Origin of the sequence: Tunturiibacter gelidiferens (genome assembly GCF_014201335.1) — a bacterium.
Lineage (GTDB): Bacteria > Acidobacteriota > Terriglobia > Terriglobales > Acidobacteriaceae > Edaphobacter > Edaphobacter lichenicola_E.
On record NZ_JACHEB010000002.1, the window covers coordinates 518,711 to 575,868 of the forward strand.

49 protein-coding genes (1 of these 49 cut by a window edge) are annotated in these 57,158 nt (G+C 57.7%); 26 read left to right on the plus strand and 23 right to left on the minus strand.

Annotated features, from left to right (window positions below):
* The 3 genes in view from purL to dut are tightly spaced (at most 57 nt apart) and all read right to left on the minus strand, a layout consistent with a single transcriptional unit that may run on beyond the window.
* On the minus strand, nucleotides 1–540 hold the 5' end (the start) of the coding sequence (gene purL / locus HDF14_RS05910; RefSeq protein ID WP_183974473.1) for a phosphoribosylformylglycinamidine synthase subunit PurL. Its footprint begins 1,980 nt before the window's first position; the window shows 540 of its 2,520 coding nt (coding positions 1–540); the start codon lies at nucleotides 538–540; the stop codon falls past the left edge of the window.
* Between the two features lie 44 nt (nucleotides 541–584).
* Nucleotides 585–1,481, minus strand: a complete 897-nt coding sequence (locus tag HDF14_RS05915) for a DUF5996 family protein (protein WP_183974475.1) — start codon at nucleotides 1,479–1,481, stop codon at nucleotides 585–587.
* Nucleotides 1,482–1,538: 57 nt separating this feature from the next.
* Nucleotides 1,539–1,991, minus strand: a complete 453-nt coding sequence (gene dut, locus HDF14_RS05920) for a dUTP diphosphatase (RefSeq protein WP_183974478.1) — start codon at nucleotides 1,989–1,991, stop codon at nucleotides 1,539–1,541.
* A gap of 216 nt (nucleotides 1,992–2,207) precedes the next feature.
* On the opposite strand from dut, the gene HDF14_RS05925 reads away from it, so the two are divergent.
* On the plus strand, nucleotides 2,208–2,669 hold the full coding sequence (locus HDF14_RS05925; protein WP_183974479.1) for a hypothetical protein: 462 nt from the start codon (nucleotides 2,208–2,210) through the stop codon (nucleotides 2,667–2,669).
* 59 nt (nucleotides 2,670–2,728) lie between these two features.
* On the opposite strand, the gene HDF14_RS05930 is transcribed toward HDF14_RS05925, so the two are convergent.
* Entirely contained in the window at nucleotides 2,729–3,229 is a 501-nt protein-coding gene (locus HDF14_RS05930) for a DinB family protein (RefSeq protein WP_183974481.1), read from the minus strand.
* Nucleotides 3,230–3,349: 120 nt separating this feature from the next.
* Between HDF14_RS05930 and HDF14_RS05935 the strand changes: the two genes are divergently transcribed.
* Nucleotides 3,350–4,318: a helix-turn-helix transcriptional regulator gene (locus HDF14_RS05935; protein WP_183974483.1), complete on the plus strand. Its 969-nt coding sequence runs from the start codon at nucleotides 3,350–3,352 to the stop codon at nucleotides 4,316–4,318.
* A 66-nt stretch (nucleotides 4,319–4,384) separates the two neighbouring features.
* Here HDF14_RS05935 and HDF14_RS05940 read toward each other — a convergent pair whose 3' ends face one another.
* Nucleotides 4,385–5,155: an SDR family NAD(P)-dependent oxidoreductase gene (locus HDF14_RS05940; RefSeq protein WP_183974485.1), complete on the minus strand. Its 771-nt coding sequence runs from the start codon at nucleotides 5,153–5,155 to the stop codon at nucleotides 4,385–4,387.
* Between the two features lie 166 nt (nucleotides 5,156–5,321).
* Here HDF14_RS05940 and HDF14_RS05945 point away from each other — a divergent pair, with 166 nt between their 5' ends.
* Nucleotides 5,322–6,395: a DUF4331 family protein gene (locus tag HDF14_RS05945; protein ID WP_183974487.1), complete on the plus strand. Its 1,074-nt coding sequence runs from the start codon at nucleotides 5,322–5,324 to the stop codon at nucleotides 6,393–6,395.
* A 22-nt stretch (nucleotides 6,396–6,417) separates the two neighbouring features.
* On the opposite strand, the gene HDF14_RS05950 is transcribed toward HDF14_RS05945, so the two are convergent.
* On the minus strand, nucleotides 6,418–6,816 hold the full coding sequence (locus tag HDF14_RS05950) for a RidA family protein (RefSeq protein ID WP_183974489.1): 399 nt from the start codon (nucleotides 6,814–6,816) through the stop codon (nucleotides 6,418–6,420).
* A 668-nt stretch (nucleotides 6,817–7,484) separates the two neighbouring features.
* Between HDF14_RS05950 and rplU the strand changes: the two genes are divergently transcribed.
* Together rplU and rpmA are read left to right on the plus strand one after the other, a co-directional pair.
* Complete coding sequence (rplU, locus tag HDF14_RS05955) at nucleotides 7,485–7,811, plus strand: 50S ribosomal protein L21 (protein WP_183974659.1); 327 nt, start codon at nucleotides 7,485–7,487, stop codon at nucleotides 7,809–7,811.
* A gap of 85 nt (nucleotides 7,812–7,896) precedes the next feature.
* Nucleotides 7,897–8,172 carry a 50S ribosomal protein L27 gene (gene rpmA / locus HDF14_RS05960; protein ID WP_158942398.1) on the plus strand — a complete coding sequence of 92 codons (276 nt, stop codon included), beginning with the start codon at nucleotides 7,897–7,899 and terminating at the stop codon, nucleotides 8,170–8,172.
* A 191-nt stretch (nucleotides 8,173–8,363) separates the two neighbouring features.
* Here the strand turns inward: rpmA and HDF14_RS05965 are convergent, their stop codons facing one another.
* Together HDF14_RS05965 and rpsU are read right to left on the minus strand one after the other, a co-directional pair.
* A complete protein-coding gene (locus HDF14_RS05965) occupies nucleotides 8,364–8,777 on the minus strand; it encodes a zinc-ribbon domain containing protein (protein WP_183974491.1) in 414 nt (137 codons plus the stop codon).
* A 281-nt stretch (nucleotides 8,778–9,058) separates the two neighbouring features.
* On the minus strand, nucleotides 9,059–9,256 hold the full coding sequence (rpsU, locus tag HDF14_RS05970; protein WP_014267628.1) for a 30S ribosomal protein S21: 198 nt from the start codon (nucleotides 9,254–9,256) through the stop codon (nucleotides 9,059–9,061).
* A gap of 152 nt (nucleotides 9,257–9,408) precedes the next feature.
* Here rpsU and HDF14_RS05975 point away from each other — a divergent pair, with 152 nt between their 5' ends.
* From HDF14_RS05975 to aspS, 3 genes are read left to right on the plus strand one after another with little or no spacing between them, the layout of a single operon-like run.
* A complete protein-coding gene (locus tag HDF14_RS05975; RefSeq protein ID WP_183974493.1) occupies nucleotides 9,409–9,930 on the plus strand; it encodes a gamma carbonic anhydrase family protein in 522 nt (173 codons plus the stop codon).
* 30 nt (nucleotides 9,931–9,960) lie between these two features.
* A complete protein-coding gene (gene hisS / locus HDF14_RS05980) occupies nucleotides 9,961–11,253 on the plus strand; it encodes a histidine--tRNA ligase (RefSeq protein ID WP_183974495.1) in 1,293 nt (430 codons plus the stop codon).
* 60 nt (nucleotides 11,254–11,313) lie between these two features.
* A complete protein-coding gene (aspS, locus tag HDF14_RS05985) occupies nucleotides 11,314–13,152 on the plus strand; it encodes an aspartate--tRNA ligase (protein WP_183974497.1) in 1,839 nt (612 codons plus the stop codon).
* Between the two features lie 160 nt (nucleotides 13,153–13,312).
* On the opposite strand, the gene HDF14_RS05990 is transcribed toward aspS, so the two are convergent.
* Complete coding sequence (locus tag HDF14_RS05990) at nucleotides 13,313–13,792, minus strand: hypothetical protein (protein WP_183974499.1); 480 nt, start codon at nucleotides 13,790–13,792, stop codon at nucleotides 13,313–13,315.
* Between the two features lie 430 nt (nucleotides 13,793–14,222).
* Between HDF14_RS05990 and HDF14_RS05995 the strand changes: the two genes are divergently transcribed.
* Nucleotides 14,223–17,000, plus strand: a complete 2,778-nt coding sequence (locus HDF14_RS05995; RefSeq protein WP_183974501.1) for an MGH1-like glycoside hydrolase domain-containing protein — start codon at nucleotides 14,223–14,225, stop codon at nucleotides 16,998–17,000.
* 167 nt (nucleotides 17,001–17,167) lie between these two features.
* Entirely contained in the window at nucleotides 17,168–17,737 is a 570-nt protein-coding gene (locus HDF14_RS06000; RefSeq protein ID WP_183974503.1) for a hypothetical protein, read from the plus strand.
* A gap of 353 nt (nucleotides 17,738–18,090) precedes the next feature.
* On the opposite strand, the gene HDF14_RS06005 is transcribed toward HDF14_RS06000, so the two are convergent.
* From HDF14_RS06005 to HDF14_RS06015, 3 genes are all read right to left on the minus strand, one after another.
* Complete coding sequence (locus tag HDF14_RS06005) at nucleotides 18,091–18,918, minus strand: rhomboid family intramembrane serine protease (RefSeq protein ID WP_183974511.1); 828 nt, start codon at nucleotides 18,916–18,918, stop codon at nucleotides 18,091–18,093.
* A 160-nt stretch (nucleotides 18,919–19,078) separates the two neighbouring features.
* Nucleotides 19,079–19,345, minus strand: coding sequence for a DUF1905 domain-containing protein (locus HDF14_RS06010; RefSeq protein ID WP_183974513.1), 267 nt, complete (start codon nucleotides 19,343–19,345; stop codon nucleotides 19,079–19,081).
* Between the two features lie 85 nt (nucleotides 19,346–19,430).
* The gene (locus HDF14_RS06015) at nucleotides 19,431–20,990 is read right to left on the minus strand and encodes a M20/M25/M40 family metallo-hydrolase (protein ID WP_313899496.1); all 1,560 of its coding nucleotides are present in this window, start codon (nucleotides 20,988–20,990) and stop codon (nucleotides 19,431–19,433) included.
* 155 nt (nucleotides 20,991–21,145) lie between these two features.
* Here HDF14_RS06015 and HDF14_RS06020 point away from each other — a divergent pair, with 155 nt between their 5' ends.
* Together HDF14_RS06020 and HDF14_RS06025 are read left to right on the plus strand one after the other, a co-directional pair.
* Nucleotides 21,146–21,346, plus strand: a complete 201-nt coding sequence (locus HDF14_RS06020; RefSeq protein WP_183974516.1) for a hypothetical protein — start codon at nucleotides 21,146–21,148, stop codon at nucleotides 21,344–21,346.
* A gap of 39 nt (nucleotides 21,347–21,385) precedes the next feature.
* Nucleotides 21,386–21,775: a carboxypeptidase-like regulatory domain-containing protein gene (locus HDF14_RS06025; RefSeq protein WP_183974517.1), complete on the plus strand. Its 390-nt coding sequence runs from the start codon at nucleotides 21,386–21,388 to the stop codon at nucleotides 21,773–21,775.
* A gap of 47 nt (nucleotides 21,776–21,822) precedes the next feature.
* Here HDF14_RS06025 and HDF14_RS06030 read toward each other — a convergent pair whose 3' ends face one another.
* From HDF14_RS06030 to HDF14_RS06045, 4 genes are all read right to left on the minus strand, one after another.
* Nucleotides 21,823–22,065 (minus strand): hypothetical protein, encoded by a 243-nt coding sequence (locus tag HDF14_RS06030; protein WP_183974519.1) that lies wholly within the window; start codon nucleotides 22,063–22,065, stop codon nucleotides 21,823–21,825.
* 287 nt (nucleotides 22,066–22,352) lie between these two features.
* Nucleotides 22,353–22,832: a ferritin-like domain-containing protein gene (locus HDF14_RS06035; protein WP_183974521.1), complete on the minus strand. Its 480-nt coding sequence runs from the start codon at nucleotides 22,830–22,832 to the stop codon at nucleotides 22,353–22,355.
* 265 nt (nucleotides 22,833–23,097) lie between these two features.
* A complete protein-coding gene (galU, locus tag HDF14_RS06040) occupies nucleotides 23,098–23,976 on the minus strand; it encodes a UTP--glucose-1-phosphate uridylyltransferase GalU (protein ID WP_183974523.1) in 879 nt (292 codons plus the stop codon).
* Between the two features lie 831 nt (nucleotides 23,977–24,807).
* The gene (locus HDF14_RS06045; RefSeq protein ID WP_183974525.1) at nucleotides 24,808–26,529 is read right to left on the minus strand and encodes a DUF885 domain-containing protein; all 1,722 of its coding nucleotides are present in this window, start codon (nucleotides 26,527–26,529) and stop codon (nucleotides 24,808–24,810) included.
* A gap of 356 nt (nucleotides 26,530–26,885) precedes the next feature.
* Here HDF14_RS06045 and HDF14_RS06050 point away from each other — a divergent pair, with 356 nt between their 5' ends.
* Nucleotides 26,886–27,551 (plus strand): FkbM family methyltransferase, encoded by a 666-nt coding sequence (locus tag HDF14_RS06050; protein WP_183974527.1) that lies wholly within the window; start codon nucleotides 26,886–26,888, stop codon nucleotides 27,549–27,551.
* Nucleotide 27,552: 1 nt separating this feature from the next.
* Here the strand turns inward: HDF14_RS06050 and HDF14_RS06055 are convergent, their stop codons facing one another.
* Entirely contained in the window at nucleotides 27,553–28,032 is a 480-nt protein-coding gene (locus tag HDF14_RS06055; protein WP_183974529.1) for a cupin domain-containing protein, read from the minus strand.
* A gap of 222 nt (nucleotides 28,033–28,254) precedes the next feature.
* On the opposite strand from HDF14_RS06055, the gene HDF14_RS06060 reads away from it, so the two are divergent.
* Nucleotides 28,255–29,223: a hypothetical protein gene (locus tag HDF14_RS06060; protein ID WP_183974531.1), complete on the plus strand. Its 969-nt coding sequence runs from the start codon at nucleotides 28,255–28,257 to the stop codon at nucleotides 29,221–29,223.
* Here the strand turns inward: HDF14_RS06060 and mfd are convergent.
* Nucleotides 29,220–32,933, minus strand: coding sequence for a transcription-repair coupling factor (gene mfd / locus HDF14_RS06065; RefSeq protein WP_183974533.1), 3,714 nt, complete (start codon nucleotides 32,931–32,933; stop codon nucleotides 29,220–29,222). The two genes, HDF14_RS06060 and mfd, sit on opposite strands and share 4 nt — an antisense overlap.
* Nucleotides 32,934–32,945: 12 nt before the next feature.
* Nucleotides 32,946–34,262 (minus strand): glycoside hydrolase family 18 protein, encoded by a 1,317-nt coding sequence (locus HDF14_RS06070; RefSeq protein WP_183974535.1) that lies wholly within the window; start codon nucleotides 34,260–34,262, stop codon nucleotides 32,946–32,948.
* 243 nt (nucleotides 34,263–34,505) lie between these two features.
* Between HDF14_RS06070 and HDF14_RS06075 the strand changes: the two genes are divergently transcribed.
* A complete protein-coding gene (locus HDF14_RS06075; RefSeq protein ID WP_183974537.1) occupies nucleotides 34,506–35,498 on the plus strand; it encodes a substrate-binding domain-containing protein in 993 nt (330 codons plus the stop codon).
* A 182-nt stretch (nucleotides 35,499–35,680) separates the two neighbouring features.
* A complete protein-coding gene (locus HDF14_RS06080) occupies nucleotides 35,681–36,661 on the plus strand; it encodes a substrate-binding domain-containing protein (RefSeq protein WP_183974539.1) in 981 nt (326 codons plus the stop codon).
* Between the two features lie 24 nt (nucleotides 36,662–36,685).
* Here the strand turns inward: HDF14_RS06080 and HDF14_RS06085 are convergent, their stop codons facing one another.
* The gene (locus tag HDF14_RS06085; RefSeq protein ID WP_183974541.1) at nucleotides 36,686–37,687 is read right to left on the minus strand and encodes a zinc-dependent alcohol dehydrogenase family protein; all 1,002 of its coding nucleotides are present in this window, start codon (nucleotides 37,685–37,687) and stop codon (nucleotides 36,686–36,688) included.
* Between the two features lie 82 nt (nucleotides 37,688–37,769).
* Nucleotides 37,770–38,783, minus strand: coding sequence for a formate/nitrite transporter family protein (locus HDF14_RS06090; protein WP_313899497.1), 1,014 nt, complete (start codon nucleotides 38,781–38,783; stop codon nucleotides 37,770–37,772).
* A gap of 74 nt (nucleotides 38,784–38,857) precedes the next feature.
* Here HDF14_RS06090 and ligA point away from each other — a divergent pair, with 74 nt between their 5' ends.
* Entirely contained in the window at nucleotides 38,858–40,999 is a 2,142-nt protein-coding gene (ligA, locus tag HDF14_RS06095) for an NAD-dependent DNA ligase LigA (protein WP_183974543.1), read from the plus strand.
* Here ligA and HDF14_RS06100 read toward each other — a convergent pair.
* Entirely contained in the window at nucleotides 40,989–42,413 is a 1,425-nt protein-coding gene (locus tag HDF14_RS06100; RefSeq protein WP_183974545.1) for a glucoamylase family protein, read from the minus strand. The genes ligA and HDF14_RS06100 overlap by 11 nt on opposite strands.
* Nucleotides 42,414–42,904: 491 nt before the next feature.
* On the opposite strand from HDF14_RS06100, the gene HDF14_RS06105 reads away from it, so the two are divergent.
* The 3 genes from HDF14_RS06105 (at nucleotide 42,905) to HDF14_RS06115 (ending at nucleotide 47,243) form a co-directional block, all read left to right on the plus strand.
* Complete coding sequence (locus HDF14_RS06105) at nucleotides 42,905–43,903, plus strand: LacI family DNA-binding transcriptional regulator (protein ID WP_260698047.1); 999 nt, start codon at nucleotides 42,905–42,907, stop codon at nucleotides 43,901–43,903.
* A 348-nt stretch (nucleotides 43,904–44,251) separates the two neighbouring features.
* Nucleotides 44,252–46,405: an elongation factor G gene (gene fusA, locus HDF14_RS06110; RefSeq protein ID WP_183974549.1), complete on the plus strand. Its 2,154-nt coding sequence runs from the start codon at nucleotides 44,252–44,254 to the stop codon at nucleotides 46,403–46,405.
* A gap of 67 nt (nucleotides 46,406–46,472) precedes the next feature.
* Entirely contained in the window at nucleotides 46,473–47,243 is a 771-nt protein-coding gene (locus HDF14_RS06115) for a CPBP family intramembrane glutamic endopeptidase (protein WP_183974551.1), read from the plus strand.
* Here HDF14_RS06115 and HDF14_RS06120 read toward each other — a convergent pair.
* Nucleotides 47,168–48,043, minus strand: coding sequence for a CPBP family intramembrane glutamic endopeptidase (locus HDF14_RS06120; RefSeq protein ID WP_183974553.1), 876 nt, complete (start codon nucleotides 48,041–48,043; stop codon nucleotides 47,168–47,170). The genes HDF14_RS06115 and HDF14_RS06120 overlap by 76 nt on opposite strands.
* Before the next feature lie 160 nt (nucleotides 48,044–48,203).
* Here HDF14_RS06120 and HDF14_RS06125 point away from each other — a divergent pair, with 160 nt between their 5' ends.
* The 6 genes from HDF14_RS06125 to HDF14_RS06150 all read left to right on the plus strand — a co-directional run bounded on the left by HDF14_RS06125 (nucleotide 48,204) and on the right by HDF14_RS06150 (nucleotide 57,121).
* Nucleotides 48,204–49,109, plus strand: coding sequence for a Ku protein (locus tag HDF14_RS06125; RefSeq protein ID WP_183974562.1), 906 nt, complete (start codon nucleotides 48,204–48,206; stop codon nucleotides 49,107–49,109).
* 8 nt (nucleotides 49,110–49,117) lie between these two features.
* Complete coding sequence (gene ligD / locus HDF14_RS06130) at nucleotides 49,118–51,940, plus strand: DNA ligase D (protein ID WP_183974565.1); 2,823 nt, start codon at nucleotides 49,118–49,120, stop codon at nucleotides 51,938–51,940.
* 127 nt (nucleotides 51,941–52,067) lie between these two features.
* Entirely contained in the window at nucleotides 52,068–53,327 is a 1,260-nt protein-coding gene (locus HDF14_RS06135) for an efflux RND transporter periplasmic adaptor subunit (protein ID WP_183974567.1), read from the plus strand.
* A gap of 39 nt (nucleotides 53,328–53,366) precedes the next feature.
* Nucleotides 53,367–54,086, plus strand: a complete 720-nt coding sequence (locus tag HDF14_RS06140) for an ABC transporter ATP-binding protein (protein ID WP_183974569.1) — start codon at nucleotides 53,367–53,369, stop codon at nucleotides 54,084–54,086.
* On the plus strand, nucleotides 54,083–54,523 hold the full coding sequence (locus HDF14_RS06145; protein WP_183974571.1) for a hypothetical protein: 441 nt from the start codon (nucleotides 54,083–54,085) through the stop codon (nucleotides 54,521–54,523). Before HDF14_RS06140 ends, HDF14_RS06145 begins: the two co-directional genes overlap by 4 nt.
* A 54-nt stretch (nucleotides 54,524–54,577) precedes the next feature.
* Entirely contained in the window at nucleotides 54,578–57,121 is a 2,544-nt protein-coding gene (locus HDF14_RS06150) for an ABC transporter permease (RefSeq protein WP_260698048.1), read from the plus strand.
* The last annotated feature ends 37 nt before the right edge of the window (nucleotides 57,122–57,158 follow it).

Below are 57,158 nucleotides of genomic sequence, written 5' to 3' on the forward strand. Positions count from 1 at the left end.
CCCATACCCAGCCACACCATGCACCACACCCGTCGCGATCTGGTGATTCCGTCTCCGCAGCGACTCATCCGCCTCAGCCTCATCCAGAGGTCCAAACCGCAGCGAATCCATCACCGCCAGCGGCCGCGCATTCATCGTAAAGATGTCCCGCAGTATCCCACCCACACCTGTAGCCGCGCCCTGATAAGGCTCGATGTAGCTCGGATGATTATGCGACTCAATCTTGAACGCACAAGCCCACCCATCACCCACGTCGATGATCCCCGCGTTCTCCCCCGGCCCCTGCACCACGCTCCCCGGCCCGGTCTTGCGCTCGCCCGTCGTAGGCAGCCGCTTCAAATGCACCCGCGAAGATTTATAAGAGCAGTGCTCCGACCACATCACAGAAAAAATCCCTAACTCAGTCAGGGAAGGGGTGCGTTCGAGTGCTTGTTCGATGCGCGCGTACTCCTCCGGAGTGATACTGTGCTGCTTGAGCAGCTCCGGAGTAATGGTGGCTGGGGAGGGGACTTTGGCTTGCTGGGCTTGCAGATTTGGCATGGCTCGCTATTAAGATTGTCGCACGCTAAGCCCCCTGCTGCACCTTACCTCCGCTCCAGCGCCGCCCGATCCCACTTCGCCACATCCGCTGCCGCCCCATAAGCGCTCTCCAGAAACTCCATTAGCGCCTTTTCCGGAGTCGCCAGCGCCCGCACCGCGTCATACTTGAACACAAACTCCCCCAAAGCCTTATCCCAAGCCGCCTCAGCAGGCCGAATCGTCGCCTCCGACAGCCCCGCCGGCACTGGAGCCGAATAGCAATAAAACGCTGCGGCTCCATACCCACCGTTCCCCGGCCAGAACCCAGCCGAGATCACCTCATGCGAATAAGCCTCTCGCTGAATTGAATCTGCCCCCGGCCGCGGCGGCGCAGACCGGCCAGAAAACCGCGTCACCGCCAGGTCAAAGCTCCCCCAGAAAAAATGCACCGGGCTCACTTTCCCCAGAAACCCCGTCCCCCACGCACGAAACACCTTATCCGCATGCACCAGCACCTGCCAGAAGCGGTGCACATACTCCGGGTCGTACGACTTATGCTCCGTATCGATATCGAACCGCACCGGATCCGCTACCTCCACCGGCATCGGGTTTATCTTCACCGATACCCCAAGCTCCTTCAGGCATCCCAGATACTCCTCGTAAAAGTCCGCAACAGTCCGCGCCTTGAGCTTCATCACCTGCGACTTCCCCGATCCCATCCTCAAATGCAGTTCATGCGCCACAAAATCAAACTCGATATCCAGTACTTCGTCTCCATACGGTATCGCCGAGGTCCCCAGCCCCCGCGCTGTCACATACAGCGGAACATTCCACCAGTGGTTCTGCAGCGGAGTCAGCACCATCCTTGTTTTTCCCACGATCTGCGTCCACATATGCAGCGTATCGGCCGTCGCCGCCCAGTCCCCCCACGCCAACTCCGGCCACTGCGAAGCTCCACTCATAACACCTCCCGCGGTCTCACAATCCAGTAGCCGAAAGCATACGCCGCCGCCGCAGAACTAGCTCCCCGTGCTTCCAAACCCCCTCACCCCCCGCGGAGCCTCCACCAACTCACTCACCTCTTCAAAAACCGCCTCAATCCTCCTCACAATTCGCAGCTGCGCAATTCGATCCCCCGCCTTGACCTCCACCGCCGCCGCGCTCAAATTCGTCATCACCACTTTGATCTCGCCCCTGTAACCCGGATCGATCACCCCCGCCAGCGTCGTCACCCCACGCACCGCAAGCCCCGACCGGTCCTCCACCAGCGCCCCATGCGTCGAAGGGAACTCCATCGCTACCCCCGTAGCCACCGCCATCGTCGTTCCCGCCTCCAGCGTCGCCCCAGTCACCGCATAAAGATCCGCCGCCAAATCCCCAAACTCCCCCGTATGCGCATACCGCGGCAGCTGAGCCTCCGGCTGCAACTTCACCACCCGAATCCGCACCAGATCTTCCGCTCCGAACCCCATCAACCCTCCCAAAAAATCTTCCGAACCCTATTCTCACCCGAGCCAGAATTATGGCCCCATTTATCCACATCCCACATAGCATCCAACAGTTTTGTATCCCACCTTTGGGGGAGAACCCCGCGCTCATTTTTCGGCTTTTCCTCCCCTTCTCAGAGTCAAATCACTAACGAGGGACGTCTACATATGCAGTGCCCGAACCAACAGGAGAGTCGTATCGTGGCCATCAATACCGAACAGATGACTGTAGCTCCTTTGCGCCGTACAACGGCCCCTTCGCCAACCATCTGGCTGAAGCGCCTCATCGACAGCGGCACCCTTTACATCCCCCAGAACCTCAACCCCGCCCAGTTCGCCACCCTTCAGGCGATCACCCTGCTCCTCTCCCATTCCGGTTCGTACTACGCCGCCTCCCGCCTCGACGCAACCCTCGTCACCAGCGCCGCTACAGCCCCACCCGACGCCCCCGCGCCCCCCATCGCCTTTGACTACCGTCTCGGCCTGGACGAAATCGAAACCATCACCCGCACTCGCACCTGCTACTCCTTCACTGAGCTCCACACCGATCTACAGGACGCCATCCTCAGCCTAATCGCCTCCCGCGACCTCACCAGCCGCAAACTCGACCTCGCCCACTGGCTCGAAGACCTGCACTACCAAACCCTCGAACTAGCAGCCTGAAGAAGCAGATAGCAGGTTCATCCTGCTATCCGCTCCTCCAACTAGCGAACCTTCTCCTACTAAAACTCATCCGCGCTAGGCCCATAGATCGCCGGCACCTTCGCATCCTTCAGCCGCAGATAAACCGTAAGCTGTCCACGATGATGTGCCATGTGGCTCAGCGCGCCATTTGAAATCGTGACGTACCGCGGCCCCTCCGATAGCACCTGATCCCCCATCTTCAGCTTCCAAGTCTTCATCAGATGCTCCTCGGTAGTGTTCTCCAGCGACTTTCGCGAAGCCTTCAGCCCTTCCTCGAGCAGCGAAGCCAACTCAGCCCGCGTCTCCACCGCCTTCGTCTGAAATTTCTTCCCATTCCCATTCAAATCCAGCTCATCGTGATCGATCATCAGCGCCACCCATCCCGGCATCGTCGCCACCAGAGCCGCCAGCTTTCCCAGCTCCATCGACTTCTCATGCGGCTTCCACGAGTTCTGCCCTTCAGGCACCCGCTCAATCGCCTTCCGTGACGCATCTGCTTCGCTCTCCAGCTGCTCCAGAAAATATCGTTTGAACTCCATCCCACTTCCTCCTCAGAAAGCCTCTGGCTCTCAATCCATAAGTTATTCGCCAAAATATGACATGCGCTGTCATATTAAAGAAATAACTCTGAAAAAAAGAAAGGAGCACAGACAAATCGAATGAAGTCGGATCGTCTCCTCTCCACTCTTATGCTTCTTCAAGCCCACGGCCGTCTCTCCACCAGAGAAGTAGCAGAGCGCCTCGAAATCTCCCAGCGCACCGCCCATCGCGACATGGAAGCCCTCTGCACCGCGGGCATTCCGCTCATCGCCCACCGTGGTCCAACCGGTGGCTGGGAGCTACAAAAAGGCTGGCGCACCAAAGTCCCCGGCCTCGACGACGCTGAACTTCAAGCCCTGCTCATGGCCCAGCCCAGCGCCCTTGGCGACCGCAGACTCACCGCAGCAGCCCAGCGCGCCTTCGACAAGCTCATGGCCTCCATGCCCACCTCCATGCGTCTTCAGGCCCACTCCATCCAGGCTCGCCTGCACATCGACCCCACCGGCTGGAGACCCTCCCCCGAAGACCTCTCCATGCTCCCCATCGTGCAGGACGCTCTCGCCCGCGACTGCAAACTCACCTTCCTCTACACCCGCGCCGACGGCGAACTAAGTTCCCGCACCGTCGACCCTCTCGGCCTCGTCTGCAAGCAAACCGTCTGGTACCTCATCGCACAATCCTATGCCGGCACCCGTACCTACCGCATCTCTCGCATGCGCGAAGCAGTCGTGCTCGCACTCCCATCCATCAGGCCACCCGACTTCGATCTCGCCGCCCACTGGAAACAAAGCACGGCAGCTCTCAAGGACCGCCACCAAACCATCGCCACCATCCTCGCACTCTCAGACAAAGGCGTCGCCTCCATCGAGCGTTGGTGTCCCATGGTTCCTGAGCTCCACCATCGCGCAGCACGCACTCTGCAGAAGGGCTGGCGTCTCTTTCACATCGAGTTTGAAAGCTACCAGCAAGCCCACTTCGTGGTCCTTGGCCTCGGCTCCCACGCAGTAGCGGTCGCACCACCAGAACTCTGCAAAGACATCAAATCCGAAATCCGCCGCATGCACCGTGCCTCGCAACAACGTCGATAACTAAAAAGTCGAACCATCTCCATCAAACACCATCTCGCGGCTCACTCGTTCTAACAAAGCTCCCCGCTATCGCTTCCGCATCCGCAGACTCTGCCAGCTCCCATCCACAGTCCATCCACCGTCCACCGCCAGCGCCTGCCCATTCACAAACCCACTCCGCTCAGGCTCCGCCAGAAACAAAATCGCCTGCGCAATATCCTCCGGCGACGCAAACCGTCCCATAGGATTCGCCCCTTCAATATCCGCGTCGTTATAACCTCCACCCGCCTGATCCGCCACATCCATCTCCGTCTTCACCCACCCCGGACACACCGCGTTACACCGCACTCCACGCCCACCCCACTCCGCCGCAAGCGTCCGCGTCAACCCAATCAGTCCATGCTTCGAGGCGTTATACGCCGACCGATCCCCAATCCCCACCAGCCCCGCAATCGAGGCCACATTCACAATGCTTCCGCTCTTCTGCTCCAGCATCATCGCGCCAAACGCCTTCGCCAGCAGAAACGGAGCGAGCAGATTCACCTCTAGCACCCGCAGAAACGCCTTCCCCTCCACGGTCTCTGCCGGCGCAATGAAGCTAATCCCCGCATTGTTCACCAACACATCCGCGCGACCCCACCGCGAGCGCACCGCCTCCACCGCACGCTTCACCACAGCCTCATCCGAGATGTCCCCCACCACCTCTTCAACCTCAACCCCGGCCTTCTTCACCACCTCCGCCGTAGCAGCGCAAGCCTGCAGATCCATCAGCAGCAACCCGTACCCCGCCGCCGCCAAAACCTCTGCAGCCCGACGTCCAATCCCCTGCGCCGCACCAGTAACAACCGCAATCTTCATGCAAAAAGATTACTGCATGGATCGTTCGTGAGACGTCGGCGGGTTGCTACCCACAAGCCGACTTACAGTTACCAATTCAGATAGCATCTGCTTGCTGAGTCACGTTAATATCTCTGGACCCGCTTCCCCGTTACAATCGCGAGACTGTCGATTCTCAGGAGTTGCTATGTCTCACCACTTTGATACCAAGCTTGCCAAGGAAGACCCAAGTCTGAACCTCTGCGACTTTTACCTCTTCGAAGGCGTTCCTGGAACAACGGTGATGGCCATGATCGTCAACCCGGATGTGGGCTTATCGGCTTCGGACGCCCTTCACCCCGAAGGCCTCTATGCATTCCGGTTTGACCTTGATGGCGACGCGCATGAGGATGTCACGTTTAAATTTCGCTTCGCCGAACCGCGACATGCAGACGGCGAGGAGCATCTTCATGTCCAGAGTTTTGAGGTACGCAGAGCGACAGGCGACGATGCTGTTCGTGGAGCTGCCGGCGATCTCCTCGTAGAAGGCGAGACCGGGAAGGTCGCGACCAAGTCAGGTGTGCGCGCGTACGTCGGCATTGCACCAGAGCTCTTCGCAGGCGATGCTTCTGCGCTTCACGCGCTCCTCACTGCTTTCTATCAGAACCACCGATATGATGGCGACGCCTTCCAACATCCACAAAACTTTTTCGCACGGCGAAACGTAACGGCGATCGTTCTCGAGGTTCCAACTGATCTCATCGGCCAGGGGAAAGTCCATTCCTGGGCGACGATCTCACTTTATGGGCACGCACCCGAGATGCAGGTCTCGCGTTGGGGCCTGCCTCTGATTACGCATATCTTCCTCAACGATCCGACCTCACAGGATTTGAAGGAGCAGTTCAATACGTCCGCGCCGTCTGAAGATGTAGATCGTTTTTCGAAGGCCGTCGCGGACTTCACAGAGAAGATGACGACTTACGCAGGTTCTGCCGAAAACCCCTCGGAGTACGGCAGGCAAACCGCTGCTCTGTTGTGTCCCGTTACCTTGCCTTATGAGCTTGGAACGCCAGCGACCTTTGAGCGCGGTCGATTCAATGGACGTTCCCTGGGCGACGACGTAATGGATGTGATGCTGTCGCTGGCGTGCAACAAGCCGCTTGCCGACGGAGTATCGCCCGATCATGACCGCATCAGCGTTGAGTTTCCCTACTATGGAGCTCCATATACGAAAGACGAGCAGATTGGAGTAACCCCGGTGCCGCATCCCTCAAAAAAATGAAACAACAGGATCCAGCACCATATCAGTCGGTGGGAGCTACCGCGTAGGCTTCGATTTCGATGAGAATGTCTGGCCGCACAAGCGCCGGGACTATGACAAGCATGGATGCCGGACGATGGTCCTTTAGCCATTTATTGCGAATTGGCGGGTAAAGCGGGAGATCTTCACTCCGCACCAGGTACTGAGAGATCTTCACTAGATGTTCAGGGCCCATTACCGCCAGGTCGAGTAGCGCGAATACGTTCTTCCAAGCTTGTTCGGCTTGTTCCTCGAACGTTTTGGGCAGTTTTCCGTCGGGGGCAAGACCCGGAGTGCCAGAAAGAAACAGCATTCGACCTGGACTCGCTGATTCAACCGCGTCGCTGTAGTTCCCAATGTGTTTTGCTACGCCGATATCGTGAATCGTATTCTTTCGGGTCATGAGGTTTTCAAGTCTCCAATATCTCGACTAGCTGCTGAAATGGGCTTCTGCCTAGATTTGGGAATGATAAATCGCCTTTGCACCCGTCACCTGACACGCCAATCCGACGCGGCACACCGATAAATCTTGTCAAGCCCCAACATTCACGAAACCCGCTCCAGTCGCAGCTTTTCACGTTGCGTATTTCCCCATCCAACTGGGTACAATTAAAGAAGGAACCTTGTTCTGACGGAAGAGATCCGGCCGATAAGGATCACGGAGCCGCAACTCCAACAAAACAAGTATTTTGTACGTAAATTACCTGGAATCAATATTTTGCAGACACCATACCCTTGTAAACTCATCAAAACAATAGGCTTGCTTGCAAAATTCCCCCCCGAGGGAGGGGGAGGGTAGCCGAAATGAAAGGAAAGAACGCAAATTAGAACACCTATCGTTGACCCCCCTCCAGGAACGCGATACACTCATTAAGTTTGGCGCTGCAACCCATGTGTCTTCATCTCAAGGGTTGCAGGGACGACAGGCTTAGGCCCGGCGGTCATTGGAAAACAGACTGCGATGGCTTGACCGGTTGGCTTACTGTAGTGCTCCTGTATGCGCCCATGCAGCACAATCTATTTTCTGAAGAAAGCGGTCAGCATTATGCGACCCCGCTTGAGGTTCTAGTCATGTACGCAGTCATCCGCACCGGCGGCAAACAGTATCTGGTCTCCCCTGGCGAGAAGTTGAAGATTGAAACCACCGCCCACGAGAACGGCAACATCGAGTTCTCCGACATCCTCGCCGTCAGCGGCGAAGAGGGTAAGTTCGAGTCCGACCTCACCGGCGCGAAGGTTCTCGCCTCCGTCGTCGCCCACGGTCGCGGCGAAAAGATCCTCGTCTTCAAGCTCAAGCGCAAGAAGCAGTACAAGAAGATGCAGGGTCACCGTCAGAACTTCGTCGAGGTCAAGATCAACGAGATCCTCGTCAACGGCAAGAGCTTCAAGGAAGCGTAAGACTAGGCTTCCCCTAAGTTTAAGTTTGGAATTCAAGATTCAGTGAGCGCAAAGGCCCAGAGGGCAGCGCGAAAGAGGCAATCGAATGGCACATAAAAAAGGTTTAGGTTCTTCTAAAAACGGCCGCGACTCAAACGCTCAGCGGCTCGGAGTCAAGGTATTCGGTGGTCAGACGATCCTCGGCGGCGGCATCATCGTCCGTCAGCGTGGCACCCCGCTCAAGCCCGGCGCCAACGTCGGTCGCGGCAAGGACGACACCCTCTTCGCCAAGGTCAATGGCATTGTCCGCTTCCAGGACAAGGGCCAGCAGGGTCGCTTCGTAAACGTCGACCCCGCAGAGCTGACTTCAGTTCCTGTCTAAGCGCCACAGTTCACCAGCAACTGACCATCAGTCACCACGAAGTCACCACAAATTTGCATCAAGAAAACCCTGCTCAGGCAGGGTTTTCGCATTTCAAAGATCCACAATTGCCCCGCCACCACGTGAAGTACAAATCTGCGCGCACCCCGACTCACCTCTTATCATGAGAGTGATGGACAACCGCAACAGACCTAGACTCGGGAAGCTGCCAGCAGCTCGATGCTCGCCGGAATGCGTTCTCCAGGAGAGCCGGCAACCATCTCTGCCGTCGCAGCCGCAGTAACAAGCGCCCCAGTCGTGGGAGCCCGCTTGCTCTGGAAGCATTGCCGGCAAAGCACCGGCCGCCCCTGTGTCGGCTTGAATGGCACAGTGGTCTCAATCCCACACTCCGAGCACTCAGTGCGAGTCTCAGTTCGCGACAGGCCTGCCGCCGCCGGCCCCGTACCTGTCTTCAATCCGACCCCAGAACGTTTGGACTTGCATGGCTTACAACGCTTTGGGTCGTTCTTGAATTGTTTGTCGAAGAAAAAAAGTTGTTCCCCAGCGGTGAAGATGAACTCGCCGCCGCAGTCTGCACAGGTTAATAGCCGATCCAGAAATTCCATGCCGCTTCTCCCGTCCTACGGAGGAAGAACACTCAGGAGGTCGATCGTGGCTGACACCGAGGGGTCTACCTTTAGTGAAGATCGTTACTTTTGGATTTGAAGGGGCCCAGAACTGCAAGTTCTTGGAAACATCTCGTTTGCCGGTCAATGTGAGCTTATGAATAAGCTCTCTCTGCCGGGGCTAGGAGATGGCGGGAGTCCATCTCTAGCGATTGGGTGGGCCGTCTCTTCAAACTTCTCATCAGAGAAGGGGACGGCCCACTATGGTTACGGAGCTGAAACTAATCCTGCTCCTTGCGGACCTTCTTGCGATTACGCTTGCGTGCAAGCGCTTCTTTCACACGTTTCTTCTCACCTGGTTTTAGATAAAAAGAGTGACGCTTGACTTCCTTGATGATGTCTTCTGTCTGCACTTTGCGCTTGAAGCGCCGCAGGGCATTCTCAAGGGGTTCGCCTTCTTGTACTCGAACCTCTGCCAAGAAAAATACACCTCCAACCAGTCCCAATGGGGATATCTTCTAGAATACTCGTCTTTTCAGAGAAAATCACACAAATCGTTGCTAATTCAGAGCCGAGTACTGTCTTATGCCTGAACTGAATAGTTTTGCAGGCACAGCGTAAAATCTCTTCCATGATCCGTACGTTTCAAGGAATTAAACCGGTAATTTCTACCAGCTGCTATATCGATCCTTCAGCTCAGATAATCGGCGACGTTACACTCGCAGAGCAAGCCAGCGTTTGGATGAACGCCGTCTTACGTGGAGATGTCAACTCTATCCGTATTGGCGCCCGAAGCAATGTACAGGATTGCGCTGTTTTACACGGCATGCGCAATCTGTACCCGGTCATCGTTGGCGAGATGGTCACGATCGGCCACAACGCCACGGTGCACGGCTGCGTGCTTGAGGACGCAGTCCTCATCGGTATCGGTGCGACGATCCTCAACGATGCGAGGATTGGTGAAGGATCCATCGTTGCGGCAGGAGCGGTAATTCCGGAGCATACGGTGATCCCGCCGAACTCGCTGGTGGCTGGTGTTCCGGGGAAGGTGCGACGAACGCTTGGCGATGCGGATCGGGAGTTGATCCTGAAGTACGCGCAGAACTATCTGGACTACACAGCGATCTACCTCGCGGAAGCGGCTGGAGCCTAAATCGGCATAGCTTTCGCTACACTGGAGGTGATGGCTACTTTGAAGGCAGTACGCGGGACTCGGGATCTGTTACCTCCTGAGACGGGGCTCTGGAACTATGTGGAAGCAACGGCGAGAGCCGTCTTCGCACGTTATGGGTTTGGGGAGATTCGGACACCGATCTTCGAGGATACGGCTCTCTTCGCGCGTGGTGTGGGCGAGGAGACGGATATTGTCTCCAAGGAGATGTACACATGGCAGGATCGCACGCGGGCTGATAGCGATAGTGCGCAGAGCCTGACGCTAAGGCCCGAGAACACGGCTGGCGTTGTGCGCGCGTACATCGAACACAAGCTGGCCGATACTGGAATGCTACAGAAGCTGTTCTACATCGGGCCTCAGTTCCGGCGGGAACGGCCTCAGCGTGGAAGATATCGGCAGTTCTGGCAGATTGGGGCTGAGGTGCTTGGACCAGCCTGGTCCGGCGCTGATAGTGCGCTGCGCGATGCTGAAGTGCTGGAGATGCTTTCTACCTTCCTGAATGAGTTGGGTGTGAAGGGATGGAAGCTTGAGGTGAACTCGGTTGGGTCGTCGACGGATCGGCCGAAGTACATCGCTGCGTTGCGTGAGGCTTTGGCTCCTGTGAGGGACAAGATGAGTGCGGACAATCAACGCAGGGCAGAGACGAATCCGCTGCGCGTGCTGGACTCGAAGGATGCTGGCGATCAGGAGATCATCGACGGTCTGCCGAAGATCGCCGACTTTCTGGATGATGCGAGCAAGGAGCACTTTGGGCAGGTGCTTGCTGCGCTTGATGCTTGTGGAGTTGCTTATACCGTGAATCCGCGGTTGGTGCGCGGTTTAGACTACTACACGCGGACGACGTTCGAGTTCACTGTGCCTGATGGAAGTGGTTTGGGAACTCAGAACGCGCTGCTTGGTGGTGGAAGATACGACGGATTGTCGGAGTTGCTTGGCGGTCCGAAGGCTCCTGGAATCGGGTTTGCGATTGGAGAAGATCGTTTGATCCTTACGCTTCAGGCTCAGGAAGCGATGGCGAAGGAGCAGAAGCTTGATGCCTTCGTTGCTCCGATGGGAGTTGAACGGAATGCTGCTGCGCTGGCGCTTGCGCAGGAGCTTCGTCGCGCGGGACTTTCGGTTGAGGTTGGAGATGGAAGTTTCCGCCTGAAGAAGTCCTTCGAAGCTGCCGATAAGCTCGCTCGGAGAATGGTGATTGTCGGCGAAGATGAGGTTTCGTCGGGTATTCTGACGGTTAAAGACTTTAGTGCTGGAGATCAGACGAAGGTTCCTCGAGCTGAGCTTGCGAGTTTTCTGCGCGCTTAGTGAATCTGCTTCCTGATTAGCTCCTCGCGAGCGACTTCGATTTTGAAAGTGAATGAGATCATGTTGGATTTTTTAGGTAGTTTGCAGCGGACCCACATGTGTGGCGAGCTTCGCGTGGAGCAGGATGGGCAGCCGGTGGTGTTGATGGGTTGGGTGAATCGCCGGCGGGATCATGGGAACCTGATCTTTCTCGATGTGAGGGACCGGAGCGGGATTACTCAGGTCGTGCTCGACAAAGAGGTGTCCGGTGAGGCGCATGCGAAGGCTGAGGCTGCGCGGTCGGAGTACGTGGTTGCGGTGAAGGGCAAGGTTCAGCGGCGTGGTGCGGGACTTGAGAACCCGAATATGCCTACTGGCGCGATCGAGGTGGTTGCGAGTGAGTTGTTGCTGCTGAACGAGGCGAAGACTCCTCCGTTTTCGCCGGCCGATGATGCGATTGCGAACGAAGAGGTTCGGTTGAAGTATCGCTATCTCGATCTGCGACGGACGGAGATGCAATATAACTTCGCGTTGCGCAGCAGAGTTGCGATGGCGATTCGTAACTACCTTGTTGAGCAGGGCTTTCTTGAGATTGAAACTCCTTTTATGACGCGTTCTACGCCTGAGGGAGCGCGTGATTATCTTGTGCCTAGCCGGGTTCATGCAGGCCACTTCTATGCGCTGCCGCAGTCGCCGCAGATCTTCAAGCAGATCCTGATGATCTCGGGATTCGATAAATACTTTCAGATCGCTCGCTGCTTCCGTGATGAGGATCTTCGTGCGGATCGACAGCCGGAGTTTACGCAGATCGACCTTGAGATGAGCTTTCCCCAGCAGGAGAAAGTCTTTCGCGTGGTCGAGGGTTTTCTGACTGCTGCGTTCAAGACGGCTTCGATCTCGTTGACGACTCCTTTCGTGCAGATGACTTATGACGATGCGATCAAGAACTACGGGATCGACAAGCCGGATATGCGGCTGCCGGCGATGGTGTCGCTGACTGCTGAGTTGACTCCGGAGTTGCGTGAGACGTTGAAGATTGAGAAGGAGCTGCCGGTGCTTGGGTTCGTTATTCCCAAGGCAGGTACGCTGAGTGGGACGCAGAAGCGTGCTCTGGTGGAGGAGATTCGGGCTACGTTTGGTGATTGCGGCCTCGACTTTCTGGATGTGGCTCGGTTGAAGACCAACGACGCGTTTGCTCCGCTGGCTTCGACGATTGAGGCGAAGTTGAGTTCCGCGGAACCGAGTACCGGGACCGATGCTGATCTGATCATTGTTGTAACTCCCAAGATTGGTACTCCGGCGAAGTGGAACTTCGATCCGCAGTGGATCTATAAGCGGGTTGGTGCGTTGCGGTTGCAGCTTGCGGCGAAGTTCGCGGACAAGCATGGACGGTTTGTGAAGACTGGAACGGAGGCTGACTTCAAGTTTCTTTGGGTCACCGACTTCCCGATGTACGAGTGGGATGAGGAGACCAAGGTTTGGAATGCGGCGCATCATCCGTTTACCTCTCCGCATGAAGAGGACATCAAGGCGGGGCGTCTGACGAACGATAAGGGGGCTGTGCGTGCGCTTGCTTACGACATTGTGCTGAATGGAACGGAGCTTGGGTCGGGCTCGATTCGTATTCACCGGCAGGATGTGCAGGCGGAGATTTTCCGGTCGCTGGGCATGTCGGATGCAGAGGCGAAGGAGCGGTTTGGCTTCTTCCTGGATGCGCTGGAGTATGGCACGCCTCCGCATGGCGGAATTGCGTTGGGGCTGGATCGGATTGTGATGATTCTTGCGGGTGCGACTAGCCTCCGTGAGGTGATTGCGTTTCCGAAGACGGCGAAGGCGATCGACCTGATGGTCGATGCGCCTACGCCGGTGAGTGATCAGCAGATGCGGGAACTGCATTTGAAGACTGTGGTTAGAAGCTAACTGCCCACTTCGCGTGGGGCGGTCACTTCGTGACGGGTATACTCCTTTGGGTGGCGCTCCCGTTGGTCGCGATGAGAATATTTACTGCCGACCAACGGGAGGCCCGTGGCGAAGCCGGTATACGCGTCACGAAGTGACCGCTGCCCGCGCAGGGCGTTCTTTAATCCTCTTCGTTCTCGTCTCCTTCGTCGTCATCAAGATCGAGGTCGGCTTTGTGATCGTAGTTGTCAGCGATCTCGAGCGTGGCTCCGGGTTGTGCGAGGTCCAAGCCGTCGGGGGTCGATTCGACGTCACGGACGACTTTGGGCGCGTAGGGTTTGGTATTGAGGCTGGTGGCGTTGTTAGAGGCCAGTTGAAGGCCGTAGAGCAGCGCCGTGGCGCGGCGGGTGTCGAGCTTTCCAGTAGCCAAGGCGTTGACCACGACCGAGAGGGCAACTTGTACGGACTCGCGATCCTCAAGGGCGGTTAGCTCGATGTGCTGGCCGGGGACCAGGTAGCCGCGTGAGGCTTCGGTGGTGCGATAAGCTGTGTGGCGCTGGTGGAGGCGCGAGTGGAAGTAGCACCAGATGCCGTCGGTGAGCGATGGTGCCTGGCATCGAGTTCCGTTTGTTTTGATGTGGCGGCAGAGTGTGTATTGCATGCGTTCTCCCACGGGGGTACCCCCCCATATTGCCTGCGTGTAAGTCCTATGGTTGCAGTGAGATAGCGACAGTAATGGCCGCTAAATTCGTGCAACCAAAGGAGTTGCGTCCAAATTCTTGCCAGCAAAGGACTTAGGTGACATTTGCCGTTTAAAACGAAAAACCCCAGCCTGTGCTGGGGGTTCTTTTGATCTCTACATCTAGTTTAGCTGATAGTGCGGAACTAATACGCCACGCGAATCTCCTTGATTGGCGCGGGTTTGAGGCACTTGGGGGCTTGACAAGATTTTTTGATGAAGAAAGCGGCTTTGGAGCGGATCGAACGTTGGATCGTGGGTCTGCTTTTGTTTGTAACGGCGCGGGTTTAGGATGTGTGCTCAATTCATCGCAGGGCGGGCCCGCTGTAGGCAGAGATCAAGGGAGGGGATCATGACCGAAGAGCAGAGCAGACTCGTCGAGGCCAAAACGAAAGCCGTCCCATGGAAGAAGTGGGGTCCTTACCTGAGTGAACGGCAGTGGGGGACGGTGCGCGAGGACTATAGCGCGGATGGAAATGCGTGGGATTACTTTACGCATGATCAGGCGAGGTCTCGGGCGTATCGGTGGGGCGAGGATGGACTTGCGGGGGTGAGCGATGACCACCAGGTACTGTGTTTTGCGGTGGCGTTGTGGAACGGCAAAGATCCGATTTTGAAGGAGCGGCTGTTTGGGCTGACGAATAGCGAAGGCAATCATGGGGAGGATGTAAAGGAGTACTACTTCTATCTCGACAGCACGCCGACGCACTCGTACATGAAGTATCTGTACAAGTATCCGCAGGCTGCTTACCCGTATGACGATCTGCTGAAGACGAACAGGGAGCGCGGCCGCGCGGGTGCCGAGTATGAGCTGTTGGATACGGGTGTGTTCAACGAGGATCGGTACTTCGATGTGTTTGTGGAGTATGCGAAGGCGGGTGCGGAGGATCTGGGGATCAAGATCAGTGTTACGAATCGCGGGCCGGAGGAGGCGATGTTGCATGTGCTGCCGACGGTCTGGTTTCGGAATACGTGGATGTGGTCGGATCATGGCGGGAAGCCGGAGTTGAGGGGGACGCAGGGGAAGGGATACGGTGCGATCTCGGCGCACCATACGGACCCGATCTTCAGGGAGTCGCTGCCGGATTACACGTTGTATTGCGAGGGGGACGCTCCGCTGCTGTTTACGGAGAATGAGAGCAACAACAAAAAACTGTTTGGGTCAGAGAACGGTTCACCTTATGTGAAGGATGCTTTTCATAATTACGTGATTCATGGAGAGAAGGGAGCGGTGAATTCGGCGATGGTAGGGACGAAGGCGGCTCCTTACTATGTGCTGAAGGTTGGCGCGGGCGAGACGAAGGTGGTGCGGCTGCGGTTGACGCGGACGAGCGCGGAGTTGGATGCGAAGCCGTTCAAGGACTTCGATGAGGTGTTTGCGACGCGGCTGAAAGAGGCGGATGCGTTCTACGAGTCGATTACGCCGGATAAAGTGAACGCGGATCCGGATCGCGCGCTGGTGATGCGGCAGGCGATAGCGGGGATGCTGTGGAGCAAACAGTATTTTTATTACGACTTGAATTTGTGGTTGAGAGAACACAAGGTGGGGCCGTGGTGTACGCCGGAGACGCGGGAGAAGGTGCGTAACGGCGAATGGTTTCACATGTACAACGACGACATTATTTCGATGCCGGATAAGTGGGAGTATCCGTGGTATGCGGCGTGGGACCTGGCGTTTCATATGCTGGCGTTTCAGGCGGTGGACTCTGACTTTGCGAAGGCACAGTTGGAGCTGATTCTGCGGAATGATTATCAGCACCCGAATGGACAAATACCAGCGTATGAGTGGAACTTCAGCGATACGAATCCGCCGGTGCATGCGTATGCCACGATTCAGATTTACATGAGCGATAAAGAACGGAATGGGGGGAAGGGAGATCTGGAGTTTCTGTCGTATGCGTTCTCGAAGCTGCTGGTGAACTTTACGTGGTGGCTGAATCGGAAGGACCGGTCGGGGAATAATTTGTTTGAGGGTGGATTTCTTGGGCTGGACAACATTGGGGTGTTCGACCGGAGTGCGCCGCTGCCGAATGGCGGTTATCTGGAGCAGGCGGATGGAACGGCTTGGATGGTGTTCTTTAGCCAGCAGATGCTGCGGATCGCGGTGGAGCTGGCGTTGCACTACCCGGTCTACGAGGAGTTCGTGGTGAAGTTCTTCGAGCACACGATGTGGATTGCGGGTGCGATGGATCGGATGGGGAAACAGCAGGACACGATGTGGGATGACGAAGATGGATTCTTCTACGACGTGCTGCGGCTGCCGAATGGCGAGGCATTTCGGATGAAGGTGAGATCGATGGTGGGGCTGCTGCCGTTGACGGCGGTGGCGATCTTCGAAGAAGACCTGATGGAGAAGCTGCCGACGTTCCGGAAGCATGCGCAGCAGTTTCTGGCGAGGCACCCTGAGCTGGCGGAGAATCTGCATATGCCGGGGACGCCTGGATTGGCGGGGCGGCGACTGCTGGCGACGGTGAATGAAAACAAGCTACGACGAATTCTGACGAAGATGCTGGACGAGAACGAGTTCTTTGGGCCGTATGGGATTCGGGCGCTGTCGCGGTATCACGTGGATCATCCGTTCAAGTTCACCCTGAACGGGCATGAGTCTCAGGTTTCGTATGTGCCGGGGGATTCGGATAGCGGGATGTTTGGAGGGAACTCGAACTGGCGAGGACCGGTGTGGATGCCGGTGAACTTCTTGTTGTATGTGTCGCTGATGCGGCTGGGAGCGTACTACGGCGATACGTTCAAGATCGAGTGCCCGACGGGATCGGGGAAGGAGATGAATCTGTTCGAGGTTGCGCAGGTGCTGGGAGAGCGGCTGATCAGCACGTTTACTAAGGACAGTGCGGGGCAACGGCCGGTGTTTGGGAACGAGGAGAAGTTTCAGACGGATCCGCTTTGGCGTGACAATGTTCTTTTCTATGAGTACTTCCACGGCGATACCGGCGCGGGGGTTGGAGCTAGCCACCAGACGGGTTGGACGGGATGCATTGCGCGGATTATTCAGGCGAACGGGGCATTTGAGGGGAAGGATCTTGCAGACAAAAACATCGAGGAGAGGGCGATCAAGCTGGGGCTGGGCGAGAAGGATGTAGCAGCGGTGGTGGTTGCGACGGCCACGAAGTAGGGCGGTTTCCGGGAACTTTTGAGTTCCGGTTTGTTTCTTCAGCGGGGGTTGGGGCTGTTGGGATGCTTGCTGCGTTGAAAAAATCCGTGGGAATTCGTTCGTGCGGCGTAGGCAGAGCTGAGGGCGCTTCGATATAAGGACTTTATGGTCGAGGTGGAGAGATGACGATGCGGCATCGGAGTTTCGTTGCGGTTTCGTTTGTCTTTGGGGTTCTGCTGATTGGGTGCAGACGGGTTGCGCCGATGAGGATGGATTCGTCGGTTCCGGTGGCGGTTGCGATTTCGCCGGATGATGGGCGTGGGCAGAGGTTTACGGCGACGTTTCAGGACCCGAAGGGCGGGTCGCACATAGGCGAGGTTACCTTGTCGGTGATGTCTGGTGGGCTGCGGCCGGGTGAGCGGAAGAAGTGGTCCGCGAACGAGTGTTTGATTCGGTACGACGTGCTGGCACAGGAGATTTCGTTGGTGCCGAATGTGGGCGGTATGTATGGGACGCATGCGGCGAAGGCGGGCAGTTCTGCGACCTTGGAGAACTCGCAGTGCACGGTAGTGGCGGCGCAGGCTTCGTCTCAGGTTTCGGGGAAGACTTTGACGGTGAAGCTCACGGTGGAGTTTGCGCCGGAGTTTGCCGGGGAGAAGCGAGTGTATCTATCGAGCGGGGATGTGGATGGGGTTTGGAGTGCCAACTATCAGCAGGCGTTCGGTAGTTTGACGGTGGCTGATTTGAAGATGCCCTAGAGCCTGTCTAAAGGCTGATCTAAAACAGCAACGACAACTGCCAATACGGGGGTCTCTCCACTGCGCGACGGACGGTGGGACTGTCCGCCGCTCCGGTCGAGATGACGATTTTTTGAGGTTTGGATTAGATCGAGAAAACTGCAAGAGCAATTGCAAGAGGCGGCAGCTGAGAAGAGTTCTGCCTTCCCATTGATCGGATGGGTTGGAGAGTACAACGCAGATCCCCTTCGGGGATGACAACAAAAGAACAGACAACAACAAAAGAACGGACAACGGCAAAAGAACGGACAACGGCAAAAGAGCAGACAACGGCAAAAGAGCAGACAACTGAAAAAGCTCAATACTGCGGTGTCTTAGTTCATCCAGCGCTTGTCGTTTGGGTTCTTGCGGAGTTCGTCGGGGTCGACGTAGCGGCCGTCTTTATCGAAGTGGACTTCGCGATTCTGCTTGCGCATGTAGACCTCGAACTTGCGGGCGGCGCGGCGGCGCTTCCATCGGTAGTAGCGATTGCGGACGCCGAAGTATTGCTCGGACAGGCCGAAGGCGAGGCCGCGGCGTGGAGCGAATTTGACGAAGAGCGCGCCGCAGAGAGCGCCGGAGAGCTGGATGAGGGCGTTGAAGGTGTCGGCTTGCTTGAGCAGGAGGGCGACCGCGATGAGGATGTAGATCGCGACCATGTACTTGGCCTTGATGCGGAGGACGAACCAGAGGAGGAATTCCTGGTCGCCGAAGATCATGGCGATGGCGACCATGAGGCCGAAGATGCCGGACCAGGCTCCGGCAGCGCCTACGTCGGGACGCAGGCCGAGGATGTGGGTAAAGGAGATGGCGGAGGCCAGGATCGCGCCGCCGATTACTGAGGTGAGGTAGAGCTCGGCTAACCAGCGGCCGCCGAACGAGGGTTCGAGGAGGGAGCCGGTGAACCAGAGGGTGAGCATGCCGAAGAGGATGCCGAGGATGCCCTGTTCGACGAAAGAGTAGGTGAGGAGCTGCCAGATTTCACCGTGGGCGACAGCCAGGGGTTCGAGGATGAGGTGGCTGTGAAGGACCGCTTCGAGTTGCGGGGCGAGCCAGCGGAGGATCAGCAGGCCGAAGAAGGCTCCGACGTTTAGAAGGATGAGTTTGCGGGTGGTGCCTTCGAAGGCTGGGAGCGCAAGCGAGATGGGACCGGATCGGGGCATGCTTTTCTTATTTGATCATAGGCGTTGGAGATGAAAAGACATACCGAGAGGCTTGTTTAAATACCGTGTCCTGCCGGACGGGCCCGCTGCGCGCGGGGCGGCCACTTCGTGGCGTGTGTACCCCTTCGGATGGCGCTCCCGTTGGTCGCGATGAGAATTTTTAGAGGCGGTCTTCCAGCAATACCTTTACTTTGTCGCCTGTCTGCTTGCCAATTGTCTTGCGGATGTCGGCTTTTACGGGCAGTTTGTGGGTGCCGTCACCGAGCGCCATGAAAGAGCTGCGGAAGGGGTGGCCGTCGATCTTTCCGGTGACTTTGACCAGATCGCGCGTGCCGAAGAATTTGACTGAGTCGGGCCAGACCACGTAGGTCCAGCCATCTTTTGCAGGGCTCTTTTGCAGAGTGGCGGTGAAAGTTTTGTTCAACATCGGGTGTGACCTCCTGTCGGCCAGCCAGGAACTCAGTTTTGCCTTGAAGAAATACTAGTCCTGAAATGGGTGGTAGAAGAACCCGTTATTGGTTCGCTGGGCGTGTCGTTGGCGGACGCTGGCCGCGTTCGGGGGTCGGGAGGACCGCGATGCTGCGGTGGCCAGCGGGATCGACGGAGCGGACGGCGAAGACTACGTTGTCTTTGGAGACGGCAAGCTTGAGGGTGAGGGCGGCGCCTGCGCTGGCGGAGTCGGTCCAGGTGGGCTGGTCGGTTTCGCGCCAGACGACCTCGTACGTCGTGCTGGTGGGGGCGCCGACTGGGGCTTGCCAGGTGAGTTCGGTGTTATTGTCGAGGGCCGTGGTGAGGATGTGGACATTCTGCGGCTGGCCGGGAGCGGAGGCTAGAGTGGCGAGGGTGGCGGCATTCAGGCGAGCTACGTTGGCGACGTAGTTGAAGTCGACGTATTGGAGGAGATCGCCGAACTGGGTGCCGTTTTCGACGCGGACATTCTGGTGCTGGTGGTCGAAGTTCTCGGCCCACTCGGTGAAGCGGACGGCTGCGAAGCCCTCCTGATTGAAGGAGCTGTGGTCGCCGCCACGGAGGAAGCGGTCGCGACGGAAGATGAGGACGGGATGGAAGGCAGGGATCATTCGCATGAGGTTGTTGTGCACGCGGCTGCCCGGGGGGATGGGCGAGTGTTGCGAGGTGGGGTGGAAGTAGGTGGCGCCGACGTCGACGATGGCGCGGGCGAGCTCGCGGGAGGGGGAGTCGCCTTCGGCGCCGAGGGTTTGGATGGCGCGGAGCTGGTTGGGAGTGGTGTTGGCGGGGATGCCTTCGGAGAAGACGCGGACGGTGGTCTTGTCCTGAATGTTGGGGGGTGTGGTGTTGCCGGGGGTGGTGTCGCCGCCGACGATATCGTTGTTGAGGACGGCTTCGAGCTGCCAGTTTTCTTCGTGGGCGAGTTTGGCGAGGTGGGCGCTGCCGTTGAGGCCTTGTTCTTCTCCGGCGACCGCTACGAAGACAATCGCGCTGGGGAATTTGAGTTTGCTGAGGACGCGGGCGGATTCGAGGGAGACGGCGACTCCGCTGGCGTCGTCGTTGGCGCCGGGGGCGGGGTCGTGGGTGTTGGCGTTGGTGGAGTTGCGGGAGTCGTAGTGGCCGGTGACGAGGACCATGCGGGGGGCCTGGGCGGGGTCGGTGCCGCGGAGGACGGCGTAAACGTTGCTGATTTTGGTGGGCTTGGTGATGCGGGCGTTGGGTGCGGTGCTGGCTGGCTCGGTGAAGGTGTCGCGCTTTACTTCGAGGCAGTTGTTGCAGGCGGAGGAGATGGATTCGAATTCGGACTCGATCCAATCGGCGGCGGCGTTGACGCCAGTGTTGGGGGCGAGGTCGGTGTCCATGCTGGAGAGGGTGCTGCGGTTGTTGAAGGAGACGAGTTTGGTGATGGTGGCTTTGATGTGGTCGGGGGAGACCTGCGCGAGGGCGGCTGCGATGGCGGGGTCGACTGGGGCGGCGGTGATGGGGCGGCCAGTGGGGAGGGGTTGTTGGGCCTGTTGGGCGTAGAGAATGGTGCAGGAGAGGATGGCGGTAGTTGCGAGGATGGTGAGGGCCGGGCGTGCGGGGCGGTTGGGTGCAGCGATCACGAAATTTCTCCTGTGCAAAACCGAAGTGGCAAGTGAATCGTATGCTTGACGAATGGGCGGGAGGGCCGCTAAATAAATAACGAGGGCGTCCGCCGGGATGTTCCTATAATCCTATTAGACGGGCGAGTGGGCCCAAAGACCCTGGAGGCAAGATCATGGCTGTTGTTTGTCCGGAGTGCGATAACCCGATTGTGGTGGACGCCGATGAAGTGGAGGAGGGTGAGACGGTTCAGTGCGAAGAGTGCGGAATCGACCTCGAGGTGATTTCGGTAGATCCTCTGGAGCTGGCGGCTATTGACGATGCGGGCTATGACGATGAAGATGTGACACGTGCCGCCGAAGAGGACGAAGAGTAACGGCTGGTCTGGATGGAGATAGCCGTATACTGAAAGAATATGAAGAGTACTGATCGCTTGGTCCGTTCGTTTGTCGGTAAGGTGATTCTCGCGTCCTGTTCGGTGGTGATTTTGGCTGTGGGTGTGCGGGCTGTGTCTGCGGTTGCGGAGCAGCAGCGTGGGCCTGTGCAGCGGGTGGTTCAGGGTAAGGTCATCGATGGCGGCGGGGCGATTGTGAAGGGCGCGGTGGTGTATTTGAAGGACGACCACAGCCTTGCGGTGAAGAGCTACTTTTCCGATGACGAGGGTGCGTATCGGTTTGGGCAGCTGGCTCAGAATACAGATTATGAGATCTGGGCTGAGAGCAACGGGAAGAAGAGCCCGGTGAAGACGATCAGCTCGTTCGATAATAAGAATCAGTTTTATATCGATTTGAAGATTGGGAAGTAGGAGCCGCCCGCGGAAGCTGAATGAGCCGCTTCCGCGATATCGAGCTGCTACTCCTTCGTCTTCAGCTTCGCCTCGTTCTCCTGGATGAATGCTTCGATTTGAGGAGCGCTGGCGAGGATGCGGAGCCACTGTTCTTTGTATAGAGTGACCGGAAAGCGCCCCATACCATAGAGCGACACTGCTCCCTTTTCGCTTACCTTGAGGGTGATGCCGGCTTTTTCTTTAGTCTTGAGTTGGGCGTTTTCGGCCCTGAGGCGCTCGAGTTCCGCCTTCATCGCTTCTTCGTTCATTTGCTTTCCTCCTGTTTTCGGTGTTCCAGGCCGTTGGTGATGGATCGGGGGATTGACTCTCATCGACTTTCGTTTATCTGGGAAACAGCCCACCCGTGGTTTAAGTGTAAAGTCATTTATTTTGTGGTGCCAGAAGAGTGACTTGAACCCACGACCGATTAGGGTCTACGTATGGATCCGCCGCGGTTGTTTATTTTGCGGGCGATTGACGGCGAAAGCAAATGCAAGGGATACTGCGCCTTCGGCTATGCGCGGGATCAGGATGACGATATTTTTGTGAAGGGCACTTAGTCGGCGATGCCGGGGTTGGGTGGGTCGATGCCGAGCGCGGTGGCGAGGGCGATGAGGTGGTCCTGCTCCTGCATGAGGATCTCGCGGATGGATTCGCCGATGGCGTATTCGTTGAGCTCGTCGCACTGCTTGATGCGGCGGCGATAGTTGGCGATGGTTTCTTTCTCGTTTTCGAGGTCGAAGCGGAGCATTTCTTCGTTCTTTTCGGAGGTCTTGACGAGCTTGGGGGTTGCGGTGGGCATGCCGCCGAGATAGTCGATGTGATTGGCGAGGGCGATGGCGTGGGCGAGCTCTTCGGTAGCGTGGATGGCGAGTTCGTCAGCGATGTTCATGTACTGCGCGCCCTTGAGGACCTGCGAGTAATTGACGTAGGAGATGATGGCTTGATATTCGCGGGAGAGATCTTCGTTCAGATAGTCGATGAGTTTTTCGCGGGTGAGGGTGGCGGTGGGTGCGCTTTCTTTTTTGTCAGACATTTGTTCTCCAAGATTTCTGTGGTGCGCGGTCTTCGGTTTGAGATGCAGAAACGATCTCTGGAGTTTGTGACGGAATATGTGGAGATAGAGGCAGCTCGGGGCGAACAGCAGGTTCCTACACTACGCTTCGCTTCGGTCGGAATGACGAGCTAAGTGGCAGGTGCGAGGGCTTTGCTGCCCTTGCGGCTCACGATGGGACTGTGAGCCGCTTCGGTCGAGACGAACCTAATTTCTGTCAAAAGGGCTGTGGTTTGTGGACGGATGGTTACAGCGGGAGGGATTTTAGCCAGGTGCGGAAACTTGGGCCTAGGTCTTTGTTTTTGAGGGCGAATTCAACGGTGGCGCGGAGGTAGCCTTGCTTGTCACCAGCGTCGTGGCGGGTGCCTTCGTAGACGAAGCCGTAGACTTTTTCGTGCTGCAGGAGGGCCTTGATGCCGTCGGTGAGCTGGAGTTCGCCGCCGGCGCCAGGGGTGATGTGCTCGAGCATGTCGAAGATGCGCGGGGTGAGAATGTAGCGGCCGATGATGGCGTTCTGCGAGGGCGCGTCGTGGGGTTTTGGCTTTTCGACGAGGTCTTTGACGGCGAGGAGACGCGGGTTTTTGGGGTCGGGAGTGCAGTCGAGGCAGCCGTAGTTTTGAATGGCCGCGCCTTCGACGACTTCGGAGCCGAGGATGCTGGATTGGATCTCATTGAACGCTTCGACCATCTGCTTCATGCAGGGAGTGGTGGCGTCGACGATGTCGTCGGGGAGGAGGACAGCGAAGGGTTCGTCGCCGACGAGCTCTTTGGCCATGAGAACCGCGTGGCCGAGGCCGAGGGGTTTGGGCTGGCGGGTGTAGGTGATCTTGGCGAGCTTGGAGACGGAGCGGGCGACCTCGAGAAGGGCGGTTTTATTTTTTGCGGCTAGTGAGGCTTCGAGCTCGGGGCTGATGTCGAAGTGGTCTTCCATGGTGGATTTGCCGCGGCTAGTGACGAAGATGATCTCGGTGCAGCCGGCGGCTACGGCCTCTTCGACGCCGTACTGGATGAGAGGCTTGTCGACGAGGCAGAGCATCTCTTTGGGTATGGCCTTGGTGGCGGGGAGGAAGCGTGTGCCCATTCCTGCGGCGGGAAAGACTGCTTTGCGGATTTTTTGGTGGGTCATGGATTGAGTCATCAATTCCTTGGATGCAAACAGTGTTACAGAAATGCTAGCAGCATCAGATTGATATTGGGATAGCGAGATCTTATTGGGTAAAACTGCTCACCGCAGTCGCCGTGAGAGTTAGCTCAGGTATGAATGCCGTATCCAATCCTAGCGAATCGCCATACTTCGAAATGCAGCGAGTTCATTTGTCAAAAGGGAAGGGGTCCGCTGTCGGCAGCAGGTTTCTCGCGTCTGCGCATCCTTTGTACTTCCAGAAACAACTGTAGTTGAAGGCAGTGTAGCGTCGCCGGTCCTCAGCAGAGGCTTTTGGGGTCATGTGCACGGTGAACGACCAATAACGAAACACCTCAGTGGTCCCCCATCCAGCCTGGACCGGCTGTTGGGTATTTTCTCGTCCCCAGTGCTCCTGCTCTTGAAACGATACCCGAGACGGATGGACCGATCCATCCTCTATGCCAGTGCCGAACGCAGCTTCTTTCCTGACAATTACTGAGTCCTTCACATCGAATACCACGCCGAAAGTTTCGCCTGAACCTCTCCACCATCGCGGAAGTCGTGCATTGTCTATTCTTTTGTGCCATTCGCATTTGGAGGGATCGCAGGGACCATACGGCTCTGCGTTAATCTTTCCAGCTAATCGTTGTGCGTCTTCGAAAGTGGAATGCCCGAGTTGAAGCGTTTTGAGTTCGCTGAAGAGATAGCGGGCATGAATCGATGGAAAGAACAAATAGGCACTACACAGGAGTATCAACAGGCCGAAAAAAAAGACTAGCCAGCCTCTCGATACGTTACCGAAACGAGAGGCCCCAAGGTTGGTAGAACGCATCTCTAGAGGACCGGCGAGTCGTCGTGGAGCATGGCTTTGCGGACGATTTTGATGGGGGCGAAGCCCTGGCGCATGAAGTCGTCGTGGAAGGCCTGGAGGTTGAACGCTGCGCCTTGTTTCTTCATCATGTCGGCGCGGAGCTTCATGATCTCGAGCTTGCCTAAGGTGTAGTAGAGGTAGGTGGCGTCGGCGGTGCCGCGCTTGGTTTCGACGAGGCCGACGGAATGGGACTGGTAGCCGTCGGTGACGAAGAAGTTGACGGCCTGGTCGAAGGTGAATTGGCCGGTGTGGAGCTTGATGGAGTTGACGAAGCGGGCGTCGCGGAGGAGCGCGTCCTGGATCTGGCCGAGGCGGATGAGTTTGGCTTCGCGCTCATTTTGAGCTCCGGTGCCGGGTTGGCCGTAGCCCTGGTCAAGCATCATCTGCTCGGTGTAGTGGGCCCAGCCTTCGATGTTGGTGTTGGCTCCGAGGACCTTGCGGATGGTGGAGGGGAACTGCGGGGTCCAGAGGTATTGGATGTAGTGGCCGGGGTAGGCCTCGTGAACGCTGGTGGAGATGATGGTGCCGACGTTGAACTCGGACATGTGTTCGGCGATGTGCTCGGGTGTCCAGGTTTTTTCAGGCAAAGTTACGTTGAAGTAGGCCTTGGTGGAGTGGGTTTCGAAGGGGCCCGGAGGGTCCATGGAGGCCGAGGTGGTGGCGCGCATGAAGGGTGGGGTTTCTTCGAGGGTGGGCTCGACCTTGGAGGGGATGGTGATGATGTGGTGGGTGTTGATGAAGTCGATGAGGCTGGCGAAGGTGTTGTTGAAGGTTTCGAGGAGTTTGTCTGGGGCGGGGTGGATGGTGGCTAGTTCGGCGAGGACCTGCTGGGGAGTTTTGGTGGGGTCGACTTCTTTGGCTACGCGGGCGAACTCGGCCTGGTTTTTGTGCAGGTCGGCGTAGGCGATTTCGAGGAGGTGATCGAGGGGGATGTCGACCATCTCGTCGTAGGCGAGTTTTTTGGCGAAGGTGTCGGCCCCGAATTTGTAGTCGCCGTTGGAGTGGGGGAGGAGATCGGATTTTAGCCACGCTTCGTAGGCTTTGAGAGCTTCGATGACGGCTGCGTTCGACTTTGCGAAGGCGGTTTTGGTGTCGGCGTCGGTGGCATCGGTGAAGGCAGAGGGGACGTCGGTCTGGAAGAAGCTGATATCACCGTCGATTTGTTCGAGGGCTATTTCGGTGTAGATGTGGGGTGGGTTCTTTAGATTTTTGCGGGCTTCGAGAAGGGCCTGTGGCATCTGCTTTTCGCGCTCGACCAAGGATTTGAGACGCGTGTCGGCGGGGGCGTAGGGACGCTCCATGATGGCGAAGGCGGAGGCGGTGATTCCGGTGGAGTAGCTATCGGGATTCTTCTCCCAGGGACGAATGACTTCGAGGGAGAGGAGGGTGCTGCGTATGCTATTCAGGAGGATGGCGCGATCGCCGGCTACGGAGGCGTCGAGGGTGGATGGATCGATGGCTTCGACTTTCTTCTCGTAGGCGTGGAGGGCGGCGATTTGTTTTTGGATGTTTGCGGCGGAGTAGTCTTCGAGCTGGGTGTCGTACTGATGGAGACCGTCGGCGGTGCCGTTGGTGGGGGTGAAGTGGAAGTAGACGTCGGAGAAGTACTGGTCGGCGAGGTAGTTGAAGGTCTGGACGCCGCCGTCGGCTGAGAGATGCTGGGCGTGCGTTGCGGATGTGAGCATGAGAGATCCGAGCACGGCGATGAGCGAGAGGCGATAGTTGCGCATGTGATTTGAGGACAGTGTACGGCGAGAAGGGAGTGTAGGAGAAGCACGTTTTCGATATTGCCCATTCTCCGAGTGAGCGTTTCTGAGTATGCTTACGAAAGAGGTATTTGTCTTTGGCCCTGACGAGCAAACTGCGACACTCCAAACTTACCCACGTGGCTCGAAGCGGCTTGCGATGGGTTCATCGCTTGAGACATCGGGATGGCGAGCCTCTCACTTGCGAAGTTGCTCGCGGGCTCTCGTTTCGAATTCATCCGAAGGGCGAACTCACGGAGTTTTTAGCTTTGGGGCCACTCTTCGAACGAACGGAGATGAAGCTAGTCGCGAAACTGCTGAAGCCACGGATGAAGGTTGTGGATGCGGGTGCAAATATTGGTCTTTACTCTCTGCTGGCGGCCAAGTGCGTGGGAGCGGACGGTCAGATATGGGCCTTCGAGCCATCACAAACGACCTTCAAGTTTTTTGTCGATAATCTCGCCCTCAATGGGGTGAGCACGGTAGAGACGCATCGTCTTGCGCTAAGCGACGTTAAAGGAGAGCTGACGCTGCGCGCCGAACAGGGCTTTGGCGATCTGTATCGTCATCTCGACTATTCGGGGAATGCTTCGGAAGGCGATGCGGTGGAGTCTGTTGCAGTCGTTACGCTCGACGATTTCGCCTCTTCCGAGAAGATCGATCAGATCGACTTTCTTAAGATCGACGTGGAAGGCGGGGAGCTTTGCCTGCTGAAGGGAGCAAAGCAGCTGCTTTCGCGATCACCGAATGTGGTCGTCATGTTTGAAAGCGAAGAGGACTGGTGCCAGCGAAGCGGCTGCACCGCGGAAGATACGTTTGATCTGCTGAGAAGCCTGGGTTTTGGCCTATATTCCTGGTCAAAACGTAGCGAAAATTGGTCAACGGATTCGCGGGAGCTGAGCAAAAGTCGTACGGTTTGGGCGGCGCGGCGGCCTGAACTGCTTCAGGCTGCTGTCGGATAGCCTATACCGGCTCTTGCCGAGCGATGCCGTCGGGGCGGTCGAAGAGCGGAGATTCCTTTGAGGCGATGGGAATGACGTCGTAGCGCGCCATGACGTTGCCGATATATGCGAGGTTGGGCGGGTCTTCGGCTTTGAGCGCGGCGGCGATTTCGAGGAAGTACTCGGGACCGAGGCGGCCTGGGGTGAGCAGGCAGATGACGCGGGCGGTGGTCTGTTGGTCGTTGAGGCAGGAGTGGACGGTGCCGCGCGGGATGTGGAGTTGCTGGTCCGGGTGAAGGGTGATGCAGCGCTGGCCGACGGTCCAGGTGGTGATGCCGTTCATGCCGAGAACGGTTTCGTCGCAGACGCGATGCAGGTGCGGGATGCTGATGTGAGCGTGTGGCGGGATGAGGAGCTCGAAGAGGTCGGCGGCGCCTTGGGTTTCATGGTGGCTCTGGAGAAAGGTGATGCTGAGTTTGCCGATCTGGATGGGTTTGTGCATAGAACCCCTTTCCCGCCTCGATGAGCTGGACGACTTCGCTGGCTATTGATTAGGACACGGAGATGGGGAAAAAGTTACGGAGAGTGAGTGAGATCGTCTACCTGATTGTTGATGGAGCCGCTGTGATGAAGGCTTGGGTTGGTGCTGTGAATCGATAGACGTGCCGATATCCTGGGATGCTATTCTTCTGAGCGCTGCATTGCCGGGGAGTCAGGAGGCATCGTGCGAGAACGCGCGTTCTGTCTGATTGGGTCTTGGGTTGGGTGCTGGGCTCTGGGATTTTCTCCAATATGGGGACAGGTGGGCGGCGGTGTGGCTTTGGCTCCCGTGGTCAGGGAGGCGCATATCGCGGTGCAGTTGCGGGATGCGTGGGGAGAGCCGGTGAGGAGGCTTGAGGCGAGAAATTTTCAAGTGAAGCTTGTAGGGGGAGAGATCTCGACTGCTATGCAGGTGAAGGTAGAAGGTGTTCGAGATAAGCGCAGTCATGGGATTGGAGTTCCGACGAAACTGCTGGCGGTGCTTTTGACGAATGACGCTGGGGTAGTTCGCCAGTTGCCTGACAAGATGGATGCGTTATGGAAGGCGAACTGGAAGGTGAGCGTGTTGGATGCGCAGGGTCTTCAGACGCCTTATGTGTCCTCTTCCTATCAGCTCAAGTTAGAACTGGCTCATAAGGGACAGACGCATCGCAGTACTAATCTGGCTGCGGCGAGATTGACGCGGTTCAAGGGACGACGTGTTATTTTTTTGGTGACACAGCCGGGTGTACAACTGGACGACGTCATACTTGCGGAGTCACTGTTGTCTGGGGTTTCGGTGTATCACGTTGGAGGGGATCCCTGGAAGCAAGAGTTCCCTGCGGGATACTCTGACGCCGGCAACAACTCTCTTTCTTCTACCTCCTCGAATGAGGCGGTGAGCAGTGTAGCTGGAAACTCAGCAGGACCGGTGTTCGTAAGGGTGCGATATCGCGAGACTGAGGACAGAACCTTCGGAAGGGCGGTTCGCGATGCACTGCACGACGGATATGGCTATTACGACCTGACAGTGAACATGCCCGCGGATGTTAGACGGTTAGAGATGGCTGTAAACATTTCGGAGCCTACAGGGGGAACGTATTCCATTTATGCGCAGCCCTATGTTGCGCAGGGAAGATCTCCGCAGCTCACCTTGGTTGGAGCAAAGCGCTAAGGGACGTCGAGCGCGTCGAGGAGGGCGAGGGTTTCGGAGAGGACGTCTTCGGCTTTGGCAGTGGGGAGGGGCCAGCGTAAGGTGCCGTTTGGGCTGAACTGGGCGCCGCGTTTGGTGTTGCGGCTGACGAGCTTCATGAGGGTGGCGGGGTCTACCGTTTTGTTGTTGCCGTTGGTGAAGTGCGAGGGATCGGCGTTGACGGCGGCGAATTTTACGTGGAGCATCTCGACGAAGATTTTGATGGGCTGCTTCTTGTTGCCGTTTGGGTTGGGGAGTTCGACCTGGGTGCGTTTGCGGTCGAGCTGGGAGATGCCGAGTTGTTCGCAGTGGAGGCGGATTTCGCCGGCGGCGAGGAGGTTGAGGACGGTTTCGGGTGGGGTGCCGTAGCGGTCTTGCAGTTCGGCGCGAACGTCGGTGAGGTCGGCCTGGGTTTGTGCGTCGGCGATTCGCTTGTACATGCGTAGGCGTTGGTTTTCTTCGGGGATGTAGTCGGAGTCGATGCGGACGGAGATGCCGAGGTTGATGACGGTGTTGGCGTGGGCGGGTTTTTCTTCTTCGCCCTTCATCTTGCGGACGGCCTCTTCAAGCATGGTGGTGTACATCTCGAAGCCGATGGCTTCGATGTGGCCGGACTGTTCGCCGCCGAGCATGTTGCCTGCGCCGCGGAGTTCGAGGTCGAGGGCGGCTATTTTGAAGCCTGCGCCGAGGTCGGAGAATTCTTTCAATGCGGCCAGGCGGCGGCGGGCGATTTCGGTTAATTCGGTTTCGGGTGGGATGAGTAAGTAGGAGTAGGCGCGGCGATTGCTGCGGCCTACGCGGCCGCGTAGCTGGTAGAGCTCGGAGAGGCCGTGGCGGTCGGCGCGGTTGATGATGATGGTGTTGGCGAGAGGGATGTCGAGGCCGTTTTCGATGATGCTGGTGGCGACGAGGACGTCGTACTCGTGGTTCATGAAGGCGAGCATGACGCGCTCGAGTTCGGCTTCGGGGAGCTGACCGTGTCCGATGACGATGCGGGCCTGCGGGACTAGTTCGCGGATCTTGGAGGCGAGGTCGTAGATGGTTTCTACGCGGTTGTGGACGAAGTAGATCTGGCCACCGCGTTCGAGCTCCATCTCGATTGCAGTGCGGATTAGTTTTTCGTCGAACTTGGCGACGATAGTCTGGATGGCCATGCGGTCTTTGGGCGGGGTTTCGATGACCGACATATCACGTAACCCAATCAGTGACATATGTAGGGTACGCGGAATGGGCGTGGCGGACATGGAGAGCACGTCGATGGCGGCGCGCATCTGCTTGAGGCGCTCTTTGTGACGGACGCCGAAGCGTTGCTCTTCGTCGACGACGAGGAGGCCGAGGTCCTGGAACTTCAGGTCTTTCGAGAGGACGGCGTGGGTGCCGATGAGGATGTCGATCTTTCCGGCTTCAGCCTTTTCGAGGATGATCTTTTTTTCCTTCGCGGTGCGGAAGCGGGAGATCATCTCGATGTTGACAGGGAAGTTGGCGAAGCGTTTTTTGAAGGACTCGAAGTGCTGGAAGCTAAGCACCGTTGTCGGTGTAAGGACGGCTACTTGTTTGGAGTCCTGCACGGCTTTGAAGGCGGCGCGCATGGCGACTTCTGTTTTGCCGTAGCCGACGTCGCCGCAGAGGAGGCGATCCATGGGTCGGGTGGACTCCATGTCAGCCTTGATGTCGGCTATGGCGGTGAGCTGGTCGTCGGTCTCGTTGAAGTCGAAGGCGTCTTCGAACTCGTGCTGCATGTTGGTGTCGGGCGAGAAGGGCGTGCCGACGGCGGCCTGACGTTGCGCGTAGAGCTTGAGCAGCTCGGCGGTCATGTCGGCCATCGCTTTTTTTACGCGGGCTTTGGTCTTCTGCCAGGACTGAGTGCCGAGTTTATTTAATTCCGGTGGTGGGCCGGTCTCGCTGGAGCGGTACTTCTGGATGAGGTCGAGGCGCGTGAGGGGGACGTAGAGTTTTGCTTCGTCGGCGAACTCGAGGATCATGAGCTCGAGTGGGGGTTGATCGTTTTCTTCGATGACTCGGAGGCCGCAGTAGCGGGAGATGCCGTGTTCTACGTGGACGACGTAGTCACCGACGGCAAGGTCGCGGAAGTCGGAGATGAAGGCGGCGGCTTTGGATTTGCCGCGGCGGACGGGCCGAGTGGTTACGTCCGCGTCGTCGATGAGGTCTTGCGCGCCGAAGATGATGATTTGGCGGGCGGTGGCTTTGTCCAGATCCAGAATCTGAACGCCGGCGGCGATGGGGGTTTTGACGATGACGGGGATGCGAAGATCGATGGTGTTGCCGCCGAGATAGCTCGACTCGGTGTAGACGGTGGAGCTGCCCTGTTGTTCGCTGCGGGAGCCGAGGCGGTAGGGGAGTTGGTACTCCTGAAGCAGGCCGGCGAGGCGTTCTACTTCGCCTTGATTGGGTGCGGTGAGGAGGATGCGGGCTTCCTGTTTGATGAGCGAGTTGAGATTGTCGATCAGGGCTGGGATGGAGCCGTGGAAGCGCATGGTGGGGCGGGTGGCGAAGTCGACTTCGGAGAGGTCACTGCGGTCGGCGTCGAGGACATCGACTGCGCCGAGCTGGTCGAGTTCGATGCCGGAGAACTTGTGGAGGCGGTCGTCGAGGTCCCAGGGGGAGAGGTAGATGTCCTCGGGGCGAACGAGGTTGCCGATGCCGGAGCGCTCGTGACGCTGCTCAATCTTGTTCCACCAGCGCTCGCCCTGATTTTTGATCATGGCGGGTTCTTCGAGGAAGACGCGTGGGGCAACGGGGCTGGAGGCGCTGAGGAGATCGAGGAGGGTGAGGTTGGCTCCTGCTACGGGAGCGAAGAACTCCCAGCCGGGAAAGATGGTGGCTTCTCCGGTGCGGGTGCTGACGTGGGTAAGGAGTTCGGCGGGCTCTTCGCCACCTTCGATGGCTGCTCCTGCGGTGCCTGCTCGTGTGAGGCGGGCGTTGATGGCGGTGAGAAGCTTGTCGGTTACTGGTGTTTCGGTAAGGGGTAGGAGGAGTGCGCTGTCGAGGGTGGAGGCGGAGCGCTGGGTGTCGGGGTCGAAGCGGCGCATGGATTCGATCTCATCGCCGAAGAAGTCGATGCGGACGGGCCGGTCCATCTCAGGGGAGTAGACGTCGAGGATGCCGCCGCGGAGGGTGACCTGGCCAGGCATTTCGACTACGTCTACTTTGGTGTAGCCGACGGAGAGGAGGTGCTCGACGAGCATGTCGGGCATGTACTCTTCGCCGACTTTGAGATGGAGGGTAAGGGCGCGGTAGTAGTCGCGGGAGAAGAGCTTCATGCAGGCGGCTTCGACTGGCGCGATGACGAGTTTGGCTTGGCCTGTAGCAATCTTCCAGAGTGTGGCGGCGCGGGTTTCCTGAATTTCGGGGTGGGGGGAGAGATTTTCGAACGGTAGGACGTCGTGCGCGGGGAGGCGGAGGACGGATTCGGCGGAGAGCGCTCCGGTGAGTTCGCAGGCGCTGACTACGGCGGTTTGGAGGGCTTCGGCGGCTTTGTTGTCGGCGACGATGATGACGCAGGGGGCCTGCGCGGCGCGGACGAAGAAGGGGAGATAAAGGGCACGGGCGGTAAAGGTGAGTCCAGAGACACGTCTGCGCCCCGTGCCACCGCTCAGATGGCGGCGTACGCGCTCGAATGCTTCAGAGTGCTCCAGGTCTGCGAGGAGCTCGCGGACGAAGGGTAGGACCATGCTGTATTGAGTTTATCGTGAAGGCGCGGGTGGAGCAGAATCGCCTTCAGATGGTTCATCAGTGTTCGATAGCTCCGGTTGAGTTGGAGCCTGCAACGATTCGTGGGCGGCGTGGAGGAGATCGGATGCGGCGTTGTCTTCGCCGAGCTCCCAGATCATGAGACCGCCGAGCTGATGGTCGAGCGCGTAGCGAGCTTTGTGGCTGATGGAGAGCGGGTCGTCATAGGTCCAGAAGATGTCGCCGTCGAAGAGCCATGGAGTCTGCGAATCGGGATCGCGGTAGACGGTGGAGGTGGGGATGACAGAGGCGATGTAGCTGTAGGGGCGATCGCCGTGGATGGGGGAGCCCTCCTGGGCTAGTCCGTTGTCGTCTTCAGGGACCTGATGCCAGCCGTAGCCGTAAAAGGGAACTCCCATGAGGAGTTTTTCAGCGGGAACGCCGGCTTCGAGATAGGCCTCGACAGAGTGGGCGACGGTGCCACCGCTGTAGTTGGGGCTTGCGGTGAGCGGGGCGATGAAGCCGGTGGTTTCGCTCCATGGGCCGCTCATGTCATAGGTCATGAGGCCGATGCGGTCGACGAGACGGCCGATCTCGGCCATGTCGGTGCCTTCGTACATGCGGGGACTGGGCCCGACGGCAACGTTTAGGAGAAGGCCGGGACGGACGGTGTCCATCTGACGACGGAACTCTTTGAGGAGTGCGACGTAGTTGGCGGCGTCGGGCTGATGGGGGTATTCCCAGTCGATGTCGATGCCGTCGAAGAGATTGGGGATGGTGATTCCGGGGGCGAACTGGCCTTTGAGGAAGGTATCGATGCAAGAGGTGACGAAGGCTGCGCGGCTTGCGGGTTGGGCGTCGTCGGCGAAGTCGGAGGAGTGGCCCTCGAGTGAGATGAGGATGAGAAGATTGGGGAATTTGCGCTTGAGCTTCTGAAGCTGGTGCAGGCTGCCGCGAAAGGTCTGTGTGGCGGTATCAGGCACTCCGTCGACGCTCTGCTCGGCGGTGAAGGTGTAGTTGAGATCGGCGTTGGGATCGGCGATAGAGCAGTGGCCGTTGGTGACGAAGCCCTGTGCGTAGTTGATCTGATCGACCAAAGGAGAGGCGCCTGTGGCGAGGTTTTTGACGAGATATTGCGGCTGATTGTAGATGCCCCATTGTGGGAAGTAGCCGATGAGTGCTGGTTTAGAGGCTGGTATTGAAGCCGATTTCAGGGCGTGTAGGTGAGCGATTTTCGCAGTGGATTGTGCGCGCGCGCCGTTGGACTGAGAGGCGTGCACAGCCAAGATGAGGAGCAGGAGGAGGCGGGCTCTTTGTAGGAACGTCTGCACACTTTGAATAGACGAAGCGCGGAAGAAAACGCTTCAGGCATTAGCCATGGATTCGAGGCTGTGTTGGCGGCATCAATAAATGGAGTGTCTTACCGGCCAAAGTGAGTTGGAGAGGTAGATCCCCCAGAGTTTACTGTGCAGAGTGATTTGGAGTAGTATCTGGCACCCGCAGGAAATATATCCTGCGCTGCTGCCCGATTTCGACATTTTGGCATCGGACAGAATGAGTGCCGGAGGACGACCATGAATATTTTGAGGAAGCGGTATCTTTTTGCGCTTTTAGCGGTGGTGCTTCCACTGATCGCGGGATGCACCCGCCACAGCAAAAGCGAGCAGTATTACCTGATCGCCACAAATACGGCGGTGCCGTATTGGAAGGCGGCAGCGAACGGATTTGCGGCAGCGGGCTTGCAGTATGGGGTTTCGGTCGATACGCGTGGGCCAGCCGGTCTGAACCCACAGGCAGAGGTCGACGAATTCAACGCAATGGTGGCGAGGAAGCCGGCGGGGATTCTTGTGTCGGTTGCGAGCTCGCAGTTGATGGCCCCAGCGATTGATGCGGCCATAGCAGCGGGGATCCCGGTGATTACGATCGACTCGGATTCGCCGGAGAGCAAGCGGCTGTACTTTATTGGTACCAATAATCTGGAGGCTGGGCGACTGGGCGGAAGGCGCGTGGCCGCGGTGTTGAATGGCAAAGGAAACGTCGTGTTCTTTTCTAACCCGGGGCAGCCGAACCTTGACGAACGTTTGAAGGGGTACATGGATATCTTCGCCGGGTTTCCGGGAATCAAGGTGGTGGAGAACTTCGATATTAGGGCAGATCCGGGTACTGCATTGGATAAGGCGGGTGAGTACCTGGAACGGAAGGCGCCAGCGAGGGTGGATGCGTTTATCTGCCTGGATTCGCGTTCGGGTGTGAATGTGGCGGAGGCGTTCAAGCGGCGCAACATTACGGACAGATTGTTGATCGCGATGGACGTGGACTCTGACACGTTGAGACTAATTGGCGATGGCACGATCGATTCGACGATCTCGCAAAAGCCTTACACGATGGCGTATCTGGGGCTGAAGGCGCTGGATGAGATTCATCACTATCCTGTGAAGCCGATGGATCAGGACTTTGCGCTGGATCCTTATTCTCCGTTTCCGGCGTTCGTGAATACGGGAGTCGCGCTGGTGGATAAGACAAATCTGAGCGCCGTTATGAAGAAGCAAAAGGAGGCGAACCAGTAAGGTTCGAGCGGCAAGCGCATGATGCGACCGTCTGATGACGGTCGCTAGGTCCTTAGAACAAATTACCGCCCAACAGCATTGGATTAGCATCAGGCCCCCGGGATATACCTTTGCCTGCGCCGGAAATCTACGTTTTCGGCTTTGGACAGAAGTTTTGCCAGAGGATGACGATGAACCACTTTATGAGGCGACCTCTTTCTGCGCTCTTGGCGATGTTCCTTCCACTGCTTGCGGGTTGTACGCGGCACAGCAAAGACGAACATTATTATTTGGTTGCAACGAACATCAATCTGCCCTACTGGAAGGCGGCGAACGCCGGGTTTCAGAAGGCCGCGGTTCAGTATGGGGTTTCGGCCGAGATGCGCGGGCCGACCACGTTCGATCCGCAGGGCGAAGTGGCGGAGTTTCGCACGGTGGTAGCGCGAAAGCCTGCGGGGATTCTGGTCTCAGTGGCGAGCGCGGGGCTGATGGCGCCGGAGATCAAAGCCGCGATGGACGCGGGGATTCCAGTGATCACGATGGACTCCGATGCGCCGACGAGTTCGCGGCTCTACTTTATCGGGACGAACAATCTGCAGGCTGGGCGGCTAGGCGGACAGCGCGTTGCGGCGAAGCTGAATGGCAAAGGGAACGTGGCTTTCTTTTCGATTCCTGGTCAGCCGAATATTGACGAGCGATTGAAGGGTTATAAAGATGCGTTCTCGCATTATCCGGGAATCAAGATTGTCGACGTGTTCGACATGAAGGGAGACTCGGGCCTGGCGATGGACCAGACGCGGGATTATCTGTCGCGGACGGGGGCTAACAGGATTGACGCGATTGTGTGCCTTGAGGCGGCTTCGGGGAGAGATGTGGCCGAGGCATTTCGCCGGGAGAATGTGAAGGACCGGCTGCTGGTGGCGATGGATACGGACCAGACAGTGCTACAGGGCGTGAAGGACGGAACGATCGACTCGACCATCTCGCAGAAGCCTTTTACGATGGCGCTGGTTGGGCTGAAGGCTCTGGACGATATTCACCACTATCCGACAAAGCCACTGGCCCGGGACTACGCGCTGGACTCATTTTCACCGTTTCCGACACTTGTCGATACGGGAGTTACATTGGTGGATAAAAGCAATGTGGATACGCTGTTGAACATTGGGGAAGATAAGACGCCGTAATCTTCAGGCAGAGGCTCGTGAGGGTCAAACTGTGACGACGATCTTGCCGATCTGAGCGTTCGACTCCATGTAACGGTGGGCTTCGACGATCTCGGAAAAGGGAAAGGTCTTGTCGATGAGGGGCTTGAAGTTACCCGCTACGATGTGGTCGAAGATGTATTTTTTGGCTTTGGGAAACTCTACGGGATCTGCAGCGACCTCGAAGAGGGTGTAGGCCCTGATGGTGAGGAATTTGCTGAGCGCGGTGAAGAGCGGGTAAGGGGTTGGTTCGGGGGCGAGAGCACCGTACTCGAAGATGATGCCGTTTTTGGAAGAGGCTGCGGCGAGAGCTTCGACGATTTTGCCGCCGATGGGATCGAAGACGATTCGAGCGCCTTTGCCAGCGGTGATCTCTTTGACACGGGCGACGAGATCTTCTTCGTCGGAGACGATGACGTGGTCGGCACCGAGTTTGAGTAGCTCCGCTTTTTTAGCGGCGGTGCGGGTGACGGCGATGCTGGTGGCACCTTCCGCTTTGGTGATTTCAATGGCGGCGACGCCTACGCTGCTGCTGGCAGCTGTGATGAGAACGAAATCTTCCTTTTTCAAATGACCCAGCATGATGAGGCCGCCGTATGCGGTGAGGTACTGCATCCAGATGGAGGTGCCTTCTTCGTACGAGAGTTGGGCGGGGTACTCGGCGAGTGCGGCGGCAGGGACGATGGCGACTTCGCCGTAGACACCGTGGGTATTGAGGCTGAAGAGGCCGGGAACGGTGCTGGCGGTCTTGCCGATCCATGCAGGGTCGACGCCAGGACCGACCGCTTCGATGATGCCGGAGGCCTCGTAGCCGTTTTTTGCGGGGACGATGGGAGCTTCGAGATATTGGCCGTTGCGGAACATGACCTCGGCGCGATTGAGGCCGAGAGCTTTGACGCGGAGACGAACTTCACCATGGATTGGTTCGGGGAGGGGGAGTTCGTCGAACTGGAGGACTTCCGGGCTGCCGGTCTTGTGGAAGCGGACGATCTTTACGGTTTCGGGCATGTGTCTCCTCGCTCTCTGCCTTCGTTTGATGAAGGCGCTGAGAGAAGGACTCAGAAGGACGGCAGTTGGTTTGAGCGGATCGTTAGGACTTGAGAGATTCTTCTTGTTTGGGTTCGTCTTTGAGGAGAGGCGCGATGGCTTCGGCGTCGGCGTCGCCGCCGTAGATGACCTGGCCGTATTCGAGCAGGGTGACCATGCCCACGCCTCCGCAGATGTTGCCAGCTACGGCGGGGAGGAGCCAGGTGAAGTAGCTGCTCCATGCAGCTTTGCCGATGAGGATGGCGGTGAGGATCTCTCCGCTGGTGGCGATGCAGTGGGCGAAGTTGCCGAGGCCGACGACGAAGGTCAGCATCCAGATGATCATGACGGAGCCGGTGATGGAGTGAGAGCCAGAGACAAGCCAGGCTACGGTGGCGATGATCCAACCACCCATGACTCCGCTCCAGAAGATAGTACCGGCTGGGTTGTGGATGGCTTCGAGGCCGAGGCCGGCGAGCGCTTGAACGATCTCGGGTTTGAGGGCGTTGGTGAGGGCGGCTATGGCGGAGAAGGAGAGAGCGCCCAGGACGTTGGCGGGAAGGACCGTGGCCCAGAGGCGCAGGGTCTTCCAGAAGTGCTTCTTTTCGGCGAGGACGAGGGCTACGGGGTAGAGAGTGTTTTCGGTGAAGAGCTGCGACCGACCGAGGATTACTACGATGAAGCCGAGGGGGTAGAACATCTTGCCGACGAAGAAGATGGTGTGGGTGGGAACCGTTCCGGGGGTAGTGAGGAGCGCGATGGCGATGGCGTTGCCGAGTGCGGAGAGACCCATGAAGATACCGCCGGCTAGGCCGGAGATGGCGAGGGAGATGCTGGAACGGCCTAGCTCTTGGCGGGCGTTGTTGGCTACCTGCTCGTAAATGTCCTGCGCGCTGGGACGCTCGAGATGCTTTTGCGCGTCCTGGCTGGCTGGAGGCGGGGGTGGGTAGCGGCGGAGGCGGTAAGGCATATCGGTTGGATGCAGAAATGATGAGGGATGGAAGACGGGTGTCCTGCCGGACGGCCCACTGCGCGTGGGGCGGCCGCTTCGTGGCGTGTGTACCTTGGTCTGCAACAACGGTACGCTAAGGTCCTCCCGTTGGTCGGAAACGATATCCCGACCAACGGCTATGCGTCTTTATAATTTTACGTATGGTAACCGCTTTGACACCCGATCAAGAGATCCAGGAGCTGCGCGATCAGCTTCGCCACCATGAGTATTTGTATTACGTCGAAGATGCGCCGGACCTGACGGACGCGCAATACGACGCGCTGATGAACCGGTTGAAAAAGCTTGAGGAAAAGCATCCGGAGTTGGTGACTGCGGATTCTCCATCGCAACGGGTGGGGGGCAAGCCGAAGGATGGGTTTGTAAAGATGCCGCACTCGCGGCCGATGTTGTCGCTCGATAACGCTTACAACGAAGAAGAGCTACGGGCGTGGGGCCAGAGGGTGCGGGATGCTCTGCCGAGTACGGAGGCAGTGCGGTATGTGTGTGAGCTTAAGTTGGATGGTTTGTCGCTGGCTCTGCAATATGCGCCGGGTGCGGGTGGAAGTGCACATCTGGAACGGGGATTGACTCGTGGGGATGGTTCGATTGGCGAGGATGTGACGAGTAATGTGCGGACGATTCGATCGGTTCCGTTGAGTATCTCGGCCGCGAAGCTGAAGGCGGCTGGGTTGCCGCAGAGCTTTGAGGTGCGGGGGGAGGTGGTATTGCCGCAGACGGCGTTTGTGAAGATGAATGAAGAGCGCGAGGCGGCGGGACAGGCTCCGGCGGCGAATCCGCGGAATGCGGCGGCGGGAACGATACGGACGCTGGAGCCGAACATTGTCGCGCAGAGACGGTTGGATTTTTATGCTTACTTTCTCTTGAAGGATGGAGAGTTTTTGTTGTCGCAGCAGTCGACGACGCTCGAGGCCTTGAAGACGTCGGGTTTTCGCGTAAACAAGTATGCGAAGGCGCTAAAGAGTATCGACGAGGTGGTGAAGTTTATTGCGGACGCGGAGCCGCTGCGCGACACGTTGGGATATGAGATCGATGGCGTCGTGGTCAAGGTGGATGCGACGGCGCAGCAGAAGCGGCTTGGCTTTACGGGCAAGGCTCCGCGGTGGGCGATTGCTTATAAGTTTGCAGCGCGAGCGGGGATTACGAAGTTGGAAGATGTTTTATTTCAAGTGGGGCGGACGGGGAAGGTTACGCCGGTGGCTGCGCTTACTCCGGTCTTGATTGGTGGGACGACCGTGACGCGGGCTACGCTGCACAACGCGGATGAGATTGCGCGGCTCGGGGTTCGCATCGGGGATTTTGTGCAGGTGGAGCGTGGCGGGGATGTGATTCCGAAGATTGTGGAGGTGGTGGAGGATAAGGCGCATCCCCGGGGGACGAAGGAGATTCTGTTTCCGGAGTTTTGTCCTGTGTGCAAGAGCCCTTTGATGAAGGTGGAGGGAGAGGTCGATTGGAGATGTGTGAATAACTCCTGTCCGGCGCGAGTGCGGGAGGAGTTGCTGCATTGGGCGGCGCGTGGGGTGATGAACATTGAAGGGTTGGGCGATGCGATGGTGGCGCAGTTGCTGGGGCAGGGCGCGGAGCTGGGTGGCGATGCGGAGGTGGTGACGGAGGAGGGTGCTCCGGTGGTGACGCGGAAGGCGCTGATTAAGACGATTGGAGATTTGTATCGTTTGAAACGCGAGGATCTGCTTGGGTTGGAGAGAGTGGGTGACAAGACGGCGGATGCTTTGCTGGCGCAGATTGCGCGGTCGAAGGAAGCTGGATTGGCCCGGGTGTTGTTGGGTCTGGGAGTTCGGTTTGTGGGAGAGCGAACGGCGCAGTTGCTGGCGGCGCACTTCGGCTCAATGCAGGAGTTGGAGGCGGCGGCTAGCCAGGATATGGAGAGAGCGAGCCCGGCGCTGGAGGCAGTGACGGAGGTAGGGCCGAAGGTGGCACAGGCGATTGTGGAGTTCTTTGCGGTAGAGAAGAACAAGGATCTGGTGAGAGATCTGACGGCGCTGGGGCTGACCATGACGGCGGAGAAGCGGGTAACGACATCGACGCTGGAGGGGTTGACGTTTGTGTTGACGGGATCGCTGCCGAATCTTACGCGCGAGTTGGCGAAGGAGAAGATTGAGTCGGCGGGGGGGCGAGTTTCGGGGAGTGTGAGTAAGAAGACGGACTACGTGGTGGCGGGAGAGGAGGCGGGTTCGAAGCTGGATAAGGCGAATTCGCTGGGGGTGGCGGTGCTTGATGAAGTGGGATTGCTGAAGCTGCTGGAGACGGGACCGGCTAAAGATTAGGCGGGCGGGTGGTGCTTGGAGTAACGGGCTGACTGGGGCTTGGGATGGCGACTGGTTTTGGTTCGGATGGATTGGTGGTCTGCCGAGTGCTGCGGAATCCGCAGGCCTTCATGGCGGCGACTGGTTCGGGGTTCTGCATGAAGGTGTCCCATATGAGGGCGCTGCGAAGATTTTCTGCCATGAGGACACTGATGCCGAGGTCGATGCCAAGGACGTCGGGGTCGTACCAGTGGAGCTCGGGGTGGAAGGCATCGCAGAAGCCGTAGCGGCCCCATGCGTCCTGGCCGAAGTTTTCGCGTAGGGCGCGTAGGACGCGGACGCAATCGTGTGGAAGGAAGGGTAGCGAACCGGCGGCGGCACAGGGGACTACGGATCCGTCGACGGGGCCCATGAGAGGAGGGCCGCCCCAGGCGGTGTAGCCGTGTTGCCAGTCGGAGGCGGAGACGCCCCAGTAGTCGTCGGTGTAGCCACGTTTGAGGCCGAGGCAGAAGGCTTTGTGGGCGCGGGTGGCAGTGATGGAGTTGGAGAAGTAATTGGCGTAGGCGTCGCGCTTGCCGGCAAAATCGAACCAGGCGTGGGAGTACTGGTGGACGAAGAGAGGGTCGCGCCCGCTGATGTAGGAGTAGGGGCCGAAGGTGGTGGGTGGGCGGGTGAAGGCGCTCCAGGAGTCGGCGGGGATGGGGTGGGTGGGCGAACCGATGGCGAGGAGATACATCATCATGAGCTCGGAGTAGTGGTCCCAGCGCGTGGCGAGAAAGCCGGTCTCGGGGTACCAGCCCATGGAGAAGGTTTTGCCGCCGTTGAGCATCCAGGGCCAGTCGACACGGTTGTAGAGTTGTGTGGCGAGGTCGGTGATTCTGCGGTCGTTGAAGTAGGCTCGGACGGTGAGAACTCCGCAGAGGAAGATGGAGGTGTCGATGGACGATACTTCGACGTTGATGAGGGGCTTGCCTGTTTTGACGTCGCTGAAATGGTAGAAGAAGCCATGCTCGTCGGGCATTTTGTTGAGATGAAAGTCGAGCGTGGTGATGACTTGCCTTTTGATGCGATCGGTGTCGAGGTAACCGCGCTTGTCGGAGATGCAGAGGGCGCTGAGGCCGAAGCCGGTGGCAGCGATGCTGGCAGCGAAGTGCTGGTCGAACTCTCCGGTGGCGGTTTTGTTGGTGGCGCGGTCGAGGACCTGTCCTGAGGCGGGGTCGGCCTGCTCGGTGAAGTAGAGACAGCCTGCTCGTTCCATCTCTTCGAGGAAGACGAGGTCTTCGTCGGTCAGGAGCCTTGAGTAGGTGGGTTGAGATGGGGCGGCCTGCTGCGCTACGAGAGGGGAGGCTGCAAGACCTGAGAGTATGGCTCCGCCGAGGAGTTTGGTGGCGCGACGTCTCGTGATTTTAGGCGGAGTCGAGGTGCTGAAACTCATCTTCTCTATCGTACGGTCTTGCCAAGGCAGCGGACTTGTCTGACTCTGTGAATCGTGTAAAAGTACCGCGGACGTTGTAGAGCGTGTCCGGTTTTTAGTGAAAAATGTGGGTCGGACGTTCCCGTTGGTTGGATGCTGCGCGTGTGAATGTAGATGCGGGCGCGATGTTCTCGGTAGGATGCGCTGTGTTCAGGGAGCGTGGAGTTGCGTGGTTTGGATCTGGATTGAGGTCTCCACCGTCGTGGGGACGCTTTGAAGAAGGTTCAATAGAGGGGTTTTTGAGAAGTCACCGGCCTCGTATTCACCTGCGTTGGCAAGCGTTGGTCTATATGGATATTGCCGTTTCAGAAAACGAGTGTCAAGGATCAGGTGGAGGATTCAGCCACACAGGGTGCGACTTGTGACAGACTGCATGAATGCGTGGACGCGCGAAAAGATCTACGACGCCGGAACCGAAGACGCAAGAGCACAAGCCTGCGAGCCTGAAGGTATTGTCCGACCATCTTGGGCTGTCGATAGCTGCGATCTCGCGAGTCCTTAGTGGAGCGGCGGCTGCGCGTTCGATTCCGAAGGCTACGCAGGACCGGATCGTGGCAGCAGCGGAGGAACTGAACTATCGGCCGAATCTATTTGCCCGCTCTCTGCGCAATCGACGGAGTCAGACAGTCGGCGTGATTGTGCCGGAGGTAAGCGAAGGGTACGCAACCCTTGTGTTGAGTGGGATTGAATACGAACTGATGCAGGCGGATTACTTTTATTTTTTGATCAGCCATCATCACCGTGAAGAGATGATTCAGCGAAGTGAGCGGCTATTTCGGGACCGTGCTGTGGAAGGCGTGATCGCTGTGGATACGCTGCTGCGGGATCGGTGGGCGATTCCAACGGTGAGCGTCTCGGGTCATCATGAGCCGAAGGGCGTGATTAATATTGTGCTGAATCATCGGCTAGCCGCGGAGCTTGCTATCGATCACCTGGGCGGACTAGGGCATAAGCGGCTTGCCTTCATCAAGGGGCAGAGGTTTAGCTCTGATACGGAGTCGCGGTGGAGAGGAATTCGTCATGCGATGGAAAAGAGAGGGATAGCAATCGTCCCGCGGTTGGTGGCGCAGCTTGAGGGAGACCAGCCGACGCATGAACCAGGGTATCTGGCGACACAGAAGTTGCTGGCAAGTGGCGAGGCGTTTACTGCTTTGTTTGCGTTCAACGATGCGTCAGCCATTGGTGCTATCAAGGCCTTGCGAGAGGCTGGGCTGCGGGTGCCACAGGATGTCTCGATGGTGGGTTTTGATGATGTCCAGTCGGCGGCATTTCAGAATCCTGCGCTGACGACGGTGCGACAGCCGTTGCGGACGATGGGAGTTCTGGCAGCTCAGACAGTGTTGCAACAGATCGGGTTGGGGAGCGGGGGGAATGCTGCGCAACAGATCGTCGTTGACCCGGAGTTGGTGGTGCGAGAGTCAACGTGCCCTCCTGGAGCCGGTAAGAGATAGATCGGGTGGCATCGGTCTGTTGGGGTCGGTTTCCGTGCTGACAGGGCTTGAGGAGTCTGGCGCCTGGGCTCTCCGTGCGGATAGTGCAGTTCGGGATAGTGGACGTGCGGCTAACTTTTTCTGGGGTCTTAAGGGCCCGTTGCCGCTGAGGGAAATTAGGGGAAGGAAGCAGGACTGCGTTTGTGATAGCATCCGTGCTCCTCGAGATACCGGCCTCAGAAGGGGCCGAACTCGATGGTCGCCAGCGGTGGCTGCTCCTCCTTGGAGATTGTCCGGACTGCCCGTTGAGCAGATTCCATTTGTAACCGATGGTGATTGATCAGCTCAGATTGTGAAGGAGAGTCTGACATGAAGGTTTATCTGGGAAACGATATTCGTAATGTGGCCGTGGTGGGCCATGCGCATAGTGGAAAGACGACCCTGATCTGCGCGTTGTTGCATGCGTCGAAGATGACGATGACACGAGGCCGGATCGAGGACGGATCAGCGGTGACGGCGTACGACGAAGAAGAGGTGGCGCGGCGGACGACGATGTCGAATGCGGTGGCGTTCGCGGAGTGGAGCGGGATCAAGATCAACCTGATTGATACGCCTGGATTTCATATGTTTGTGCACGAGACACGAGCGGCGATGCTGCCGGTTGAGGTAGCGCTGGTCGTGGTGAATGCGCAGACGGGTATTGAGGCGGTTACGGATCGGGTGTGGAAGTACGCTGCAGAGGTCAGCCTGCCGCGCGTGCTCGCGATGAACCAGGTCGACCATCCGAAAGCTGACAGCAGAGTGGGACGGCAACGGATGATTGAACTGTTGCAGGAGAAGTGGGGACGGCAGGTTGTGCCGGTGCAGTTGCCGATCGTCGATCAGCATGGATTTCACGGTGTGGTGGATCTAGTGACGATGAAGGCATATCTGTATAAGCCAGATGGAGATGGACGGGGTGAGGTTGGTGCGATCCCGGAAGCCTTGAAGGCGGACGCGAAGGCTGCGCATGAGGCGCTTGTGGAGTTGGTTGCCGAAGGGAAGGATGAGCTGATGGAAGAGTTCTTTCGCGAAGGAACGATTCCGGAGCAGCATCTTATCGTCGCGCTGCATGAGGCGATTCGCGAGGACAGAATCTTCCCGCTGTTGTATGTGAGCGGGTTGAGAAATGTTGGGACCGACCATCTGCTGGACTTCCTGAAGGTGTATGCGCCGGCGCCGACGGAACGGGAACCGGTGGCTACGCGGGGCATACTGCACTCGTCTTCGTCGGGTGTGAACGGGAGCGGGGCTGGAGCCGATCAAGACGAGATAGTGATGCGGAAGGTGGATGACAAGGAGCCGCTGGCGCTCTATGTCTACAAGACGATGACTGATCCCTTTGCTGGGAGAATCTCGTTCTTCAAGGTCGTAAGCGGGATGATGACGACGGATAAGACAGTGCAGAACTTCACTCGGCATGAGCCGGAGAGGCTGGCGCACCTGTCGATTATGCAGGGGCGGAAGGCGGTGGAGGTGCCTGAGTTGCATGCGGGAGATATTGGAGCAGTAGCGAAGCTGCGCGTGACTTTGACTGGAGACACACTTGGCGACAAGGCACATGAGGTTTATCTGGAGCCAGTGCCGATGCCCGAGCCAGCGATGACCTATGCGATTGAACCGAAGTCTCGTGCGGATGAGGACAAGCTCGGACCTGCTTTGCATAAGTTGATGGAAGAAGATCCGATGGTGAAGTTCTTCCGTGATCCTCAGACGAATGAGTTTCTGGTGGCTGGGGCGGGGCAACAGCATATTGAAGCTGTTGTTTCGAAGCTGAAGCGGCGATACCACACGGATGTGACTTTGAAGGCGCCGAAGATACCGTATCGCGAGACGATTCTTGGCCGGGCGGAGGCGCAGGGACGATACAAGAAACAGACGGGCGGCCATGGGCAGTATGGCGATTGCAAGATCCGGATGGAGGCGATCCCGAGGGGCGGCGGCGTGGTGTTTGGCAACGAGATTTTTGGGGGGGCAATTCCAAGGCAGTATGTTCCTGCGGTGGAGAAGGGGGTTCGGGAGTCGGCGGCGCGCGGATTTCTGGCGGGATATCCGGTGGTCGACCTGAAGATCACAGTATTCGATGGCAGCTACCATGACGTTGATTCGAGTGAGATGTCGTTCAAGATGGCGGCGCGGCTGGCGTTTCGTAAATGTATGGAGCAGGCGAAGCCGGTGTTGTTGGAGCCGGTAATGCGTGTGGAGATCGAGGCGCCGGACGACTTTGCCGGGGCGTTGCTGGGGGATTTGAATGGGCGGCGTGGCCGCGTGCAGGGAATGGAGAGCGGCGGTGCAGGAACGACCGTGCGGGCCGAGGTTCCTCTGGCGGAGATGTTGAGCTATGGGACGACGCTTACGTCGATTACGCAGGGACGGGGGAGTTTCCGGATGGAGATGGATCACTATGAAGTGGTGCCCGCGTTGCTGGCGCAGAAGATCCTGGCGAACGCGAAGCAGCAGATTCACGACGACGCGGAGGAGTAGACAAGATTCGCGGCGGGCTCGACGCGTACTAATATAAAGATTCGATGAATTTCTTCGTTTGGGTGCTATGAGTGGGAGTACAGCCAGCGCGTTGGATTTTTCCGGGCCGGAGTGGCCGGGCGCTGCTGGGTGGAGACGACGCACGCTGCTGGATCTGGTTGTGGGATATGGACTGATCCTGGCAGTGATCTGGACGCCGGCGCCGTTGAGGAGCGTGCTGTATTTTGTGACGCTTGGGTGGATTGGGTATACGACGTGGAGTTCGTTTAGCGGCTGGGACGCGATGGGAGTGCGGGTTGCGGGATTTTTCCGGTCACTGTGGGTTGTGGGGGTGGCGTTATGTTTTGCGGCGTGTGCGGTGTTTGTGGCCGGGCGAATGCAGACGTTGCACGCGCCGAATACTACGTTGCGGCTGGTGCAGGGCTTCTGGGGCTATACGATTTGGTCTTTTTTTCAGCAATTCCTGCTGCAGGATTTTGTAATGCGTCGGCTGTTGAAACTGACGAACGATCGGCGAGTTGCGGTGATAGGAGCGGCGGGTTTGTTTGCGTTGGCACATCTGCCTAATCCTGTGCTGACAGTGATGACGTTGGTGTGGGGTGTGGCTTCCTGTCTTGTCTTTTTGCGCTGTCGCAATCTGTTTACGCTGGGGATGGCTCACGCAATTCTTGGTATTTGCGTTGCGGTTACTTTGCCGGCGTCGGTGCAACACAATATGCGGGTGGGGTTGGGTTACTTACGGTATCGGCCGCATGTGCGGCGTCATCTGAACCAGACGGACCACAAGGTGTCGACGGTGGTGTGGGTGATGGCTGAGGCTGCGACGCGGCGACTGTGACGCCAGGCTCTGCCGTAGAAGATGCCGGCGATGGCGGCGAGTAGAACGTAGCGCCAGTTGAAGTGGACGGCGCGCTTGTTGAAGTGGGAGAGACCGAAGAGGACACTGGTGAGTACAAGAGCCTGAGTCCGGCTGAGACGCCGTTCGAGGAGATTTTGCAGCCAGCCGCGAAAGAAGAGCTCTTCCGGGATTGCGATGAATAGGAACGTGAAGACTAAGCCGCCGATGAGCTTCCAGAGGTGGGGCCAAGTGGCGTGAACGTGAAGAAAGCCCAGGCTGAGGCCGAGGATGAGTGCGATGGGGATATAAAAAGCGCATTCACGCAGGCCAATGTGGAGATCACGTAGTCGGAGACGAAGATCGAAGCCGACGCCGTTCAGCTCGCGGATAAAGAGGAACCCGTAGATGCCGGCGTTGAGCAGGATTATCTTGTTGAAGACGGAGAGGTGAGGAGGCCATGCGGACTCGAACCAGCGTAGATCGACGGCGAGACCGAGCGTGGTGAGGATGAGATAGTCTCGCCAGTTGCCGGTTTGATTCTCGTCGACGTATCGGGCGTGCTGCAGGAGGAGCGCGACGGCGACCGGCAGCAGAGCGTAAAGAGCGAACCAGTCCCACTGAAAGCTAGATGCGGCGAAACTGATGATCAGGTAGGGAAGGCAGAGGACCGAGGGCAAAAGCAACCTGATTGGAGTTGGCAAAGACTGGATTTGTTTGCGGAGTGCATCGCCTAAGAAGGCTGTAGAGAATAAGGGAATCAGGGTGAGGATGGCCGCGAATATGTTGGGCAGAGTGAACATCTGGTGGGCTTCAGTATAGGGACTGAAGAGATGTTTTATGTATGAGTAATGGCTCGTTTGAGTCGTGTGCCACGTCTTAGGGGTTGTATTGGCGGGGTTTCTGGTGATAAAAGCATCTTCCGGGCCTTTGTTTGCTTCCAATTGAACTGGAGAACCCCTTATGGCACGTCCTTACTGGTCAGGTCAGATACAGATTTCGCTTGTTTCGTTTGGAGTCAAGCTCTTTACGGCGACGGAGTCGAAGAGCGAGATTCGTTTTCATCAACTGAGTCGCAAGACCGGTGAGCGGATCAAGCATCAGAAGGTTTCTTCCGGCGATGAAGGGAAGGTCGAGAGCTCGGACATCGTGAAGGGGTATGAGTATCGCAAGGGCGAGTACGTCATGATCGAGCCGGAGGAGATTGAGCAGATTCGAATTCCTTCGAAGCACACGATTGAGGTGACGCAGTTTGTCGATGAGGGCGAGCTTAATCCGGAGTTCTTCGAGAAGCCCTATTTTGTGGCACCGGAGAATGACGTTCAGGCGGAGGCGTTTGCGGTGGTTCGCAAAGCATTGCAGTCGATGAAGAAGATTGCGCTGGGAAAGATTGCGTTTAGCGGACGGGAACATCTGATTGCGGTCTCGGCAGCCACGGATGACAAACTGCCGGGCATGATGGCCTACACGATGCGCTATGCGGATGAGCTTCGCAACCCTAAGGAGTATTTCGAAGACATCAAGAAGGTGGCGGTGGATGAGGATCAGCTTTCGTTGGCGAAGGAGCTGATCAAGCGCAAGGCTTCGAAGTTTGATCCGGAGAAGTTCAAGGATGAGTACGAAGCTGCGTTGCGCGAGATGGTTGAGGCGAAGGTGAAGCATGCGCCGATTCCGAAGGATGAGCCAGTGCCGACATCGGGCAAGGTGATCAACTTGATGGATGCGCTGCGGAAGAGTGTGCAGGGTGATGAGGTTGCGGCTGGAGCGGGCAAGAAGAAGGCTCCGGCGAAGGCAGCGGCGGCGGAGACACAGAAGGGCATCGAACTAGTAAAGCCAGCGAAGGCGCAGAAGCCGCGTAAGTCGGCTTAGCGTTCGCCATGGCTACGAAGAAGAAAGCCAAGTCGAAGTCACCAGCGAGTGCAGCGGATGCTGTCGATGAGCAGCTAGAACGCTATCGGTCGATGCGTGACTTCGATGTAACGGCGGAGCCTAGTGGAGAAGAAGAGTCAAAAAAAACTTCAAAGAACAGGGCAGCTCAGGGATCTGGGCTGCCCTTTGTGATTCAGAAGCATGCGGCTACGCGGCTGCATTACGATTTTCGGCTTGGATGGAATGGGGTGTTGAAGAGCTGGGCAGTGGCGAAGGGGCCAAGCTACTTTACTGGAGACAAGCGGTTGGCGGTGCAGGTCGAAGACCATCCGATGGAGTACGGTGGCTTTGAGGGGATCATTCCGAAGGGTCAGTATGGCGGCGGCACTGTGATGGTTTGGGACCAGGGAACGTGGGAGCCGCAGGCGGGGTATAACGATGTCGATGAGGGACTGAGGACAGGGTCGCTGAAGTTCATCATGCACGGCACGAAGATGAAGGGAAAGTGGGCGCTGATTCGCATGGGCGGCAAGGCTGCGAATGAAAGTAAGCCGAATTGGCTGCTGATCAAGGAACACGACGAGTTCGAGCGGAAGCAGGATGACGCGGCTGTCACGGAGGAAGAGCCGAATAGCGTTGTGACGGGGCGGAGTCTCGAAGAGATTGCGAGCAACGAAGATCATGTGTGGAACTCGAAGGAGACGGCGCGGGGGGATGCCTGGTATCGCAAGGAAGCCGGTGTTGAAGTTCCGAAGAAGGCCGATGTGGAGGCGGCCACGATTAACGAGGCCGAGGCGCCTCGGAAGTCGAAGAAGATTACCGATGAATTGAAGGTGCCAGTGGGAGCGCCTAAGGAGAAACTTCCAGAGTTTATTAAGCCGGAGCTGGCATTGCAGGCTACGACTGCGCCTAGTGGTGCCGGATGGCTGCATGAGTTGAAGCTGGATGGCTATAGGATTCAGGGTCGCAAGGATGGTGACAAAGTTCAGCTGCTGACGCGAACTGGACTTGACTGGACGCACCGAATGAAGACGATTGCAGCTCTGGTGGGAGAGTTGCCAGTGGAGCGAGCGGTTCTGGATGGCGAGGTTGTCGTGTTGGCGGAGAACGGTACTACCAGCTTTGCCGATCTGCAGGCTGCTTTTCAGGAGGGTGTGAAGAAGCCGCTTAGTTATTTCATTTTTGATCTGCTGCATCTGAACGGACACAACCTGCGTGGGCTGCCGTTGATTGAGAGAAAGAGGTTGCTTGCAAAACTTCTTGAGGATAGCGGAGAGTTTGTGCGCCTGAGTGAGCATCTTGAGACGGACGGGGCTGTGGTCTTTCGCAAAGCTTGCGAGATGCATACTGAGGGGATTATCTCCAAGCGCACTGCCAGCAAGTATTCGAGTGGCCGAGGCGGGAGTTGGCTGAAACTGAAGTGCGTGCACGAGCAGGAGTTCGTTATTGGCGGATTTACTTTGCCTTCGAACGGGACTCACGGAGTTGGGGCGTTGCTGCTGGGATATTACGACGATAAGAAGTTGGTCTACTCGGGAAGAACAGGTACGGGATTTACGCAGAAGACGCACCGTGTGCTTCGTAATCAGCTTGAAGAGCTACGTCAAAAAGAGAATCCGTTCGAGAGCCCTCCGGCAGAGGCGCGACGGGGAGCGATCTGGGTGAAGCCAGATCTGGTGGCGCAGGTCAATTTTGCAACGTGGACCGCGGATAACCTCGTGCGGCAGGCTTCGTTCAAAGGGCTTCGAGAGGATAAACCCGCCAGCGAGGTTCGGCGAGAAGAACCGACAGTTGCGCCCCGAGCACGCGGTGCGAAGAATGCTTCCCACCACGCTTCTGCACCTATTGCGGCGAAGACTGAGTCTGGCGAGGAAGATGCTGCAAAGGCGGCTCCTGTGAAGGCTGCGAAGAAGAGTGCGAAGTTAACGTTGGAGAACGCTCCGGTACGGTTGACACACCCTGAGAAAGTTCTTGATGCGGAGACGCAGCTTACCAAGCAGCAGCTAGCGGATTACTACTGGGCAATCGCGTCCCATATGCTGCCGCATATCGAGGGGCGTCCAGTATCTCTCGTGCGCTGCCCTGACGGGAGCGAGAAGCCGTGTTTTTATCAAAAGCATGTGAACGCTATGCTGCCGCCTGGGATTACTTCGGTGGATGTGCCGGATAAGAAGACTGGGAAGATCGAGCCTTACATCACATTGTCTACGGCGGAGGCGCTGGCTGGACTTGCGCAGATGGGTGTGCTCGAGGTTCATCCTTGGGGATCGCGCAATGAGGATCTTGAGCATCCGGACCGTATCATCATCGATCTTGATCCGGATGCCGCGATTGCGTGGCCGAGGTTGGCAGAGAGTGCTGGGGAGGTTCGGAAAGAGCTTAAGAAGTTAGGACTCGAAAGCTTTTTGAAGAGCACTGGGGGGAAGGGGCTGCATGTGGTAATTCCGTTTGTTCCGGAGTACGACTGGGCCGTGATCAAGCAGTTTGCGCATGCGTTTGTGTTGAAGATGGAGAAGGATCAACCAGGTTTGTATCTGACGAAGATGAGCAAAGCCGCGCGGAAGGACAGAATCTTCCTGGACTACCTGCGAAACGAGCGGGGAGCGACTGCGGTGGCGGCTTTCTCTCCTCGGGCGCGTGCTGGCGCAGCAGTTTCGCTTCCGCTGGATTGGGGCGACCTGACGGCGGCAACGCGGACCGTCGTGCGCGTTGCAGATTTTGTGGAGTGGCAGGGACAACTGAAGCGCGATCCGTGGAAAGAGTTTTTGAAGTTGAGGCAGCGGATAACGGCGAAGATGTTGGAAACTCTAAAGATATCGCCGGCAGCTTAGCTAAGTCACGTGTTCGATAATGGACAGTTTGTTTCGATTGCGGACGGGCGGGAGTGCGCGGTGCTCTCTAAGTGCCTGAAAGGATGTGGTTGAGGTTGGCCTTGCGCTTGCACTTAGAACGAGCGCAATGGATATATCCAGACCAGATATAAAGCAGAAGAAGATGCGTCGGCAGTGGATCGCAGGCGGCTGCGCTGTAGTGGTGCTCGCCGCGATTGCGTTTTTTGTGACCCGGTTGAAGCCTGCGGCGCCTGAGGTTGATCGGGCGACTGTTTGGACCGATTCGGTAAAGCGTGGGCCGTTGTTGCGCCAAGTGCGTGGACCGGGTTCGCTGGTTCCGCGGGAAGACAAGATTCGGCTGATACCTTCTGAGACCGAAGCGACGGTTGTGCGAATTCGCGTATTGCCGGGTGCAAAGGTTGAGCCGGACACGATTCTGATGGATCTTGTCGATCCACAGTTGCAGCAGGAGTTGCTGGACGCGCAGTTGCAGATGAAGGGCGCGGAGGCGGACTACATCAACACGCGCGCGAAGGTGCAGAGTGACCTGATGGACCAGAAAGCCGCGGCGGCGACGGTCGGCGCAGATCATACTCAGGCTCAACTGCAGGCGCAGACGGATAAGTCGTTGTTCGATCTGGGTGTGATCAGCGGATTGACCTACAGCGCGTCGAAGGGTAAGGCCGATGAGTTGACCACGCGCAATGATCTTGAAAAGCAGCGGCTTACGCTGAATGAGAAGACGATTGAGACGCAGCTTGCAGTGCAACAGACCAAAGTTGATCAGGCGAAGGCGCTACTTGGGTTGAAGCAGAAGCAGCTGGATGCGTTGAGTGTGCGTGCGGGGATCAGCGGGGTGCTGGTTGAGCTGCCGCATCAGGTGGGCGAGCATGTGGCACCGGGAACGACGTTGGCGAAGGTGGTGCAGCCTGACCAGTTGAAGGCGAGTTTGAAGATCGCCGAGACCCAGGCGCGTGATATTCAGATCGGCCAACCGGCGGAGATCGATACGCATAACGGCGTGATCAACGGAAAGGTAATGCGAATTGATCCGGCGGTATTGAACGGAACGGTGACAGTTGACGTAGAGCTTGCTGGAGCCCTGCCGCAGGGTGCTCGACCCGACTTGAGTGTTGATGGAACGATCGATCTGGACCGGATGACCGATGTGCTCTATGTGGGCCGTCCGGCGTTCGGGAATGAGAACAGCACGATCAGTCTTTTCAAGCAGGGGGCGGACGGCAAGACTGCGGTCAGAGTTCCGGTGAAGGTAGGACGTGCGTCGGTGAACAGCATTCAGGTGCTGGAAGGATTGCAGGAAGGCGATACGGTGATTCTGTCGGACATGAGCCGGTGGGATAACACGGATCGGATTCGCTTGAATTAGACAGAGCCCAGGCGACTGCCGGGATAAAGGAGAGCAGGGATGGCGACGGATACGATGATTCAGATTGAAGACTTGAAGAAGATTTTTTACACGGATGAGATTGAAACGCATGCGCTGTCAGGTGTGCATTTGAATATTAATCGTGGAGAGTATGTGGCGATGTCCGGCCCGTCGGGATGTGGGAAGTCTACGCTGCTGTCGATCATCGGATTGCTGGATACGCCGACAGGCGGCTCGTACACACTGAACGGTAAAGCGGTCGCGAATCTTAACTTCGCAGACCGCTCGCGGATCCGTAACCAAGAGATCGGGTTTATATTTCAGAGCTTCAATCTGATTGGCGATCTGACGGTAGCTGAAAATGTCGAGCTGCCACTGACCTATCGTGCGGGTATGCCCGCGACGGAACGCAAGAAGAGGGTGCAGGAGTCGCTTGAGCGCGTGAATATGGCGCACCGGATGCGACACTATCCGGCGCAGCTCTCGGGTGGTCAGCAGCAAAGAGTAGCCGTGGCGCGGGCCCTGGCGGGTTCGCCTTCGATCTTGCTGGCTGACGAGCCGACGGGAAATCTCGACTCGAAGAATGGCGAGGCAGTGATGAAGCTGCTGCAGGAGTTGCATGCAGAGGGTGCGACGATCTGCATGGTGACGCACGATCCACGATTTGCGGCACACGCAGAGCGGCAGGTGCATCTGTTCGACGGCAAAGTTGTTGCGGAGGGTGAGCTAAATCGGCTCTTGGCGGAGGTAGAGGGATGATGACACTGATCGAGGAAATGAGGCTGTTCCTACAGCAGATGTGCGGGGCGATTGGAATGTCGGGAACTGCGATGAATGTGGTGCCGGCGGTTGTGCTTGGCGTCGTGCTCAACGTTGCTGCTATCGGCTTGGTGGAGAGCGTGAGGACGGAGGAACGACCGACTTGCCAAAAGACGACGCTGCATGCTGCGGCGCAGACAGAACTCAAGGTAATGCGGACTGTCGTGACTTCGACGTTGAAGACGATCAGCAAAGGTCAGCGGAGATGGTGTGTCGCCCGCAGTTGGGTGTCAAGTTTTCAGCGCGAGGTTGCAGACTACGTGATGGGAACCACGGGTATCCGGGTTGCTCCCATGGCTTACGAATGCGCCCGGTCGACGAAAGAGATTCAAAAAAGCAAGAGCTGTCACCTTCGGGTTGTCAGGCGGGCAGCGTAACAAAGAGGAGCCGTGATCAGTCTGATTGGGGCGGCGAAATGAATGGAGTAGAGGATGAACGGGTTGATGCAGGATGTAACGTATGCACTGCGACAGTTGCGAAAGGCGCCGGGATTCACTCTGACGGCGGTTCTGACGCTTGCGCTTGGAATTGGCGCGAACGCAGCGATCTTTACGCTGGTGCATGCGGTACTTCTGCAGAACCTTCCGGTGAGCGATCCGAAGTCGCTGGTGCGGCTGGGCGATAAAGATGATTGCTGCGTGATGGGGGGGCGTCCGGAGAATGAAGGCTACTCTCTGTTTGCCTATGATTTATATAAGCATCTGCGCGACAGCGCACCTGAGTTTGAGCAGCTGGCGGCGATGCAGGCAGGTGTTAGCCAAGGCGCTCTGACGGCGCGGCGGGGAGCGAGCAACAGCTTGTCTAAGGCCTCATCCGGTGAGTTTGTCTCGGGAAATTACTTTCAAACTTTCGGCCTTCAGTCTTATGCAGGCCGACTTCTACTGCCATCGGATGATGTGGCCGGAGCGCCGATGGCTGCGGTGCTGAGCTACAGGGCCTGGCAGCGTGATTATGCGATGGACCCCTCCGTGGTGGGCAGCATCTTCGAATTGAATACGCATCCTGTGACCGTGGTGGGAATCACGCCGCCGTCTTTTTATGGCGATCGAATGACTGATACGCCACCCGATTTTTATCTTCCGGTGACGATGGAGCCGATTCTCGATCCAGGTGCGTTGCTGAAACGCCCTGAGGCGAGCTGGCTCTATGTGCTTGGCCGGGTGAAGCCTGGCACGCAGATTGGTCCGCTACAAGAGAAGATGAGCGGTTTGTTGCGGGACTGGCTGATCCCGCAAAAGGTATATCAGAACGCGGACGGAAAAAAGGCGCTGCCGAAGTCACATATAGTTTTGACGCCAGGTGGGGTTGGGATTGCGAATATGCAGGCGGAGTACAGAAGCGGGCTGGAGCTTCTGATGGGGATCTCCGGTCTGGTACTGCTGATTGCTTGTGCGAATATTGCGAACCTGGTTTTGGTGCGGGGCATGGCGCGCCGGGCCGAGACCTCGATCCGGATGGCACTTGGCGCGGCGCGGAAGAGAATTATCCGTCAAATGCTGACTGAGAGCTTGGTGCTGGCGTGCCTGGGAGGTGTGGCCGGACTCGCGGTGTCGTATGCAGGGACGCGGATGTTGTTAGCGCTGGCGTTTCCTGATTCACCTGGACTGCCGATTCATGCGAGTCCGTCGTTGCCTATGTTGGGATTTGCGTTTGGCTTGTCGTTGCTGACTGGGTTGATCTTTGGGATTGCGCCGGCATGGATCACCTCTCACTCGGAGCCTGCAGAATCTCTTCGTGGCGCGAATCGGTCGACGAGGGACAGCGCTTCTTTGCTGCAGCGGTCATTGGTGGTGACACAAGCTGCCTTGTCGCTGGTGCTGCTGGTGGGTGCCGGGTTGCTGACGAGAAGCCTGAACAAGCTCGAGCATCAGAATTTTGGGTTGCAGACTGAAAATCGCGTGGTAATTCATATCAGTCCGGATAACGCGGGATATAAGCCGGATCAGCTGCAGGCTCTCTACGGAGAGATAGAGGATCGCTTCCGGGCATTGCCGGGAGTCGAAGGGGTGGGGTTGTCGCTTTACACTCCGCTCGAAGGAGACAACTGGGGCGAGGGCGTAACGATTCAGGGGCGTCCCGAGCCTGGGCAGAACGATCATGTTGGTGCGTCGTGGGACCGTGTGACGCCGGATTTCTTCCAGGTGATCGGCCAACGCATCTTGCGTGGGCGCGGAATTACCGATCAGGATACCGGGACTTCACCGATAGTGGCCGTTGTGAATGAGACTTTTGTGAAGAAATTTTTTCCAAATGGTGAAGACCCGATCGGCGCTCACTTCGGTCTGGATGGTGTGAAGAGCGCAGGGGAGATAGAGATTGTCGGCGTGGTGTCGGATGTGAAGTATGTGAATCCGCGCGAGGCGGTTCAGGCAATGTACTTCAGGCCGTTTTTGCAGCACGCTCCTTTGTCGGATAACGCGGATGTGCGGTCGCTCTTTGCGGGGGCGATCATGCTGCAGATGAGAGGGCCTTCGGAGGGATTGGAGGCGCAGGTGCGGCGAACTCTTGCGAATATTAATCCGAATCTGACCGTGGTCAACTTCAATACCTTCGGCGGTCAGATTGAGGGCCAGTTTACCCAGGAGAAGTTGATCGCGCGGTTGACGCTGATGTTTGGCATGTTGGCCCTGGTACTGGCTTCGGTTGGCCTCTATGGGGTGACGGCTTATACGGTTGCACGTCGAACGCCTGAGATCGGGATACGGATGGCACTCGGCGCGGGACGCGGCAACGTGGTCAGCATGGTGTTGCGTGAGGCCATGCTGCAGGCTGGAGTTGGGCTTGCAATCGGGTTGCCGGTGGCGTTACTGTGCGTTCGTTTTCTGAAGACGCAACTGTATGGAACTGGCGGGCAGGACCCCGTGGTCTTTGCAGGAGCGATCGTAGTGTTGGTTGTTTCGGCCTGCGTCGCAGGGTTGATACCGGCGCGGCGTGCGGCCTCCACTGATCCGGTCAAAGCTTTGCGGACTGAGTAGCGAAGCTGAACGCATCGGCCGTTGTGGTCGCTAATCC

Excerpts from the sequence above, each read along its gene's own strand:
- rplU (WP_183974659.1), top strand. The coding sequence starts at position 7,485 with ATGTACGCAGTCATCCGCACCGGCGGCAAACAGTATCTGGTCTCCCCT.
- galU (WP_183974523.1), bottom strand. The coding sequence starts at position 23,976 with ATGACCCACCAAAAAATCCGCAAAGCAGTCTTTCCCGCCGCAGGAATG.
- HDF14_RS06025 (WP_183974517.1), top strand. The coding sequence starts at position 21,386 with ATGAAGAGTACTGATCGCTTGGTCCGTTCGTTTGTCGGTAAGGTGATT.
- ligA (WP_183974543.1), top strand. The coding sequence starts at position 38,858 with ATGGTAACCGCTTTGACACCCGATCAAGAGATCCAGGAGCTGCGCGAT.
- HDF14_RS06150 (WP_260698048.1), top strand. The coding sequence starts at position 54,578 with ATGAACGGGTTGATGCAGGATGTAACGTATGCACTGCGACAGTTGCGA.
- HDF14_RS05950 (WP_183974489.1), bottom strand. The coding sequence starts at position 6,816 with ATGACCCGAAAGAATACGATTCACGATATCGGCGTAGCAAAACACATT.
- HDF14_RS06125 (WP_183974562.1), top strand. The coding sequence starts at position 48,204 with ATGGCACGTCCTTACTGGTCAGGTCAGATACAGATTTCGCTTGTTTCG.
- HDF14_RS06035 (WP_183974521.1), bottom strand. The coding sequence starts at position 22,832 with ATGTCTGACAAAAAAGAAAGCGCACCCACCGCCACCCTCACCCGCGAA.
- HDF14_RS06055 (WP_183974529.1), bottom strand. The coding sequence starts at position 28,032 with ATGCACAAACCCATCCAGATCGGCAAACTCAGCATCACCTTTCTCCAG.
- rpmA (WP_158942398.1), top strand. The coding sequence starts at position 7,897 with ATGGCACATAAAAAAGGTTTAGGTTCTTCTAAAAACGGCCGCGACTCA.
- HDF14_RS06140 (WP_183974569.1), top strand. The coding sequence starts at position 53,367 with ATGGCGACGGATACGATGATTCAGATTGAAGACTTGAAGAAGATTTTT.
- dut (WP_183974478.1), bottom strand. The coding sequence starts at position 1,991 with ATGGGGTTCGGAGCGGAAGATCTGGTGCGGATTCGGGTGGTGAAGTTG.
- hisS (WP_183974495.1), top strand. The coding sequence starts at position 9,961 with ATGGCTACTTTGAAGGCAGTACGCGGGACTCGGGATCTGTTACCTCCT.
- HDF14_RS06135 (WP_183974567.1), top strand. The coding sequence starts at position 52,068 with ATGGATATATCCAGACCAGATATAAAGCAGAAGAAGATGCGTCGGCAG.
- HDF14_RS06120 (WP_183974553.1), bottom strand. The coding sequence starts at position 48,043 with ATGTTCACTCTGCCCAACATATTCGCGGCCATCCTCACCCTGATTCCC.
- HDF14_RS06045 (WP_183974525.1), bottom strand. The coding sequence starts at position 26,529 with ATGCTCACATCCGCAACGCACGCCCAGCATCTCTCAGCCGACGGCGGC.
- HDF14_RS06005 (WP_183974511.1), bottom strand. The coding sequence starts at position 18,918 with ATGCCCCGATCCGGTCCCATCTCGCTTGCGCTCCCAGCCTTCGAAGGC.
- HDF14_RS06000 (WP_183974503.1), top strand. The coding sequence starts at position 17,168 with ATGCGGCATCGGAGTTTCGTTGCGGTTTCGTTTGTCTTTGGGGTTCTG.
- HDF14_RS06075 (WP_183974537.1), top strand. The coding sequence starts at position 34,506 with ATGAATATTTTGAGGAAGCGGTATCTTTTTGCGCTTTTAGCGGTGGTG.
- HDF14_RS05945 (WP_183974487.1), top strand. The coding sequence starts at position 5,322 with ATGTCTCACCACTTTGATACCAAGCTTGCCAAGGAAGACCCAAGTCTG.
- HDF14_RS06145 (WP_183974571.1), top strand. The coding sequence starts at position 54,083 with ATGATGACACTGATCGAGGAAATGAGGCTGTTCCTACAGCAGATGTGC.
- HDF14_RS05975 (WP_183974493.1), top strand. The coding sequence starts at position 9,409 with ATGATCCGTACGTTTCAAGGAATTAAACCGGTAATTTCTACCAGCTGC.
- fusA (WP_183974549.1), top strand. The coding sequence starts at position 44,252 with ATGAAGGTTTATCTGGGAAACGATATTCGTAATGTGGCCGTGGTGGGC.
- HDF14_RS06115 (WP_183974551.1), top strand. The coding sequence starts at position 46,473 with ATGAGTGGGAGTACAGCCAGCGCGTTGGATTTTTCCGGGCCGGAGTGG.
- HDF14_RS05995 (WP_183974501.1), top strand. The coding sequence starts at position 14,223 with ATGACCGAAGAGCAGAGCAGACTCGTCGAGGCCAAAACGAAAGCCGTC.
- HDF14_RS06085 (WP_183974541.1), bottom strand. The coding sequence starts at position 37,687 with ATGCCCGAAACCGTAAAGATCGTCCGCTTCCACAAGACCGGCAGCCCG.
- HDF14_RS06030 (WP_183974519.1), bottom strand. The coding sequence starts at position 22,065 with ATGAACGAAGAAGCGATGAAGGCGGAACTCGAGCGCCTCAGGGCCGAA.
- ligD (WP_183974565.1), top strand. The coding sequence starts at position 49,118 with ATGGCTACGAAGAAGAAAGCCAAGTCGAAGTCACCAGCGAGTGCAGCG.
- HDF14_RS06010 (WP_183974513.1), bottom strand. The coding sequence starts at position 19,345 with ATGTTGAACAAAACTTTCACCGCCACTCTGCAAAAGAGCCCTGCAAAA.
- aspS (WP_183974497.1), top strand. The coding sequence starts at position 11,314 with ATGTTGGATTTTTTAGGTAGTTTGCAGCGGACCCACATGTGTGGCGAG.
- HDF14_RS05990 (WP_183974499.1), bottom strand. The coding sequence starts at position 13,792 with ATGCAATACACACTCTGCCGCCACATCAAAACAAACGGAACTCGATGC.
- HDF14_RS05965 (WP_183974491.1), bottom strand. The coding sequence starts at position 8,777 with ATGGAATTTCTGGATCGGCTATTAACCTGTGCAGACTGCGGCGGCGAG.
- HDF14_RS05930 (WP_183974481.1), bottom strand. The coding sequence starts at position 3,229 with ATGGAGTTCAAACGATATTTTCTGGAGCAGCTGGAGAGCGAAGCAGAT.
- HDF14_RS05935 (WP_183974483.1), top strand. The coding sequence starts at position 3,350 with ATGAAGTCGGATCGTCTCCTCTCCACTCTTATGCTTCTTCAAGCCCAC.
- HDF14_RS06100 (WP_183974545.1), bottom strand. The coding sequence starts at position 42,413 with ATGAGTTTCAGCACCTCGACTCCGCCTAAAATCACGAGACGTCGCGCC.
- HDF14_RS06020 (WP_183974516.1), top strand. The coding sequence starts at position 21,146 with ATGGCTGTTGTTTGTCCGGAGTGCGATAACCCGATTGTGGTGGACGCC.
- HDF14_RS06050 (WP_183974527.1), top strand. The coding sequence starts at position 26,886 with ATGAAGCTAGTCGCGAAACTGCTGAAGCCACGGATGAAGGTTGTGGAT.
- mfd (WP_183974533.1), bottom strand. The coding sequence starts at position 32,933 with ATGGTCCTACCCTTCGTCCGCGAGCTCCTCGCAGACCTGGAGCACTCT.
- HDF14_RS06080 (WP_183974539.1), top strand. The coding sequence starts at position 35,681 with ATGAGGCGACCTCTTTCTGCGCTCTTGGCGATGTTCCTTCCACTGCTT.
- HDF14_RS05940 (WP_183974485.1), bottom strand. The coding sequence starts at position 5,155 with ATGAAGATTGCGGTTGTTACTGGTGCGGCGCAGGGGATTGGACGTCGG.
- HDF14_RS05915 (WP_183974475.1), bottom strand. The coding sequence starts at position 1,481 with ATGAGTGGAGCTTCGCAGTGGCCGGAGTTGGCGTGGGGGGACTGGGCG.